The 56,631-nt window shown below is 61.5% G+C and carries 55 protein-coding genes and 2 tRNA genes; 18 read left to right on the top strand and 39 right to left on the bottom strand.

Annotated features, from left to right (window positions below; all coding sequences use genetic code 11):
* Positions 1 to 118: 118 nt before the first annotated feature.
* Entirely contained in the window at positions 119 to 1,891 is a 1,773-nt protein-coding gene (locus ACH196_RS20805; RefSeq protein ID WP_396648842.1) for a hydantoinase B/oxoprolinase family protein, read from the bottom strand.
* Positions 1,892 to 1,902: 11 nt separating this feature from the next.
* Complete coding sequence (locus tag ACH196_RS20800) at positions 1,903 to 3,990, bottom strand: hydantoinase/oxoprolinase family protein (protein WP_396648841.1); 2,088 nt, start codon at positions 3,988 to 3,990, stop codon at positions 1,903 to 1,905.
* Positions 3,991 to 4,297: 307 nt separating this feature from the next.
* Here ACH196_RS20800 and ACH196_RS20795 point away from each other — a divergent pair, with 307 nt between their 5' ends.
* From ACH196_RS20795 to ACH196_RS20780, 4 genes are all read left to right on the top strand, one after another.
* Positions 4,298 to 5,200 carry a LysR family transcriptional regulator gene (locus ACH196_RS20795; protein ID WP_396648840.1) on the top strand — a complete coding sequence of 301 codons (903 nt, stop codon included), beginning with the start codon at positions 4,298 to 4,300 and terminating at the stop codon, positions 5,198 to 5,200.
* Between the two features lie 36 nt (positions 5,201 to 5,236).
* Complete coding sequence (locus tag ACH196_RS20790; protein WP_396648839.1) at positions 5,237 to 6,250, top strand: ornithine cyclodeaminase family protein; 1,014 nt, start codon at positions 5,237 to 5,239, stop codon at positions 6,248 to 6,250.
* Between the two features lie 150 nt (positions 6,251 to 6,400).
* Positions 6,401 to 6,476 (top strand) — tRNA-Lys (locus ACH196_RS20785).
* Positions 6,477 to 6,732: 256 nt separating this feature from the next.
* A complete protein-coding gene (locus tag ACH196_RS20780) occupies positions 6,733 to 7,152 on the top strand; it encodes a hypothetical protein (protein WP_396648838.1) in 420 nt (139 codons plus the stop codon).
* Positions 7,153 to 7,168: 16 nt separating this feature from the next.
* Here the strand turns inward: ACH196_RS20780 and ACH196_RS20775 are convergent, their stop codons facing one another.
* From ACH196_RS20775 to ACH196_RS20700, 16 genes are all read right to left on the bottom strand, one after another.
* Positions 7,169 to 7,531 carry a hypothetical protein gene (locus ACH196_RS20775; protein WP_396648837.1) on the bottom strand — a complete coding sequence of 121 codons (363 nt, stop codon included), beginning with the start codon at positions 7,529 to 7,531 and terminating at the stop codon, positions 7,169 to 7,171.
* 436 nt (positions 7,532 to 7,967) lie between these two features.
* A complete protein-coding gene (locus ACH196_RS20770; RefSeq protein ID WP_396648836.1) occupies positions 7,968 to 9,116 on the bottom strand; it encodes a hypothetical protein in 1,149 nt (382 codons plus the stop codon).
* Complete coding sequence (locus ACH196_RS20765) at positions 9,116 to 9,502, bottom strand: DUF3168 domain-containing protein (RefSeq protein WP_396648835.1); 387 nt, start codon at positions 9,500 to 9,502, stop codon at positions 9,116 to 9,118. The genes ACH196_RS20770 and ACH196_RS20765 overlap by 1 nt, the downstream gene beginning before the upstream one ends.
* Entirely contained in the window at positions 9,502 to 12,525 is a 3,024-nt protein-coding gene (locus tag ACH196_RS20760) for a tape measure protein (RefSeq protein WP_396648834.1), read from the bottom strand. Before ACH196_RS20760 ends, ACH196_RS20765 begins: the two co-directional genes overlap by 1 nt.
* 10 nt (positions 12,526 to 12,535) lie before the next feature.
* Positions 12,536 to 14,134, bottom strand: coding sequence for a terminase large subunit (locus ACH196_RS20755; protein ID WP_396648833.1), 1,599 nt, complete (start codon positions 14,132 to 14,134; stop codon positions 12,536 to 12,538).
* Positions 14,131 to 14,547 carry a phage terminase small subunit P27 family gene (locus ACH196_RS20750; RefSeq protein ID WP_396648832.1) on the bottom strand — a complete coding sequence of 139 codons (417 nt, stop codon included), beginning with the start codon at positions 14,545 to 14,547 and terminating at the stop codon, positions 14,131 to 14,133. The genes ACH196_RS20755 and ACH196_RS20750 overlap by 4 nt, the downstream gene beginning before the upstream one ends.
* On the bottom strand, positions 14,544 to 14,867 hold the full coding sequence (locus ACH196_RS20745) for a phage head closure protein (RefSeq protein WP_396648831.1): 324 nt from the start codon (positions 14,865 to 14,867) through the stop codon (positions 14,544 to 14,546). The genes ACH196_RS20750 and ACH196_RS20745 overlap by 4 nt, the downstream gene beginning before the upstream one ends.
* Positions 14,864 to 15,052, bottom strand: coding sequence for a hypothetical protein (locus ACH196_RS20740; RefSeq protein WP_396648830.1), 189 nt, complete (start codon positions 15,050 to 15,052; stop codon positions 14,864 to 14,866). The genes ACH196_RS20745 and ACH196_RS20740 overlap by 4 nt, the downstream gene beginning before the upstream one ends.
* Positions 15,053 to 15,125: 73 nt before the next feature.
* Positions 15,126 to 15,536, bottom strand: a complete 411-nt coding sequence (locus ACH196_RS20735) for an HK97-gp10 family putative phage morphogenesis protein (protein WP_396648829.1) — start codon at positions 15,534 to 15,536, stop codon at positions 15,126 to 15,128.
* The gene (locus ACH196_RS20730) at positions 15,533 to 16,093 is read right to left on the bottom strand and encodes a hypothetical protein (RefSeq protein WP_396648828.1); all 561 of its coding nucleotides are present in this window, start codon (positions 16,091 to 16,093) and stop codon (positions 15,533 to 15,535) included. Before ACH196_RS20730 ends, ACH196_RS20735 begins: the two co-directional genes overlap by 4 nt.
* A 595-nt stretch (positions 16,094 to 16,688) precedes the next feature.
* Positions 16,689 to 17,075, bottom strand: coding sequence for a hypothetical protein (locus tag ACH196_RS20725; protein WP_396648827.1), 387 nt, complete (start codon positions 17,073 to 17,075; stop codon positions 16,689 to 16,691).
* A 27-nt stretch (positions 17,076 to 17,102) separates the two neighbouring features.
* Positions 17,103 to 18,260, bottom strand: coding sequence for a phage major capsid protein (locus tag ACH196_RS20720; protein ID WP_396648826.1), 1,158 nt, complete (start codon positions 18,258 to 18,260; stop codon positions 17,103 to 17,105).
* A 12-nt stretch (positions 18,261 to 18,272) separates the two neighbouring features.
* Complete coding sequence (locus tag ACH196_RS20715; RefSeq protein ID WP_396648825.1) at positions 18,273 to 18,797, bottom strand: HK97 family phage prohead protease; 525 nt, start codon at positions 18,795 to 18,797, stop codon at positions 18,273 to 18,275.
* Positions 18,790 to 19,149, bottom strand: coding sequence for a hypothetical protein (locus ACH196_RS20710; protein WP_396648824.1), 360 nt, complete (start codon positions 19,147 to 19,149; stop codon positions 18,790 to 18,792). The genes ACH196_RS20715 and ACH196_RS20710 overlap by 8 nt, the downstream gene beginning before the upstream one ends.
* Positions 19,133 to 20,293, bottom strand: coding sequence for a phage portal protein (locus tag ACH196_RS20705; RefSeq protein ID WP_396648823.1), 1,161 nt, complete (start codon positions 20,291 to 20,293; stop codon positions 19,133 to 19,135). Before ACH196_RS20705 ends, ACH196_RS20710 begins: the two co-directional genes overlap by 17 nt.
* Positions 20,294 to 20,534: 241 nt before the next feature.
* Positions 20,535 to 21,020: a hypothetical protein gene (locus ACH196_RS20700; RefSeq protein ID WP_396648822.1), complete on the bottom strand. Its 486-nt coding sequence runs from the start codon at positions 21,018 to 21,020 to the stop codon at positions 20,535 to 20,537.
* Positions 21,021 to 21,318: 298 nt separating this feature from the next.
* On the opposite strand from ACH196_RS20700, the gene ACH196_RS20695 reads away from it, so the two are divergent.
* Positions 21,319 to 21,519, top strand: a complete 201-nt coding sequence (locus ACH196_RS20695) for a hypothetical protein (protein WP_396648821.1) — start codon at positions 21,319 to 21,321, stop codon at positions 21,517 to 21,519.
* Between the two features lie 533 nt (positions 21,520 to 22,052).
* Here the strand turns inward: ACH196_RS20695 and ACH196_RS20690 are convergent.
* From ACH196_RS20690 to ACH196_RS20680, 3 genes are all read right to left on the bottom strand, one after another.
* On the bottom strand, positions 22,053 to 23,306 hold the full coding sequence (locus tag ACH196_RS20690) for a hypothetical protein (RefSeq protein WP_396648820.1): 1,254 nt from the start codon (positions 23,304 to 23,306) through the stop codon (positions 22,053 to 22,055).
* Complete coding sequence (locus ACH196_RS20685) at positions 23,306 to 23,542, bottom strand: helix-turn-helix transcriptional regulator (RefSeq protein WP_396648819.1); 237 nt, start codon at positions 23,540 to 23,542, stop codon at positions 23,306 to 23,308. Before ACH196_RS20685 ends, ACH196_RS20690 begins: the two co-directional genes overlap by 1 nt.
* Positions 23,543 to 23,790: 248 nt before the next feature.
* Positions 23,791 to 25,128 carry a tyrosine-type recombinase/integrase gene (locus tag ACH196_RS20680; protein WP_396648818.1) on the bottom strand — a complete coding sequence of 446 codons (1,338 nt, stop codon included), beginning with the start codon at positions 25,126 to 25,128 and terminating at the stop codon, positions 23,791 to 23,793.
* 672 nt (positions 25,129 to 25,800) lie between these two features.
* Between ACH196_RS20680 and ACH196_RS20675 the strand changes: the two genes are divergently transcribed.
* Both ACH196_RS20675 and ACH196_RS20670 read left to right on the top strand, forming a co-directional pair.
* Positions 25,801 to 25,953, top strand: coding sequence for a hypothetical protein (locus tag ACH196_RS20675; protein WP_396648817.1), 153 nt, complete (start codon positions 25,801 to 25,803; stop codon positions 25,951 to 25,953).
* Between the two features lie 17 nt (positions 25,954 to 25,970).
* Positions 25,971 to 27,938, top strand: coding sequence for a hypothetical protein (locus ACH196_RS20670; protein WP_396648816.1), 1,968 nt, complete (start codon positions 25,971 to 25,973; stop codon positions 27,936 to 27,938).
* A gap of 875 nt (positions 27,939 to 28,813) precedes the next feature.
* Here the strand turns inward: ACH196_RS20670 and ACH196_RS20665 are convergent.
* The 4 genes from ACH196_RS20665 to ACH196_RS20650 form a co-directional block, all read right to left on the bottom strand.
* Complete coding sequence (locus tag ACH196_RS20665) at positions 28,814 to 29,827, bottom strand: LacI family DNA-binding transcriptional regulator (protein ID WP_396648815.1); 1,014 nt, start codon at positions 29,825 to 29,827, stop codon at positions 28,814 to 28,816.
* 24 nt (positions 29,828 to 29,851) lie between these two features.
* Complete coding sequence (locus ACH196_RS20660; RefSeq protein WP_396648814.1) at positions 29,852 to 30,868, bottom strand: ABC transporter permease; 1,017 nt, start codon at positions 30,866 to 30,868, stop codon at positions 29,852 to 29,854.
* Positions 30,865 to 32,433, bottom strand: coding sequence for a sugar ABC transporter ATP-binding protein (locus ACH196_RS20655; RefSeq protein WP_396648813.1), 1,569 nt, complete (start codon positions 32,431 to 32,433; stop codon positions 30,865 to 30,867). Before ACH196_RS20655 ends, ACH196_RS20660 begins: the two co-directional genes overlap by 4 nt.
* A gap of 178 nt (positions 32,434 to 32,611) precedes the next feature.
* On the bottom strand, positions 32,612 to 33,553 hold the full coding sequence (locus ACH196_RS20650) for a substrate-binding domain-containing protein (protein ID WP_396648812.1): 942 nt from the start codon (positions 33,551 to 33,553) through the stop codon (positions 32,612 to 32,614).
* Positions 33,554 to 33,796: 243 nt separating this feature from the next.
* On the opposite strand from ACH196_RS20650, the gene ACH196_RS20645 reads away from it, so the two are divergent.
* Complete coding sequence (locus ACH196_RS20645; RefSeq protein WP_396648811.1) at positions 33,797 to 33,946, top strand: hypothetical protein; 150 nt, start codon at positions 33,797 to 33,799, stop codon at positions 33,944 to 33,946.
* Between the two features lie 71 nt (positions 33,947 to 34,017).
* Here ACH196_RS20645 and ACH196_RS20640 read toward each other — a convergent pair.
* Both ACH196_RS20640 and ACH196_RS20635 read right to left on the bottom strand, forming a co-directional pair.
* Positions 34,018 to 34,091: transfer RNA gene (locus tag ACH196_RS20640), tRNA-Cys, on the bottom strand.
* A 114-nt stretch (positions 34,092 to 34,205) separates the two neighbouring features.
* The gene (locus tag ACH196_RS20635; protein WP_396648810.1) at positions 34,206 to 35,114 is read right to left on the bottom strand and encodes a PhzF family phenazine biosynthesis protein; all 909 of its coding nucleotides are present in this window, start codon (positions 35,112 to 35,114) and stop codon (positions 34,206 to 34,208) included.
* 261 nt (positions 35,115 to 35,375) lie between these two features.
* Between ACH196_RS20635 and ACH196_RS20630 the strand changes: the two genes are divergently transcribed.
* Genes ACH196_RS20630 through ACH196_RS20620 form a run of 3 tightly spaced genes read left to right on the top strand, consistent with a single transcriptional unit; the run spans position 35,376 to position 38,583 of the window.
* Positions 35,376 to 36,665 carry an efflux RND transporter periplasmic adaptor subunit gene (locus ACH196_RS20630; protein ID WP_396648809.1) on the top strand — a complete coding sequence of 430 codons (1,290 nt, stop codon included), beginning with the start codon at positions 35,376 to 35,378 and terminating at the stop codon, positions 36,663 to 36,665.
* Complete coding sequence (locus ACH196_RS20625) at positions 36,665 to 37,375, top strand: ABC transporter ATP-binding protein (protein ID WP_396648808.1); 711 nt, start codon at positions 36,665 to 36,667, stop codon at positions 37,373 to 37,375. The genes ACH196_RS20630 and ACH196_RS20625 overlap by 1 nt, the downstream gene beginning before the upstream one ends.
* A complete protein-coding gene (locus ACH196_RS20620; RefSeq protein ID WP_396648807.1) occupies positions 37,375 to 38,583 on the top strand; it encodes an ABC transporter permease in 1,209 nt (402 codons plus the stop codon). Before ACH196_RS20625 ends, ACH196_RS20620 begins: the two co-directional genes overlap by 1 nt.
* A 49-nt stretch (positions 38,584 to 38,632) precedes the next feature.
* On the opposite strand, the gene ACH196_RS20615 is transcribed toward ACH196_RS20620, so the two are convergent.
* From ACH196_RS20615 to ACH196_RS20600, 4 genes are all read right to left on the bottom strand, one after another.
* Positions 38,633 to 39,367, bottom strand: a complete 735-nt coding sequence (locus tag ACH196_RS20615; RefSeq protein WP_396648806.1) for a hypothetical protein — start codon at positions 39,365 to 39,367, stop codon at positions 38,633 to 38,635.
* A 170-nt stretch (positions 39,368 to 39,537) separates the two neighbouring features.
* Positions 39,538 to 40,242: a hypothetical protein gene (locus tag ACH196_RS20610; protein ID WP_396648805.1), complete on the bottom strand. Its 705-nt coding sequence runs from the start codon at positions 40,240 to 40,242 to the stop codon at positions 39,538 to 39,540.
* Positions 40,243 to 40,256: 14 nt separating this feature from the next.
* Positions 40,257 to 42,296: an acyltransferase family protein gene (locus ACH196_RS20605; protein WP_396648882.1), complete on the bottom strand. Its 2,040-nt coding sequence runs from the start codon at positions 42,294 to 42,296 to the stop codon at positions 40,257 to 40,259.
* A gap of 127 nt (positions 42,297 to 42,423) precedes the next feature.
* Positions 42,424 to 43,536, bottom strand: coding sequence for an endonuclease/exonuclease/phosphatase family protein (locus tag ACH196_RS20600; RefSeq protein WP_396648804.1), 1,113 nt, complete (start codon positions 43,534 to 43,536; stop codon positions 42,424 to 42,426).
* Between the two features lie 160 nt (positions 43,537 to 43,696).
* Between ACH196_RS20600 and ACH196_RS20595 the strand changes: the two genes are divergently transcribed.
* Positions 43,697 to 44,335, top strand: a complete 639-nt coding sequence (locus ACH196_RS20595; RefSeq protein WP_396648803.1) for a BA14K family protein — start codon at positions 43,697 to 43,699, stop codon at positions 44,333 to 44,335.
* Between the two features lie 112 nt (positions 44,336 to 44,447).
* Here the strand turns inward: ACH196_RS20595 and ACH196_RS20590 are convergent, their stop codons facing one another.
* The 3 genes from ACH196_RS20590 to ACH196_RS20580 all read right to left on the bottom strand — a co-directional run bounded on the left by ACH196_RS20590 (position 44,448) and on the right by ACH196_RS20580 (position 46,578).
* A complete protein-coding gene (locus ACH196_RS20590) occupies positions 44,448 to 44,738 on the bottom strand; it encodes a PilZ domain-containing protein (RefSeq protein WP_396648802.1) in 291 nt (96 codons plus the stop codon).
* A 138-nt stretch (positions 44,739 to 44,876) separates the two neighbouring features.
* Positions 44,877 to 45,896 (bottom strand): ketol-acid reductoisomerase, encoded by a 1,020-nt coding sequence (ilvC, locus tag ACH196_RS20585; RefSeq protein WP_396648801.1) that lies wholly within the window; start codon positions 45,894 to 45,896, stop codon positions 44,877 to 44,879.
* 37 nt (positions 45,897 to 45,933) lie between these two features.
* Positions 45,934 to 46,578 carry a TetR/AcrR family transcriptional regulator C-terminal domain-containing protein gene (locus tag ACH196_RS20580; RefSeq protein WP_396648800.1) on the bottom strand — a complete coding sequence of 215 codons (645 nt, stop codon included), beginning with the start codon at positions 46,576 to 46,578 and terminating at the stop codon, positions 45,934 to 45,936.
* A 188-nt stretch (positions 46,579 to 46,766) separates the two neighbouring features.
* On the opposite strand from ACH196_RS20580, the gene ACH196_RS20575 reads away from it, so the two are divergent.
* Positions 46,767 to 47,408, top strand: a complete 642-nt coding sequence (locus tag ACH196_RS20575; protein WP_396648799.1) for a hypothetical protein — start codon at positions 46,767 to 46,769, stop codon at positions 47,406 to 47,408.
* A gap of 38 nt (positions 47,409 to 47,446) precedes the next feature.
* Here the strand turns inward: ACH196_RS20575 and ACH196_RS20570 are convergent, their stop codons facing one another.
* Together ACH196_RS20570 and ACH196_RS20565 are read right to left on the bottom strand one after the other, a co-directional pair.
* A complete protein-coding gene (locus ACH196_RS20570) occupies positions 47,447 to 48,010 on the bottom strand; it encodes a hypothetical protein (RefSeq protein ID WP_396648798.1) in 564 nt (187 codons plus the stop codon).
* Positions 48,011 to 48,121: 111 nt separating this feature from the next.
* Entirely contained in the window at positions 48,122 to 48,580 is a 459-nt protein-coding gene (locus ACH196_RS20565) for a MarR family winged helix-turn-helix transcriptional regulator (RefSeq protein ID WP_396648797.1), read from the bottom strand.
* 102 nt (positions 48,581 to 48,682) lie between these two features.
* On the opposite strand from ACH196_RS20565, the gene ACH196_RS20560 reads away from it, so the two are divergent.
* Together ACH196_RS20560 and ACH196_RS20555 are read left to right on the top strand one after the other, a co-directional pair.
* Positions 48,683 to 48,988, top strand: a complete 306-nt coding sequence (locus tag ACH196_RS20560; protein ID WP_396648796.1) for a Rieske (2Fe-2S) protein — start codon at positions 48,683 to 48,685, stop codon at positions 48,986 to 48,988.
* 1 nt (position 48,989) lies between these two features.
* On the top strand, positions 48,990 to 49,691 hold the full coding sequence (locus ACH196_RS20555) for a glutathione S-transferase family protein (RefSeq protein ID WP_396648795.1): 702 nt from the start codon (positions 48,990 to 48,992) through the stop codon (positions 49,689 to 49,691).
* On the opposite strand, the gene ACH196_RS20550 is transcribed toward ACH196_RS20555, so the two are convergent.
* Together ACH196_RS20550 and ACH196_RS20545 are read right to left on the bottom strand one after the other, a co-directional pair.
* On the bottom strand, positions 49,597 to 50,904 hold the full coding sequence (locus ACH196_RS20550) for an FAD-dependent oxidoreductase (protein WP_396648794.1): 1,308 nt from the start codon (positions 50,902 to 50,904) through the stop codon (positions 49,597 to 49,599). The two genes, ACH196_RS20555 and ACH196_RS20550, sit on opposite strands and share 95 nt — an antisense overlap.
* 9 nt (positions 50,905 to 50,913) lie before the next feature.
* The gene (locus tag ACH196_RS20545; protein ID WP_396648793.1) at positions 50,914 to 51,324 is read right to left on the bottom strand and encodes a winged helix-turn-helix transcriptional regulator; all 411 of its coding nucleotides are present in this window, start codon (positions 51,322 to 51,324) and stop codon (positions 50,914 to 50,916) included.
* Positions 51,325 to 51,436: 112 nt separating this feature from the next.
* Between ACH196_RS20545 and ACH196_RS20540 the strand changes: the two genes are divergently transcribed.
* Entirely contained in the window at positions 51,437 to 52,318 is an 882-nt protein-coding gene (locus ACH196_RS20540; protein ID WP_396648792.1) for an NmrA family NAD(P)-binding protein, read from the top strand.
* A gap of 17 nt (positions 52,319 to 52,335) precedes the next feature.
* Here ACH196_RS20540 and ACH196_RS20535 read toward each other — a convergent pair whose 3' ends face one another.
* On the bottom strand, positions 52,336 to 53,241 hold the full coding sequence (locus tag ACH196_RS20535) for a LysR family transcriptional regulator (protein ID WP_396648791.1): 906 nt from the start codon (positions 53,239 to 53,241) through the stop codon (positions 52,336 to 52,338).
* 101 nt (positions 53,242 to 53,342) lie between these two features.
* On the opposite strand from ACH196_RS20535, the gene ACH196_RS20530 reads away from it, so the two are divergent.
* The gene (locus tag ACH196_RS20530; RefSeq protein WP_396648790.1) at positions 53,343 to 54,536 is read left to right on the top strand and encodes an MFS transporter; all 1,194 of its coding nucleotides are present in this window, start codon (positions 53,343 to 53,345) and stop codon (positions 54,534 to 54,536) included.
* Positions 54,537 to 54,565: 29 nt separating this feature from the next.
* A complete protein-coding gene (locus tag ACH196_RS20525) occupies positions 54,566 to 55,603 on the top strand; it encodes an aldo/keto reductase (protein WP_396648789.1) in 1,038 nt (345 codons plus the stop codon).
* Positions 55,604 to 56,631 lie beyond the last annotated feature (1,028 nt).

Genomic DNA, 56,631 nt, shown 5'->3' with positions numbered 1-56,631 from the left:
GGGCCGATAGGCCAGAGCCGCCCCGAAAGTGATGCACGTCCCTGCTCTTCCTTACTATCCTCCGCGGAGGCATGCCCGGCAAATGAAATCCCGGCTCTTCGCCGGCCTTTTCGCCGGCTTACGAACGCGCGAGTTCCGCGCGCAGCTTGCGGGTGGCCTCCGCGTCGAGTGCCCACCCGTATCCGTCGTCCACTTCGCCGAGGATCACGCCATAGTCGTCACGCGCGTGCTCGACGCTGATGAACCCGTCCAGGACATCGTCCAGGACTTTTTCCGCATCACGCTCCAGCGGATCGCCATACCCGCCGCCGGTCGGCGAATAATAGGTGACGATGTCGCCCTCTTCGGTGCGCAGGCCGGAGAATTTCGCCGGCTGGTAGCTCACCTTGCCCGTATGGATGTTCCGGATCTCGACCTTGCTGCAGGCGCCTTCCTTGCCGCCGAATATGCCCCAGGGCGCATCCTCGTTGCGGTCGCTCTCATGCGTCATGAAACCCGGGCTGAGGTAGCGCTGCGACTTCACCACCCCTGCCCCACCGCGGAACTTTCCGGCGCCGGGGGGCGCGTCGTCGCGCACCTCGTAACGGTCACAGATCAGCGGCAGATGCATGCCAAGATCTTCGAGCGGGTTGTTGCGCGTGTTGCGCATCAGCTCCTCGACAGTGTCAGGGCCGTCCGACAGCGGCCGCCCGCCCATCGCCGCCTCGTTGACTTCGAGAAACACCCAGTAATCGCCGTTCGGCCGCACGCCGGAATAGGCAGCGAACGACAGCACCGCCGCGTTGCCTGCCGTGCACTTGTCCGGCAGCACCGGCGCCAGCGCCTTGATGATCAGGTCGCAGAGCCGTTGGATCTGGCTGAAGCGCGCCTCGGCCGCCACCGGCGCGATCGGGTTGAAGATCGAGCCCAGCGGCGATGTCACCTTGACCGGGCGGAACGAGCCTTCGTTCTGCGGAATGTATTCCTCATGCGTATAGGTATCGAGCAGCAGCGCGCGGAAGGCGAAGAAACACGCGACCTTGGTCGAGCCGTCGAACGGTACGTTGAAGGCAGTCGGCACCTGCGCTGACGATCCCGTCGTGTCGACCTCGACGCCGTCTCCCCTCACCTTGACGGTGACCTTCAGCGGCAGCGTCACTCCACGGTTGCGGCCGTCATCGTCCAGAAAACCCTCGGCCACGTAGTCGCCGTCGGGGATTTTTGCGATCTCCCGGCGCAACATCGCCTCGGTATAGTCCATCAACTGCTTCGTGGCCTGGATCACCGTGTCCTTGCCATACGTCGTCAGCAGTTCCTCGAAGCGCCGCACGCCGAGTTCGACCGAGGCGATCTGGGCCTCCAGGTCGCCCATCACCAGCCCAGGCACGCGGGTGTTGCCGCGGATGAAAGTCCAAAGCGCCTCGTTGCGCACGCCCTCGTTGTAGAGCTTCAGCCCGTTGAGCAGCATGCCTTCGGCGAATACGTCGGGAATGTCGATGACGAGGCCGGGCGTCGCCGCGCCGATGTCGACATGATGCGCGGTGTTGGCGGAAAAGCCGACGAGTTCGCCCTCATGGAAGACCGGCATGACGATGCCGATGTCCGGCGAATGGCTGGCGCCGAAATACGGGTGATTGTGGATAACGCAGTCGCCCGGCTTCCAGGCATCGAGCGGTATCGTCTTCTCGATGCCGCGCAGATAACCCGGCAGCGATCCGATGTGCATCGGTGTCGAGTCGGATTCGCAGAGCGTGTTGTAGTCGCGGTCGAACAGGCCGGCGCCAAGATCCTGGCTCTCGCGAATGATCGACGAATAGCTCATGCGGTAGAGCACATTGCCCATCTGCTCGGCGATCGAGTGCAGCGCACCGCCGATGACCTGCAGGCTGATGGGATCGACTTCCTGAACCATCTCCCGCCTCCTCAAGCCTTCGCGACCAGCATGTCGCCATAGTCCATGACGGTCGCCGTGTAGCCGGGCGGAACCAGCGTCGTCGAATTGTGCTGCACGATCAGCGCCGGGCCGCTGATGCGGTCGTCCGCCAGCAGCTTTTCGCGCTGGTAGCGCGGCGTGTCTGCCGCCTTTCCATCGTCGAAGACCGTGCGTCTGTTGTAGAGCACCGCATCCGCCGGGTTGGTGCGCCCGCCCCTGGCGAGCTTCGGCAGTTGCAGCGTGTCGACCTCGACGGTGGCGATGACGCGCAGCGTGATGATCTCGCAGGACTGCTCGCGGAAGGCGTGACCGTAGACTTGGCGGTGCGCGTGGTAGAAATTCTCGTTCACCGTCGCGGCAGATTCAGCCGTGAGGTGGCCGTTCGGCATGTCGGCGCGCAGCTCGAACCCCTGGCCGACATAACGACACTCCGCCACCTGGCGGAAGCGGCGTTTTTCCGCTGGAATGCCGTCGGCATCAAGCTGGCTGTTGGCGCGCACGATAAGTTCGTCGAGGGCGTCATTGACCTTCTTGAACTGTCCCTCCGTCGCCTTGTCGAGGGTGAGCAGCGTCGAATGCGTGTATTCGTACTGCAGGTCGGTGACCAGCAACCCGGTCGCCGCCGTGATGCCCGGATGCATCGGCACCAGCACGTCCTTGGCAAAGATCGCCTCGGCCAGCGACACCGAATGCAAGGGCCCCGCCCCGCCAAAACCCATCAGCGAAAAATTGCGCGGATCGATGCCCTTGGCCACCGAGTTGGCGTTGATCGCCAGCGCCATGTTGTTGTTGACGATCTTCAGGATACCCAGAGCCGCCTTCTCAACGGAAAGGCCGAGCGGCCCGGCTATGTGTTTTGCGATCGCCTTCTCCGACAGCGACGCATCGATCTTCAAATCGCCGCCCAGAAAATGCTCGGCATCCATGCGGCCGAGCACCACCTGCGCGTCGGTGACGGTCGGCTCCTCGCCGCCCTTGGCATAGCAGGCCGGCCCCGGCACCGCGCCGGCCGAGCGCGGCCCGACGCGAAATGCGCCGCCCGGATCGAGATAAGCGATCGAGCCGCCGCCGGCGCCGATCGCGTCGATATCGATCATCGGCACCAGCACCGGCAATCCGGCGACCTCGGTGTCGCGCGGGTTCTTGATGCGCAGCTCGCCCTGCTGGATGACCGAGATGTCGGCCGACGTGCCGCCGATGTCGATGGTGATGATGTTGTCCCTGTCGCAATTGGCGCCGGTCCAGCGCCCGCCCATGACCCCGCCCGCCGGGCCGGACAACAGCAGGCCGATCGGCAGCTCGGAAGAGTTCTCGATGGTCGAGATACCGCCGTTCGACTGCATGATGCGCACGATGGCGTCGATGCCGTTGGCCCGCAGCCGGCTTTCGAGATTGCGCAGATAAGCCGAGGTGCGTGGCCCGATATAGGCGTTCATCGCAGCGCTGGAGAAACGCTCGTATTCGCGGATCGTATTGACCACGTCCGAAGACGCCGACACGAAGGCGTCCGGCAGGATGGATCTGACGATTTCCTTGGCGCGCTGCTCGTGTTCGTTGTTGAGGAACGAGAACAGGAACGCGACGATCACCGCGTCCATGCCGCGCTTGGCAAAAAGTTCCGCCGCCTGCTTCACCTCGTCCTCGGCGAGCGGCACGACGATCTCGCCGGTCGGCGGCATGATCCGCTCGGTGACGACCAGCCGGTCGCGACGCCTGACCAGCGGCTTCGACTGCCAGGGAAGGTCGAACTGCAGCGAGAAATTATGCGGCCGCTTGTGGCGGGCCATGTGGAGGATGTCGCGAAAGCCGCGCGTGGTGATCATACCGACCTTCGCGCCGGCGCGTTCGATCACCATGTTGGTCGACACCGTCGTGCCGTGGAACACCGCGTCGATCTCACCCGGCTTGACGCCCGCCAGAGCGCAGACCTTCAGGATGCCCTCGACCACGCCTTCCGACTGGTCGTGCGGCGTCGATGACACCTTCGTGACGACGACCTTGCGCTCGCCGCCCTCGCCGGACCGCTCCAGCACGATATCGGTGAAGGTGCCGCCGACATCCACGCCGACCCGGATCATCCGCGCCTCTGGAGAATCGCCGGGGACAGTTTGCTTTTTTCGACTCGCGCGGCTTCCGAAGCGCCGCCGCCCTTCCGCCGGAAGAAAACAGAATGTCCCCTATGGCCCGCCGCCCCGGCCGGGCTTGGGAGGATGCCCGGCGTGGATGCGCGATATCCGCGAGAGGGAAACGCAGAAAGACCCATTAATGTGTTCACCCCGGCGCCGCACGAAAGCGCTTTTTTCAAGTGATATAAGTCGTAGACAGCCTCCTTTAAGATGTGAAATAATTATTTCCGCGACAATTGATACGAAAACGGCATCAGTCTTGCGATACGACCTGAAACACCTCGCAACCTTCGTGGCGGTGGCCGAGGAGCTGAATTTTCACCGCGCCGCTGAGCGGCTGACCATGGCCCAGCCGGCCGTCAGCCGCATCGTGCTGGAGCTGGAGGAGCGGCTCGGCGTAAAACTGCTGGAACGCACGACGCGTAAGGTACGGCTTACCGAATCCGGGCGCTATCTGCTGGAGGAAGCGCAGGAAATCCTTGGCCGCATCGACGTCGCCGAAAACACCGTGCGCCTGCTCGCCTCCGGCACCAAGGCGATCCTGCGGGTCGGCTACACCACCATCACCGGCCATTCGCTGGTGCCCGACATCACCCGCGAGTTCCGCAACGCCAATCCCGACGTGCGTGTCGAACTGACCTATCTCCACTCGCCGGCGCAGCGGGACAAGATCCTGCAGGATGAGATCGATCTGGGTTTCATCGAGGGATCGTTCCAGAATTCCGAGATCGAATCCCGCCCGGTGGCGCGTCATCGCCTGATGGCGCTGCTGCCGCCGGAGCACCCGCTTGCCTCCAAAACGGAGCTGACCATCGAGGAACTCGCCCGCGAGCAACTGGTGATGGGCACCAACGCCGAATGGCCGACGCTGCGCCGCATCGTCGTCGATGCGTTCCAGACCGCCGGCCAGGTGCTCAACGTCGCGCAGGAAGCGCCAAGCCTCGTCGGCATCCTCGGCCTCGTGACGGCCGGCGTCGGCATCACCATCTTCACCGGCATGCCGCGCTTCTGCGGCGAACAGGCGATCGCGCCACGGCCGATCGTCACCGACCCGCCGGTGATCGTCGAAAGCCACCTCGCCTGGCGGCGCGCCTCGATCAGCAGCGCAAAACGCCGCTTCATCGAGACCAGCCAAAAAGTCGGCCGGGCCTACATGACCTGACCGCAAAAAGATCATCCGACAGAAGGGACCATCGCGATGGAAAACTGGGCCAACCGCAAGACGCTCATCCTCGGCCGCAGCGAGATGATCGGCCTCTTGAAGCCGCACGAATACAATGACTGCGTCGAGCAGGCCTACCGCATGCATGGCGAGGGCCGCTATTACATGGACCCCAAGGGCCACATCGTGCTCGACCGTTTTCCCGGTGAATGGGAGGCGATGCCTTCCTACATCGAGGAACCGCACGCCGCCGCCTGCAAATGGGTGTCGATCCGCGAGAAGAACCGCGAAAACTACAACCTGCCGACCGTCTTCTCGATCCTCATCTACACCCACCCCGAGACCGGATTTCCGCTGGCGATCGTCGACGGCAGCTATCACACGGTGATGCGCACGGGTGCCGCCGCCGCCGTCTCCGCGAAATGGATGGCGCGCAAGGATTCCAAAACGCTCGCCATCGTCGGCGCCGGCCACATGGCCGAGGGCGCGCTGGCGACCTGCAACGAAGTGTTCAAATGGAAGGAAGTCCGCGTCTGGAGCCGCAGCAAGGACACGCTCGACCATTTCGTGAAAGAGCAGCAGCCGAAATACAAAAGTTTTGAGATCAAGCCATCGCAGAATCTCGAACAGACCGTGCGCGGCGCCGATGTCGTGGTGACGCTGACCCCGGCGCGCGGCCCGATCGTCATGGCCGACTGGATTTCTCCCGGCACCCACATCGCAGCCGTCGGCGCCGACAAGAAGGGTGACCAGGAACTGGAAGGGATATTGCTGACGCGCGCCAGGATCTTCGTCGACGATATCAGGCAGTGCCGCACCGACGGCGAGATCAACGTGCCGCTGTCGGAAGGGCTGATCACCGAGACCGACATCGCCGGCGAGATCGGCGAGGTGATCACCGGCCGCAAGCCGGGCCGCACCTCCGACGACGAAATCACCCTCTTCGATTCCACCGGCATCGCGCTGCAGGATTCGGCCACCGTGCCGCTCGAATACGAACGCGCCATGGCCGCCGGCGTCGGCATCGAGAAGAAGATGATCTCGACCTGATCGCCCGGCATCGGCGCCGGCGCGCGGCGCAGCCTTTCCAGCCTGCCGCGCCGCGCCCATGCGCATTTTGTCGGCAAATGCCGGCCGCAGGGGGCTGGACAGGCCGGATCGTCATGGCTATATCGCGCCCATCGCCTTCACCGGCGGCCCGGGTGCGTAGCTCAGTTGGTAGAGCAGCTGACTCTTAATCAGCGGGTCACAGGTTCGATCCCTGTCGCACCCACCAAAAAAATCAAATACTTACCCCTACTTCCGCTTCTTCAATAGGGTTTCCAAGGCTTTCCGGGGTAACGCCTGGGGTAACAGTTGCGGTTTGGGGTATCGTTTAGGCCAGATCGGCACCAAATCGGATGTTTCGGCGGATCGCCTGGGCCTCGAATCGTTACCCCAGATGCGTTACCCCGGTGGTGCGACAAGTTGTCAGCCGGCCGGGTGCAGTCGCGGGCAGTTGACGCTACAATGCTCCGAAACAGGGGGGTGATATGCGACGCGAATCGATAAGTGATGAAGACCTGGGCCTTTTCAAGCAGGGCCAATGGTATTCCGACAACGGCGGGTGGTTGCTCATCGGCCTAGACGAAATCGAAACTGAAACCATGTTGCGTTTCGCTCGCCAGATCGGGAAGTCGGGGCGATTGGACCCCCTGGATAAGCTGGAACATCAAAGGCTTGAGCGGCGCATGGAAGGTGGGCGCATTTGGTGGCTGGTGGCGAGCACGATAGACGGGAGCGGGGAAGAGCTCACCCGCCAGGATGCTTTCGAGCGCGGGGTGTCGGCATTTGAGTCTGTCGAATTCGCCGACCCTGAAACCAAAATGCGTGCCTTCAGGGATATGATGAGCGGCTTGCCGAAGGATAAGCATATCCCGGCGTTGCTGGGATGGATTCAGTCCTGGGGATAGTGCAGCCGAACGCGAACTATTTTTTTGGAAACATCAAGTCTGCGATTGTGATTCGTGGTGGTGGCGGGGGTGACGGCACCTTGAATGTTGGAGCAGGGGTTGTGAACCAATCCCATGCGGGCTGCGGCAGCCAGCCATCGGCACCAACTGGATTGACTTCAATGACAATGTACCAACTTCCACCAAAAAAGGGTTTGATCTTGGATGAAACGACTCCGACCGCGAGACGAGTCTTGACGAAGTATAGTAATGGCAAGTGATTCCAGTACGACAAGATATCAACACTATCTAGTAGATATTGATTAAACGCGTCGCTTTGGAATTGGTCGTACAGGCCATAAATGGAATATGTCTTAATACCGTTTGCCTGATCATTCATCATCGCCTCCAACAGGGAGGGCCGGGTTTCTCATCGCAACATGTTCCAGTGTCGGCGCGCCTGATCGGCTGTCGCCCAGTAACGCTAATCGCCGCAACTCTTGCTGGTGCTTTTCAGAGTGGAGCCGATCCGGTGCGGTGATCAAAAGCCAGATAAAGGCCAACAGAGTAACTGGGACTGGCGCAAGCAATACGGTTACAATGATTGCCGCAAACTGGCCTGCAAAAGCGGCGGCTAGAATTGAACCCGGCACACAGATTCCGCAGAGCCACAGAACGGGATTTAACGCGCTCTGCGTTGTTATGCTCTTCGAAGCCCACGATAAGCCGCTGAATGGATTAGGTATCGGAGGCACGGCCGGCGATCCATTTGACATACACTCAGTCTAGCTGAAAACGAGAGCACAGCACTACGCTTGTGGAAAATTTAAACAGAATTATTCAGCGGCCGCGCACCAATAGGCAGATACCGGGGCGGGTTCCTGGGTGGTAACGGGGAGCGGTTTGATGTCGGGGCCAAGGAAGGCGGAACGGGCATCAACCTTGGCTTCCCAGGCATCGATACATTTCAAACGGGAGCATGTCCTGAAGGTGTCATCGGGGGCATAGAAGTTGCGGCCGCATTCGGCGCAAGGGGCGACAACACCAAGCTTTGCGGCCTGCATTGCTTTCTTTTTTGCTCGCTTCGCCGCCGATGCATGGGTTTCGCTGCAATAGATTTGCCGGGTGGTGCGGGGCATAAATTCATCGGAACAGAACGCGCATGCCCTGGGCACCAATGGAGCCGGGGGTTCCCGTTTGGGATGGACGCGCTTCCCTTCCGCGATGGCACGGTTTGCACAAGGCTTGCTGCAATAGACGCGGGCGGGATCGCGGGTATCGAATCTGCTCCCACATCCGGGGGCGATGCAGCATTTTTCCACCACCGGCCTTTTCAGACCCTTGCCGCCTGGGTTCTTCACCGGGGGAAGCTCACCGGCTTCGACGCGGATGAAATAATGTTTCTTCGAGCACGATGGGGAACAATAGCGGAGCGCATCGGGCTTCCGGGGATCGGCCGCTTTCTTCGGAATGAATTCCTTGCCGCATTCGGGATAGGCGCAATTCGTGGTACGGGAGATCGCACGGAGCTCGCCCACGGCTTTCATCGCATCCCAATATTCTTGCTGGGTTCGTTCGGCGTGTTCGTTGCGATAGGCGACGCGGCATCCGTTGGAGCAGAAACGGAGATGCCATCCTTGCTCGGTGATGTTGCCTTCAAGCGGTTTGGAGCATTGCTTGCACCGCGTGTAGGATACCGGTTGCCATCCCTCATCCGTCCAGAGCGGCGAAGCTTCCGCATCCGTTGGACGTTGTGCCCCGATACGGTTCAAGGCGACATGAACGATATCGGCGGCGACTTCATCGGAAGCACGCCACCCCAAACCCTCTAGGCAAAAACGGGCACGCAAGCCGTGACGAGCCGCACCTTCATATCGGAAGAATGAAGGTTGCCCCGTGGCGAGCACCTGGGCAGTAATTGCAATGATATGGAGCCGCCTATCCGGGTTTATCGGTCCCCGGTATTTGGTGCCGGCGCGGCTCATCAACGCCACCGCACAAGAAAATTATCGATGCGTCTGTGCTGCCTTGTCACCTCGATATAATCGAAGCTGCCACCACGATCCCTGGAAACGGTGGCGGTACGACCGCGCCATGTGCCCCGTTGATCCTGCAAGGCGGCAACGATGGCGTTGCCCAGGTTTTCGGCCTGGGGGTAATCCACCGCATAGGCAACCGTTGTCACATAGGCTTCCGGGAACCGTGCCGCCCCGGCGAGCAAGGTTTCATCATCCTCGCTTGTGCCAACGATGATGACGTATGGCGCAACCGTTCCCTGGGGCGCGGTGCTGTAAAACACCTTTCCCGACACGATGTTTTGCACCGGGGCGGCGGCGGACAAAATAGCTTCGATGATAGGAAGCGCGGACATCACGAATCCCTTTTCAGGCGACGGAAGCGGTGATCATCGGCGGCGTTGCCGCCCTGTCTCTTGGCGTAGTCGTATCGGCCAAGGCCGGTTGCGGTGGTGCGCTCCGAAATGCTTTGGACATGCCCCTTCCACTTCCCTTGGGGATCGATGTCCATTTGCATGGCGATATCGAGCGGGCCGGCTGGGGCGGGCCTGTCGTAGTCGTGACGCTGGCCGGCGAGCGATACGGCCTTGTCCTGGGGAAGCCGGATCGGCTTGTCCGCAATCCGGGCCAGGGTGCCGCCATCGGCAAGCCTAAGTTCCGGGGGCATGCGGATGCCGGTGTTGAGAGAACGTAGGAGCGGAAGGTTTCTCGCCGCGGCGCGGGAGTTCATGACGAATTCGCCGCGGCTAAGCTTCGCGTTGATTTGGTCATCCCTGCCACTGCCCTTACCCCGCACCGGGCCAGTGACCTCGCCGCCTTCGGCGAAACCGAACAAGCCCGAAAACAGGTTTAGGATTCCACCCAGGAAGCCGCCACCGCTGGACTGGCCTCCGATGCCTCCCGCCGCCTGAGACGCGCCAGCGGAAGAACCTGATAGGATTCCGCCGAGATTTGGCATCGAAAGGATTTGCTGGGCAACGTCGAGAAGGATTCCGAGAAGTTCTTTTCCTTCAAGCTTGCCATCGGAAAGGGCGTTGGCGATGGATTTCAGAGCGCCAAGCCCGATGTCGCCAAGCTGCTGATACTGGTTTTCGAGATCGGTGATGACATCCCCATGCTGGCGCGCCTGGGTGGTGGCATCGGTGAAGACGCCCCCCGAAAACAAATCGGCTTCCTGGTTGCGGCGGGATTTATTGATGCCCCCATTATCGGAGCCCAAACCCCGGATCGCGGAATCGATGACGGCCGGGTTCCCGGACTGAATCGCGGAAACGATGCGATCCGGCAGTTTCCCGTAATTGTAGGCAATGCTGGTAAGGGCGGCCTGCTGTTCCTTGGCGAAGGACGTCCAGACATCCGAACCGACTTGGCCTTTAATCACGGACTGGAATTCCGCGATGCGGCGTGCCAGATCCCGGTTAGCGGCTTCAAGGCTGGTTAGGGTGCCAGGGGTGACGCGGCTAACCTTGCCGCCCTCGCTTGTCGTGGTGTCCGAACCGAACCCGACGCGGAAGGCGTTCACATCCCAATAGGCGCGGCCGCTGTAGGATTCGAATTTCCGAATAAAGGCGGCGGCGATGTCCTCGCCGGTTTTGGCGGCGGCACCGCCCCGGCTTCCACCGCTTGAAGGATCGGCGAAGTATTGGTCGACGCGGCGTTCCGGGGTGACATCCACCGTATCCGGGAGCGTCACCGTATCGGGGCCGGATGGCACTTCGTCCCCGGTGCTGAAATTCAGGAAGCCACCGGACGGGCCAGTATTGAGCTCATTGAGCCGGAAGCCGCCGCCTTGCTCATTGGCCTGCAATTGGCTGACAACGGCGGCGGTGCCGGCGTCCATCTTCGAGAGAAGCCCCAGAGCTTCCCGCAACGCCTTGGAGAACCGGCCGACGCTTTCCGGGAGAGTGTTGCCCAGCCGGCCGGCGAGCGCATCCACAATGGAAAGCGCATTTTCACCAAGAGCGGCGGCGAGCGCCTTTCCGGCATCATCGAAGGCTTTCTTTGCCGCCTCGCCAGCATTGGCGAATTTCCCGGAAATGATTTCGAGCCGGCCGGCGACATGATCGGCCATCTGGTTTCCAGTGTTGACCAAGCCGGCGATGATGGAATCGAAATCACGGGCTTCCGCCGAACCATCGGCAATCTTGGCCTGCAACCCGACGAAGGCGACGGAAAGCCCGGAAGCAACATCTTCCTGTCCGCTGGCCTTAAGATCGGCCATCGCGGCGGCGAAATCATCGGCGACGCCATCGAAGTCCTGCTTCAAGGCACCACGGGCGGCACGAACCTTCGCCTGGGCAGATTGGAAGGCAACAATCAACGGATCGGTGACGTTGCCGAGATCGTTGAACGCCTGCACGGCATCCTTGATTGCCTTGTCGATTCCCCAGCGTTTAGCGAAGTCTTCTAGTTCCTTTCCAAGCGCGGCGTGCCGCTGGTTGACATCACTGATAGCTTGGCCAAGCCCGGTGATCGCCGGCACCACCGCATTGTTGACGATATCGGCAAAAGCCTGGGAAGCGCCCGTGGTGCGGTTAAATTCGCCAGCGGCCAAAACCAACGCGGTGCCGATGTTCTGGAACGCCTGGGAAAACGTGGTGCTGGTTTTTGCCGCCTGGGCATCGAGATCGGCACTGCCCCGCATGAAGGCGGTGAAGACGGTGCGGGCATCCAAGGCACCTTCGGCGGCGAGTTCACGCAACCGGCCAACGGTGACGCCCATGCCCTTGGCGATGGCGTCAGCCACAACCGGCAGATTTTCCGCGACTGACGAAAATTCGTCACCTCTGAGTACCCCGGATGCCAGGGCCTGATTCAACTGCATGATGCCGGCCGATGCCTGTGCGGCATCGGTGCCGCTGGCCTTCAATCCAACGGCGACGCGGCGTGTAAATTCCAACACTTCGGCAGATGTCGCACCAAGCTCTTTTGATGCTTTCGAAACCTTGCCATACAAGCCGGCGACGGCTTCGAATGATGCCCCGTTATCAAGCGCGATGCGGCCAAGCTTTTGATATGTCGCGGTGAGATTCTTCCCCTCGATCCCGACAACCTTCAGCCCGTTCTCGATACGGGTGGATGCATCGGCAAACTTGGCAAAAGCCTGGGCACTGAATCCGGCAGCAAGGCCAGCACCAACGCCCTTGAAGGCTGTCGAGATCGCGGCGGCGGAAGTGCTGGATTGCTTTTCGATCCGTTGCAGCGATCTAGCGGCGACATCCGCCGTTTTCTGGAATTGAGCTTGCGGGCCTTTAAGAGCCGCCTCGATTCCCTTCATGCGGGTGTTGGTTTGCGCCTGCGCACGGGCCAACGCCTTTTCATAGGCGGCGGTGCGGGCCTCGATACTGACAAGTAGTTTGTTGGTTGCGTCATCCGCCACGGCGGCACCTCTAAATAAAAATCAGGCCGCTTGGCCGCGATTGCTCATCGACATAAATCGACATCCCGGAATCGCCGCCTTTTGCGCGGTGCAGTGCCATCGTGGTGGCCACGGCGGCGTCTATCTTCGAAATAGACTTGCTTTTGTGGAACGATTGATTGTTGTTTGCATCGCTTCTGGTAACAACGGCGGCAAAATGCCGGCGCATAATAGGATGGCCACTATGCTTAAGCTTTCCAGCCAGGATTATTTCCTGGGCGGATTCCACCGCTGGGCTCATAGTCTTCCATCCCTGACTAAAAGCTACAACGGGAATTCCCTCATCATTGAGAACTGCCATAGTGTCCGACAATTTATAAGGGTCATACGCCAATTCACGTAAGTCATAATTCTCAGCAATTTCGCGGATTTTGTCCGCTATCACTGATTTATCGATGACATTACCGGGCGTGAGAATGAGCAAGCCAGAATCCGCCCATTCTCTGTAAGGAACCCTGTCCTGTTCCTCTTTCCGGGCGATTCCATCTTCCGGCAGGAAGGCATAACCGAACGCGGCATAGGTGCCGTCTTCCTGGGGAAAAATCAGGCTCAAAAAAGTGACGTCACTGACCAAGCTGTAATCCAAGCCTGCCCAGCAAGGCCGCTCCGCATAGTCCTCGATATCGAGCGTATCGGTGCCGCCCTCATCATAGATCGCCATATCCAGCCACGGCGACAAAGCGGCGTCTTGCCATCTATTCAAATGGTATTGCTGGAATTCAGCTTTCGCGGCCGGGACGTGCTTGGCTTGGCGCGCCAGGGAACGGAGCCCGGTGATATCGGGATATCCCAGGGACAAGCCAGGATTGGCCTGGAACCATCCCTTTTCGTCTAGCCAATCGAATTCGTCGGGAGTCTCGAAAATAATCGGCAAATAGGAAGAATCATCGATTTCCCCGGTGGCGACGGCGCGGGCGTATTTTTCGACCTGGAAAGCCAAGCCATCCTGCCCCGCCCCCGCCGTGGTGGTGATCAAGAGAAGCGTCCCCGGCACCTTCACAAGGCCGGTGGTGAGCGCTGCCCAGAGCTTCCGCCCCTGCCATGCGTGAATTTCATCGGTGACAACGAAAGCCGGGGTTTTGCCGTGTTTGCTGTCACCATCGCTGGAAATGGCGACGAATTCGGAGCCCGATTTCGGGTGATTTACCTTAAATGTCGGGGCCTCCCATTTGTTGGTGGCCTTTGCCAGCGTTGGGGACGTCGAAATCAGGCCAACGGCTTCCTGCCAAGTCAGCTTGGCTTGGTCCCTGTCGGAAGCTGCAACGATGCCCAGGCCGCCAGGGGTGCGGAAATCCGGGGAGACGAGATGCATCAACCCCAGGGCGGCGACCAAGCTGGTTTTCCGGTTGCCACGGCCGACGCGCAAGTAAACGGTGCGGATGCGGCGGCGACCGTCGACCGTGTCGCCATAGACACGGCGCACAATCCTTTCCTGCCATCTATCAAGCTGGAAAGGCTTGCCGGATTTGGGATGGCGAAGCTTCCGAATGAACGTGACGGCGCGTTCGCCGAACCCATGCGGATCGGCGAGCGGGGAGTCATCAAAAATCCATTCCGGCCGGACGTTCAAATGTCATCCCCTCCGAAGTCATCATCATCGGCGGCGACGAATTCCCCGGATGCGACGCGGCCGGCATCGCGGCTTTCCTGAATCAGGCCAAGCCGGGACGCCAGCATGCGAGCTTGTTTCCTCGCTTCCTGGGCAATGGCGATGCCGGGATGAGCCTGGGGGCGTTGCCCTTTCTTCAGGAAGAATGAGCCTTGGCGCTGCACGGCACGTTCGGCGCGGCGAGCCTGGGCAACGGCGGCAATATAGGATTCGAGCAAATCGAGATTGCCGGCGCTAAGCCTCCCCTGCGCGGCGAGCTCATCGGCGGCACGCTGGTAAACATCTTTGCAGATCACAGGAACCCAACGCGGCACCGCTGGGGGTGCATCGGGTTTGGCCACAATATGCAGGGTAGGTTTCGGGCCACGGCTCATTGAATCGCCTCGCCCTGCAATTCCATGAACCGGCGACGGCCGATTTCCCGGATGTCCACAATGCCGTAAGTCAAACCGTCATCCGCCACGATCCTGTCGCGGACGTCGATGTCGGCATACCTCACGGTGAAGACGGCGCGGCGTTCCGATTGAACCCTGTCGGCGTCCAAGAATTCGCGGCCGGTGGTGCGCTTAATCGAGCATGGCACGTTGTCGAGATGCGTTGCCCAGGACGTCAGGACGGCATTCGTCCCGGCATCACGGGTTTCCGTAACGCGTTCAATAATTATCCGCCTGTCGAATGCACCGGCACCAATCAATGGAGCGACTCCCCATCCGGTGCCTGCATTTCCTCGACATAGACGTGTTGCATCGCGCGCATGATTTCGCCGCGACGCTTCACGATAAGCAGGGCGAGCCCAAAAACGGCGCGGACTTCGGTTTCGCCGATGAGCCCGAATTTCGCGGCATGTGGTGCCGCATATTCGATGCCCAGAAGTCTCACGGCATGTTCGGACAACGCCAAATCGAGCGCATAGGATTCGGCGGCGGCGAAAAGGGTGTCTTTTTCGGTAGGACTAAGCATTAGAACCCCCGGCTTTGATGGCCTTGCGAACGGCACGATTCATCCGTGCCCGGATGCTCTTTTTCAGAGTGCGGAAGGCGGGATAGAGCGAAGGATTCTTTTCCATTTCCTTCGTTCCCCATTCCTGGGCTTTGGCGTAGTCGAACTCCGCACCGGAACCTTTGCGCACCTCTTTTTCCGTGGCCTCGCCGCCCACGACGACAAGCTTTTGAAGGGAATGCGCACCGGCCTCGACACGGACGGTCGACGCCAGCAAGCCGGTATCCTTGGGAGCAAGCGCGGATGCCAACGTGGCGACGCGGGCGGCACCTTCGTTCACGGCTTTTTCGAGCTCTTGGCGGGCCGCCACGGGCATGGCGCGAAGTTTGCGGTTTAAGGCTTGGAGTCCCTGGACGGCCATCATCCGAACCCCTTCACCGTCCAACGGTCTATGGCGTCTTCCACTTCCGGCATGGCGGACAAACTGCCCTGGGCCATCACTTGGCTTTCACGCCACGCATACCGGGAGCCCACTATTGCAATCAGGGCGTCGCGAAGATCTTCGGGAAGCTCGCCGAACCCGCATGTGAATTCGATGATGACGTTTGTCCCATAGGGCCAGCGGCCGGTAGCATTCAGCACCGCCTTATCGGTGGAGCCGATGCCATCAACGGTGAAGTCCTCGAATTCCTTGGCATCCCCATTGCCGTCGACGTAGCTGATACCGTTGATGGAAATCAGCGGCGGCAATGGGATGGAAATCGGGCCGCCAAGCGGGAACCCGCCAAATCCGAGTTGCCACGTCTGGACACTGAGACAACGGGCCAAACGGCCTTCGGCACCGTCAAGCGAAGCCTGGGCAGAATCGATGAGCCTGGAAAGCAAGGCGTCATCGGCGTTGCCGATAATGGCGAGTGCGGCCTTCACATCGGCGAGTTCTATAGCGTCGGGAGCACCGGAAACGCGCTTAAGCCAGGACATCAGGAGCCCCCCAAAACGAGAAATGGTAACCCTATGAAATCCCCAGATTTTTCTTCCTTGGGGGGCGTGTGGTTAGGGGACTTTCCGGCCAAAGGTCGACCCACCCCCCCGGCCTTGTCCCTCGCCGCATCCTTGGCGTTGCAGCTACGGCATCCGGCTTTCCAATTGGACGGCGAGAGCCGCAAGTCGGGACGGCGACGGATGCTCACGATGTGACGGACAAGGGTGGCAGGACGTCCACATTCACAAGTCGGGTGCATCGCCAGGAAGCCACGCGTTGCGGCCTGCCATTCGAGATCATAGCCGCGCTTGTCCGCACCGGGACGCGTATCGATGCGAGCCGGCCGGCACTGGCAACGGGTGCCGCTGGCCTTGGTGCGGTTGCAGTAGGGGCAGATTGTCGGTGCGGCGCGCGGCACAAGCTGAATCCTTCTGATTTGGGCGGCAACGGCGGTCACCCTCGAAACCGCCGTTGCCAGGGTGCGGATGAACAAGACGAAGACCGCACCGTTCTGTTTGGGCGGTGACGGCGGGGCGATACCGCCGTCACCTCGCGCTGGGGGAAAGGAGCGACTAACCGCCAGCGCTATGGGGATCAGGCAACCGGTGCCGATGCGGGATGATCGAGAATGGCGGTGACGCCAAATGCTACAGATGTTCCCGAATTCTTGGTGAAGTTCAGTCGGACGTAGCGCTTGTAGCCAACGTATCCGATCTTGAAGGCACCATCGGCGGTGAGCGGGTTTGCGATGCTGCCCAGGGTGACGCCAGCGGCGGCGGTGGTGAAATCACCATCCGTCGTGGTGTCACTCTCTTCGAGTACAGCGGTAAAGTTGCCGCTGGACGCAATGGCACCGGTATTCACGGTGAGCATGACGCTACCGTAACCCTTGGTGTCCACCGCACTGGTTTTCACCGATGCGGCCTGGACGGCGGACGAAAGGGCGTTCACCACACCCAGATTGTGAACAAGATCACGCATGTTCTTTTTCCTTCTTTCAGGGCGCGATTAGGAAGTGGCGCAACGGATTTTGCGGAGGGCTTCGGCGAGCACGAGCCCAGCACCGACGCGGCGGCGGGCGTGGAAGCGGACCAAGCCGGAAGTGGCCACCGAATAGGGATCGCGAAGGATAGAAAGCCCGACACGATCATAGATGCGGTAGGCACTGGCGATGTCGCCGAACAGAATAGGTTCGGCGGCGGAGCCGATGTCATCCATGGTGGGATCTTCGATGACCGGGCGTCCCAGGATCGTATCCGGGGTATCGAGCGTAAGACCGGGCTGCCACAGATAGGCACCGGTGGAGCCGTCCTTAAGCTTGCGGATCGCGGCGAGAGTCTTGCCGTTCATAAGCCAAGTACCACGGCCACGGTAGAAGGCCGGCAGGGCGTAAAAGGCATCGATCAGAAGATCGGCCGGGGCGGAACCCAGGGTGCTGGCATTGCCGGAGAACGTGTAAGGCACGCCAGCGGCTTCCATGATGCCGACCGGCTTTTTGACGCCATCGCCCTGGGAAAAGGCGAGTGCTTCCAAGCGAGCGAATTCTTCCGACAAGTCGGACGAAACTTCGGCCTCGACATTGACGGCGGCGTCTTCAAGCAAGCGCTGTGAGACGTCGACATAGCAAGCCATCTCGAACACCTCGATATCGAGTTGGCCATATGTGGATTCCGTCCCGGTGCGGGTTTCGGTTTCACCTACCCAACGGGCGGTAGGACGTCCGGTGCGCTTCGGAAGGATGACGTTGCCGGCGCTGGTATTGCCGACGCGGGCGGCCTGTCGAATCGGGGAACGTTCAACAATCCCTTTGATGACTTCGGCGATGAATTCATCCGGGGCCAGATATCCGCCTGCGGTGTCATCCGAAACACGAAGGGATTTGACCTCATCGGCGGAAAGAGCTTCACGGCCGGATTTGAGATAACCGGTAAAGGCTTTCTGTTCCGGGGTGGCCTTGTCGTCGCCAGCTACGGCGGGGCGCGCCATCTTGGTTTCGAGCTCATCGGCACGATCCTGGGCCGCTTTGAGTTCGGTACGGAGCTCGCCGATTTTGGCTTCCGTGGTGGAAGCCAGGGCGGCGATTGCCTGTTCAACGGCACTGCCGGTTTCATCTTTCGTTTCGAGCCTTACGGCATCGAACAATTCTGCTTTGCTGATATGGCGCATCTGGTTTTCTCCCTAAGCGCGCGTGATTTGGGCGGTTGCCCGGTTAATCGCCGCAACTACGCGCTGGGCGAATTCGTCGTCCTTCACCGTCGAGACGGCGGCGGATTCGTTCATTGGAAAGGCGGTGAGACTGATTTCCCGCAAATCGACTTCTTCGAGAAAGCGAACCTTTTTCGCCGAATCCCATCTGTCGCGAAGGGTACGGAAACCGATGCTCAAACCGTCGAGAGCCCCGGCTTTAAGCAGGGAATAGGCTTCCTTGGCGGCGGCGATATCCAGTAGGAGCCGCCCCTTTACCCAAAGCCCGGTTGCATCTTCCTTGGCATCAATCCACTGGCCAATGAGTTGGCGGTGATCATGATCGCGAAGCATCTTGATACGGGATGCGGGACGCGTCGCCAGGGTTTTGGCAAACGCCCCCGGAACAACGACGTCGCGTCCCTGGTCGACGGTGTAGGTGCTGGCGTAGCCTTCAAAGATGCCATCTTCGGCGACGGCCTTGATATCCAGTTCGATATGGTGACCATGATCAGTCATCGGAGCCCCCCTCCAAGCCCTCGCCGAAAAGACGGCGGTGAACGGCATCGGCGAGCAAGCGGCCAAGCGGCATCAATGGAACGGGGACGTCATCGACAAAGCCGACGAAAGCGCTTTTATCGGCGTCATGAATCAGGACGTGAGAAACGCTTTCCTGGATAACCTTGGAATTGCCGCGCAGAAGCTCGGCGAGAAGCTGGCCAGGGTCATTGATGCCGGTGGCGTCGGATAGCCGGCGCATGGCAGCAAAGGATGCCCACGCCGATACGCCAGGAAGGCCGGGAACCGGTTGCGGCCGCATGCCTTCACGCATCGAATCGAAATCAGGGAAAGGCTCAAATCTGAGCGGCATCGTCGCCCCCTTCCGTGGTTGCACCGGCTTGCCCTGGGGAGACGGCGGGATTTTCGTAGACGTCGCCACCGTCATACGGGGCAAGGTTCTCACGGGCGCGGGCTTCGTTCGGGCTCAAAATTCTGGACGTGATGGCCTGGGTATAAGCGGCGAAGCGGCCGGCGAGATCGGCGCGGGCGAAATTGTCCAAGTTGAATTCGAAATAGAACGCGGCGTTGCGTTCCGATTCCGTGAGAAGACAACGCGCGTAAGCACCTTCGATATGCTGGAAAATCGGCAGCATGCAAAAAGACAAGAATTGCTGCGCCAATTGTTCGGGAGCTTTCCAGACGCTGTGCTCCAAATCACCGACAAGTGTTGGCGGAACCGAAAAACACCTGCAAATATCCTCCAACGTCAATTTCAACGTTTCGAGATATTGAGAATCGACGCTCTTAAGGGCGATGGATTCCCAGGAAGCGTTTTCCTCCAAGACGGCGGTTTTGCCGCTGTTTTCCCCGCCAAAGCTGGAATTCCATGCCGCTGATATCCGTTGAGCGGCAAGTTCCGTCAATTTTCCGGGGACACGCAAAACCCCGCTTGGTTTGCCCTGCTTAAACAAGCGGGTGGCATGGGTATCCATGATCGTGGCACGGCCAACGGCTTCCGATGCATCCCGCATCAAGGAACGGCCACCCCATGGGGCAACCTCCAAGATGTCCTGATATCCGTAGCGACGGGTGCCGCCGCCCTTTAGCGTCAGGGTGTATGACGGTTCCCCGGATGCCTCATCGACGTCCCTGCGAACGGCGGAATAGGGAAGCGGGATAAGTTCCTTGACGTTGCCCCGTACCTTCGATGCCAGGGCGTAGGAGCGGCCTTCACAGATCGCACGGAAGAGCATGTCACGCTTGAAGTCACCGGCACTGGTCCAAGGATTGGCGAACCCGCTGACCAAGCGTTCTGCGGGGTGCGATTCCGCGCGAGCGCGAGCACCATCATTACCCTTTTCGAAGAGATGGCAGGGGGTGGTGGAAACCGCGTTTGTGATGAGCCGGATACAGCTTCCGGCAGTTGGTTGCCGCATCGTCCCGGCTTCACCCAGGGTGACGCCTGCGACCGTGGTGACCCCTCCGAAAAGGGTCAAAAGTTCCGGCGACGCCAAGGAAAAATCCTTGGTGTCTTCTACCGGTTCGGCTTTGCCTATGAACTTTGACCAAAATCCCATATCAGCGGGATATAATATAAGTCCCCGCTTATGTCAAATTTAGTGCAATGAAATCAAAGAGTTATGCGGTATCCGAACCCCAAAAGATTGAATCGTTTCAATCGATTAAAGGAATTATGGGTGCTCAAACGAAAGCGGGCGGCAATGATGCCGCCCGCTTGTCGTCGTTGACCGATTTTCAGATCTTGTCCTGGACTTCTGCCCAGATTTCCTGGGCACCTTCGAGCCACCACATGATAATGCGCTTGGATGGCTTCTTCGTCCTCGGATGCTCGCCGGTAAGGACTTCTTCGCAAAACTCGACAATGGCGTTGTAGTCAGGCTCATCATCCGTGATCGCGCCAACGATCATGTTCAACAATTCGTCGGCGCTATCAGCATCCGAATATTCGAGTTCACCGACATTTTCGAGCGCATCGGCCTCAGCCGTTTTCATCGCCCATTCGCGGCCTTGTCCTTTCCAGTAGGGCTTCGTTTGTTCCTCGGATTTCTGCTTCGACGCGCGAAGCCGTTCGATGACGTCATCCATGTTCATGTTCTCCTTCGGTGCTGTTGCGATTTGTAGTTCAAAGGCTTCCTGCGCCACCGCCGACCAATTTTGATTGGGTAAAGCGTCCATGCGCATCTTCAGTTCGTCTCCTACGTAAATGTTCATTTTTGCCATGGCATCTCCTTTCTGGGCGCATACGTAATGGAATGTGGGGATACCGTCAAGAGCTTCGATGGTAGTGCGCACAAAATACAGGTTTAGCAACATCGTAGGGATATCGGCATCTGGACGCGTTCACGTCGCCGGTTGTGGCAACGTTGCCACAACCGGGGCGGGGATTTATTTCCCGGTGCCCCTTGGCGGCATATTCGGGAGCGCTAATTCATTTTGCGGGACGCCTGTGGAAGGGTCATCCCAAGTCTGCTGGCTCCGTGCTCGCCCCCCTCAAGCTAAGCGCGGGGCCAGTCCTTTCATGCCGCATCACCACCGGGACACGGGCGAACACCAAACCCTGCCGCTAATGGGATACATCGCCGCAACTGCGGCGAGTATTGGCGCACCGATGTGGGAGTTTTTATTTTCGGATGCAGCTAGACTAAAAGCAATTTTAAATATAAATTACTTCTTAAGCCATTGTGGTGGGATTTCCGCCGCAATTATTACCCCAAGTTGAGGCGGGGGCCGGGATGGTTCATGCCGTCGATGTCGGATATCTTGACATCGGCGGCATACTTAATCCCAAAGCATAGTTTCCGAACGAAACAATCTGTGAAATTGTTGCCGCTGGAACGGCGTTTCAATCCCGCCGTTCTGGCCGCTGGCCGCACCCCCAAGCGTCCCCCCGCCCTGGCCAGCGGCCTTTAGCCCCAAGTCTGCTTATACAGCATCGCGACGACGCCAATCAGAACGGCGGCCACCGCAACCATCAAGGCAAAGCCGATCCCGAACCATGGGGTAGGACTAGCGGAGTCGACGAGCGGTTCCATGGGGGCAAGTTCTCGACGTCGAGAAGTTCTGTCAGGCGAGCCGCGATTCTTTCGATTTTTTGGTAGAGCTCAACACTAACCCTTAAACGGAAGGCACCAAGAACAAGGGAGAAGGAAGAGAGAAGGACGGGGGATACCCCCCTAACCCCCAAGGGGGGGAGGAGAGCCCTACGGGCAGTCCTTCCATTATGTAAGACGGATTCGACTTATCTCTATGATTCTATTGGATATTATTTGACGTCCAAAAACCGCTGATTTCGAGCCCCTGGACACCATGTTTTTGGGCACTTTCGAGCATCGCATTTTTCAGAAATTCGGCGTCGGATTTCCTGCAAATAAATGAATCATGGACGGGCAACGCGATAATTCCCGCCGCCGTGGTGTCAGTTAAAATCGTGTCGGCGATATCGGAATCGAGCCGCATCAATTTTGCCCCGGCGTCGGAATGGAAATAGGCGGAAATCGGGGCATGGAATTTTTTAATATCGGCGATGAGCACCTTTGCCAGTTCCTTGGCTTCCGCCGTTCCGGGAGCGGCAAGCGGTGAGATCGCATCTTCACGATAGATACGCCCCAGAGCTTCGAAATAATTGCTGGCGTTGATCATGATGAGCACGGCGAGCTTTACCAAGGCGCGGGGCCAATCCTTGATTTGGTAGCAATCCACCGGGGCCGGTGCCCCTGCCCAGGCATAGAGCACGGTGGGGTGAAGGCACCGGAAATCGAGCTCGGCCACGGCTTCGCCACCGATACGGAGCTCGCCACGCTGTTCCTTGGGCAGGCATTGCCATGCGCCACCCATGGCATAGAACCGGCCACCACGTTCCCATGACGTATTGAAGATGCGGCGGACCTGGGCACGCATATTGATATTGAGATCAACGGCGCGAAGCGCTTCGTTGAATTCTTCGATGGCGCGCCGCATCCGGCGTGTTGCCGGGGTGTCCTGATATTCGATTCCCTGCCCATAGGAATTGCGTAGGATAATGGTTTCGGGTGGCCGGGTGAGTTCCAGTCCGGAACCATCGCCAACGATGCTGGCGACAATCTCTGTGAGTTCTGGACGGGGCGAGATGTTGGACTGCCATCCCAGCCGACCGGGTTCGGACCTGTCATGGATGATGAGCTTGCGACCGTCCAAATGGTCGACGCCCCCCACGATGTTGCGGAACGTATAGAGCCGGTGAGAGTACCGGCGCGGTCGCACATAGTGGTTATGATTGCGGCTGTAGCTCACGGGGCCGGTGGCGGCATGCAAAGCCAAGGCGATGGCGGCAACGGCTTCGCTGCCACCGATCTTGTCCTTTAAGGCGGGCCAGAATTTTTTAGATTCAAAACGCAACGAAAGCGGTGTTTGGGTTGAACCTTCACCGCTGGTTTCGTATTCTACTTCAGATCCGCCAAGATCATTTGAGAACTGTTGAAAGCCGCTCCCGGTGCCATCCGGGGGCGGCTTCGCTCTTGTTTGAAGCATCACGCATCCTCGGGTTCCGGGATGGTGACGGCGGGGGCCACAGGCTTACGGGGGCGGCGAGCTTCGAATTCGGCGAGATCGGCGCTGTAAAAGTAATTGCGCTTGCCGATTTCCAGCGGCACCGGGAACGCCAGATCCTTGCGGCGACGCCAGCGCCACAAAGTCATGTCGGTGATACCGTAGCGACGAAGCACGGCCGGCTGGGGAATCAGTACATTGAAGTCTTCGTTGGACATTACGCTAACCTTTTGCGTGTTTGAGATGGTTAAGCGTATGGGTGTTGCTGAAGAGTCACAAGGTTGCGACGAATCTTTCTTATAGTGGCTTGATACACAACAATGATTTGCGGTTGCGCCTAAAATCAGGACTTCGGAACCCATTGAAACAACTCAATAAAAAAGGGGTGCCAGTTATCCACAGGCACCCCCAACAACGAAAATTTTTATAGAACGTTGAAATCGTTAGGTTTTGTGATGTCAGAAATTCAGGATTTTGTGGCGTGTCGCACCATCGGCACGATGTTATCAGCCTGTTTCTCACCCACCATCACGGCGACATGATCGGCCCAGGCTGCCAAGGCTGCCGTCTTTTCCGGCAGATAGGCGAAGCGGTTATAAACCCCGGCGACGCCTGCGAATGTTCCCGAGATATGATTCAAGCTTTTCTCAATAACGGCGGTATCGATGCGTAGGGATGCCATACCGGATGCTGCCGTCCTTCTGAGATCGTGCAACCGCCATGCCGTCACCGATACCTCATCGGGATCTTGGCCAGCTTCCACGGCCTGCTTTTTCAAAATGGCGAGCATGGCGGTATCAAGCCTTTCCTTGGCACGGCTGAATCCGGATGCCGGTGTTTTGCCGGTGGTGGTGAAGGCATAACCCGCCTTCCCTATCCTGGGCAGCTTTTCAATTATTGCCGTCGCCATCGGCGGCAACGGCACCAAGTGTTCGTTCCCATTTTTGGTACGTTCGGCGGGGATCAACCATTGGTCACCGCTGAGCTCGCCGAAAAGCATTCCGGCGACTTCCTGCCGTCTCTGGCCTGTCAGAAGCATAAGCCGGAACATCGGGGTGAAGGGATATCCAAGGCCTGCGGTGGCCTCCCAAAACAACCTAACCTCATCATCGGTTAGCTTTCTGTCGCGGCTTGTTTCTTCCGTTGGTTTCGCCACCTTTGCCGTTGGATTAGTCGAGATGACATCGCGGCCTTCAAGCCAGCCGAAGAATGTCTTCAAGGTAGCGAGAACCCGGTTAGCACTCACCGGGCTACCACGATCAACGATGGCGTCTATTAAATCGAGAACATCGGCCTTGGTGACATCCCTCACATTCTTCGATCCGAATGCCGGATTGATGTCGGTTTTGAAATGGCGTTCGGCTTCCTGCCAAGTTTTGTTTTTCGGCTTGCAAACCCGTTCGATAAACAACGCCCCGCGCTTTTCGACTGTGTCTTTATCATCGGCCACCACGGCAGCGGTCATAATGGCAACGGCTTTGATTTCCTTTTTCGCCGCCCCAGGATCACGGCCCTCGCCGATGGCCTGCAATGATTCCCTTGCGGCGCGGCGAGCCTCTACCAGTGTCATGGATTGCCCAAGGGGCAGCACCCCGTCGACATCCTCACCATCCCGCTTAAACAGCACGGGGCCGATTGTGAGTTTCTTCGGCTTGCCCTCGAACCGATATCGAAGTGCCCAGCTTTTGGAGCCGCTGGACTGGATAACGAGATAAAGCCCAGGCAATGCCCCGTCCGGAATTTCCTGCCTAGCCGCACCGGCTTTTAGGTTTTCAACCGCCTTAACCGTCAATGCACTTGCCATGTCGACCCCCGGTTCCGTTACCCCGGTTTGAGCACCTGTTTTGGCTCTGGGGTAACAAGGGGTAACAGAAAATGGGCGTTAACCCCCGTTACCCCGCGTTAATATCGAAGCCAAACGTACCGTAACAAAGGCATGCAGTACAAGGCTTAGAACGGGGTTTGAGCCACTGATATGTTAGGCCAAGTTATGGGGCTGGCGCTGACTCTTAATCAGCGGGTCACAGGTTCGATCCCTGTCGCACCCACCAAAGATTTCAAAGACTTAGATGCGATTGTCGTGAACAGCGACGACTTGTTTTGCAGTTGGTTTGCAATATATGTTCTCCATTTGGACGCCAGCTGCGGCCCGGACCGGGCGTCACACCACCAAAGCAGGAATGATGAACCCCATCTCCGACATCCTGTTCTTTGCCGTGCTCTACGCTGCTGCAGTCGGAGCGTCCATTTTCGTCATTGTGTGGATTGCCGGCCGTTGGCGTTAGCACCGATCTTAAACCTTGTATTCCGACGCAGGCAGCGGTAAGCAGCCAGCATCCAGTCAAGAATGGAGGAATGCAGAATGTGGGTACGGCTTTCTGGCAGAGATTTGGAACCAGTTCTTGTTCAGTTCGAAAATGTAAATCACGTTACGTCAAGGGCAGGCGGTGGGGCTACTATATATTTCAAGAGCGAAATGACCGACGCAAAAGGCGAGCGCAAACAACGCGCCCTTGCTGTTCGAGAATCGGTGCCGGAAATATCCAAGGCGCTCGGCGCCGTTGAGGCGGTTATCTCTTCTGGTCGCGGCGGGGCTTCGAACAGGATCAAGGTTGCCGCACGCGGCTAAGATTGCCAGACTGAAGAATGATGCAGGCGCGCAAGAAAAGTTGGCTTGAGAAAATTGGTTTAGGTGGCGGTCGGCGTGAGGAGCAATCCGCTCCGGCGCCTGCATCCGTTGAAGCCCCGCCGCCGGCTGCCGTTACCGCGGACGCGCCACGGCTGGATTTGCGCCTGCATCCAGTTGAGGAGATGATGGTCGTGCAGAAAGCACGATCCAAGGCCACCGGGGAAATTATAATCTTCGGCGAAGCCATTCACGCCGAGACGAAGAACGTACTCAGTCGCTATCTTTCCGACGCGCTGGAAACCTTCCTGGCGCACGAAGCCCGCCACGGCGTTGGCAGCTACTGTATCGTCGATCCGAGCAAGCCGGGCCGCTGTCGTATCATTACCTCGACCGGCTATTGCGGCGGCTACATCCGCCGGGTTGATGGCCGTGTCGTAGCCGGCACAACCCTGGAAGCTGTTTTCGCAGGCGCCGAGTCCAAGATCGAGATGGACCCATATGGGCTTTGCCTGTCTCTGAGCCACGCTCCGAAAGGCTCGTATCAGCAGTTGCCCTTCACAACGCCGTTCAGGGACGTGCGGCGGTTGCCGCCAGCCTCGGTGGTCGAGTTTGAGAACGGAAAGCTGACGGCCAGTTATAGCTACCTAACGAGTGGTGCCCTTCTCCCGCCGCCGGCGTCGTTTGAAGCCGCGATGGACGAACTGTCGGAATCGCTTGCCGCCCATTATGCGAGAACGAAGAAGAGCCCAGCGTTGATGCTTTCGGGCGGCGTTGACAGCCTAATCATCTATCTTTCGCTGCGACAGAAGATGGACCCCAAAGACATCAGGGTTGTTACGGTCGAGACGTCAAGAGAGCACTCTCTAGCCAATGGGGAGTATCGTGCATTCCCGATCTCACAGAATATCGGCTTCGATGTTGAATACATAGCACATGATTCGCTATCGTCGAACTCCATCAATGATGAAATAAAACGAATGATGGATCGCGATATCATAAGCTCGAAAGGGCCGCATCTGGCGTTCGTTGATCATATTCTTGGAGGAACTGACATTATTCATGGCCAGAACATGGATGCCATGTTTAATGTGAATATGCTGCTGTTGCAGGCCAATCTTGAGAAGGGTTATCTCTCGAAAGGGAAGATGAGCAGCCTCAAGAAGGCAGACGAAGAGACGATGCAGTACCAATCGTTCCTCGGTAATCTGCAATTTTCCGACGCTTATTTAAACGATTCTGATTTTCAGCGCGATACGGTTGAGTTCTTTGTGAAATTGCATAAGCGAACGATGTCCGATGCGGAGCCGGGAGGCGTAGGCATGGTTCGGGGAATGATATCGAGCCAATATCCTAATCTGCTTGTGCGGCCCAACTACCCGGTCAACCAACTCAGCCAGACCGAGTATCTGGATCGCGAGGTTGATCTTTTTCACCGGCATGTTGGCGAAGTGTCGCCGCGGCTCGCCGTCGACCTGGTGCGCTATCACACCTACAGCCACCTTTCGAACAAGCGCATTTCCACTCTGTCGCTTCCAGACGGCAGCCGGACGCTGTTCGTCGCCATGTCAGGGCCGATCGTCAGTTACCTGCTCGGAAAGAACCGCGGTCTGTCCGTCGTTGGGCGGCCGAAAAATGAGGTCTACGACCTGGCTGAGAAGTTGGCAGGCAAGCCGTACAGCAAATTGATGTCGACTAGGAAGGAATACCGATCACCTGCCGCTGGTGTGGAAACGGATGATGACGAGGATGATGACGCCAATGCCGACGACATGCTGCTGAAGGACAGCATGGACACGATCAATCCGAAGACGTCACGAGTGCTGGCCGCCATAAGTGAGCCAGATGTTCGAGGGCACGTTTCATCCGTCTACCACGAAACCATCGCGTCCTGCCGGCCTGGTAATGCAAACTTTACGCGCTTCTCACAATCGCGAGCCAGGTATCTGCTGAATTTGGAATTGCTCCTGCGTCAGGCTGGCAACTAACCATTACCCTGCCCGTAAGCTCTGATTATCGCAGTGCGTAATGCACGTTCCGATTTCGAAGGGAGAGAAAAATTTTCGCGCCAAAATAATTCCACGCGATTTCAGACGCTTGCTATTTTTTCGTGACGAAATCCGACCCATTTCATCCCCCTCGCTAAAACCCGCCTCATAATGCCAGTCAGTTTCTCCCGCCGGGAACGCTTCCGGAGTCGTTCGTCAAGCGGGGAGGTCCGAAGGACGGCGCCTCCGCTATGTTGCCGACGAAGCGGCATGGCCGGGGAGGCCGCGTCCGAAGGTTCCTCCCCCGACACTACGGTTGGGGCGCACTGGACGAGCGCTTAAGACCGGGCCAGCCGAGGCACAAAATGCCGGAGCGGAGCAAGGCGAAGCGGAACGGGACGAGGCCAAAAATCGCCGGCGGGCGCACGAGCTGCGCCATATTGTTAGTCTGTGAGGCAAGGTTTTTGCGCCCGCTTCCCGGACTGCTCCCGAAAGGGACCATTCTCTCAACAATGGCCAGACGCGAAGGCGGGCGTGGCAATGGGGAAGGTTTGGATCGTGCCGCCAGTTTTCATCTCGCCACAAAAGGGTCCAGCACCCGTGGGCTGCGATTGCCACGGTCTCCTACAACCCCTGCGACAATCTGCACAGCAGCTATGCACGTTTATGCGTTGCCGAATCGGCGGGCATTTCATAACTATCGGTTGTCGGCCATCTACTCCTCCCAGATGCGATGCCGACGCTGAAAGCGGCGAACCTCCTCCCTCGCCGCAATCAAATCGAGCCCGCTGCCACCTCCTCCCGGCAGCGGGCTTTTTCTTTTGCACGACGGGCGCGACCGAGCGCACCTCGCTGCGCCTCCCCCGAAAAGCGGCTCAATTCCCGGAAGGCGACGCAACGGACCGCCGCACGACAAGCGTCGGCTCGATTGCGATGGTGGGCGGCAGCGGGCGGTCGTGATCCAGATGGTCGATGAGGGCGTTGGCGGCCACGGTGCCGAGCTCGATCGCCGGCTGCCGCACCGTCGTCAGCGGCGGAAAAGTATAGGCGGCGAATTCGATGTCGTCATAACCGACGACCGAGACGTCGCCCGGTATGTCCAAGCCGAGTTCGCGGATGCCGTTCAGCAGGCCGATCGCCATGACGTCGCTCAGCGCGAAGATCGCCTGCGGCCTGGTCTCAGCCGGCCCCGCCAGCAGTGGACGGGCGGCCAGCCTGCCGCCTTCCATGGTCAGGCTGGCGCGGTGCAGGAGATCGGGCTCCAGCTTGAGCCCATGCCGTGCCAGGGCGCTGGAAAACCCCTCGATGCGGTCGATCATGCGCGGATGCTCGGCGGGACCGGACAGGCAGGCAATGCGCGAAAAACCGTTTTCGGCGAGATAGTCGGCGACGATGCGCCCGCCGAGGATGGAATCGTCGGAAACCACCGACGAGACGGAATGCGGCGGCGCGTCGATCGCCACCACCGGCACACGCTCGATCTGCCCAAGTTTCTCGAAGAAGTCCGGGCTGGCGTTGGAGGTCATCGCCACGATGGCGTCGACACGCTTGGTGAACAGCGTGTGCATGTAGGTGACGAGATGATCTGTCACGTCGTCGGTGTTGCAGATCATCAGCGCGTAACCCGCCTCGAAGCAGGCGCGCTCGACGCCGCGGATCACCTCGCCGAAAAACGGGTTCGAGGTGGTGGTGACAATCATGCCGATGGTGCGGGTGCGGTTGGATTTCAGCGAGCGCGCCACCTCCGACGGCAGGTAGCCGAGATCGCTGATCGCCGCGTTGACCCGCTTCGCCGTCTCGGGGCTGACCGGCCGCGTGCTGTTGATGACGTGCGAGACCGTCGTGAACGACACGTTCGCCCGCCGTGCGACGTCCTTGATGGTGACCACGGGCTGGGGCTCTGGCCGCTTTGCCTAGCGTCCGACCCGCGACTTCAGCCATCGGTCGAAGGCGACGGCAAGCACGAGAATCAGGCCGATGACGATGCTCTGCGTATAGGACGAGACATTGTTGAACTGCAGCCCGTTCTGCAGCACGCCGATGAGCGCTGCGCCGACGACCGTTCCGGTTATCGAGCCGACGCCGCCGAACAGCGACGTGCCGCCGATGACCACCGCCGAAATCACGGTCAGCTCGTAGCCGATGCCGGCCACCGCTTCCGACGAATTGAGGCGGGCGGAGAGCACGAAGGCGGCAAGACCGGCGAAGAAGCCGACGATGACATAGACCGAGACGAGGACACGGTCGACGCGCAGGCCCGACAGCCGCGCCGCCTCGGCATTGCCGCCGACCGCATAGACCGCCCGGCCGTAACGCGTGTAGCGCAGCACGATGTGGCAGAGGATGGCGGCGACGATGAAGATGATCGCCGGCACCGGGACCGGCCCGATCAGGCCGGTGCCGAACCAGCGCATGGATGCGTCGAAGCCGGAAATAGGCCCGCCATTGGAGATCGTCAGCGTCAATCCGCGGAAAATGGTGAGGCCGCCCAGCGTCACCACGAAGGGCGGCACCTTCAGCCGGGTGATGGCAAGACCCTGGATGCCGCCGCAGGCCGAACCGACAACGATCGCCGCGAGCAGCGCCGCGAGCCAGCCGTAGCCGGCCGCCTGCGACGGATCGAGCGACAGCGTGTTGGCCGCGCCGCCCTTGGCGACAACGGCGGCCACCATGCCGCAGAAGGCGAGCAGCGAGCCCACCGACAGGTCGATGCCGGCGGTCAGGATAACGAAGGTCATGCCCAGCGCGATCAGGCCGGTGATCGAGATCTGCCGCGTGATGTTGAAGAGGTTGATCGGGTCGATGAAACTCGGCTTCATGACGGTGAAGACAACCATCAGCGCGGCAAGGAAGATCAGCGGTCCGAAGCTGACGAGCAGGCGGGCGACGTTGACGCCGCTGCGTTGGTCCTCGGCGACGGTGGTGCTCATGCAGCCTCTCCCTGGCGCTGGTCGAGCGCCATCAGCGCCATCAGTTTTTCTTCATCGGCCTCGATCGCCGGCATCTCGCCGGTGATGCGTCCGCGCCGCATGGTGACGATGCGGTCGCTCACCGCCAGCACTTCCGGCAGTTCCGACGAGATCATCATGACGGCAATGCCGCGCGCCGCAAGCTGGACGAGTATCTGGTGGACCTCCGCCTTGGCGCCCACATCGACGCCGCGCGTCGGCTCGTCGACGATCAGCACCTTCGGATCGCGCGCCAGCCAGCGGGCGAGGATGACCTTCTGCTGGTTGCCGCCGGACAGGCCCTCGATCGCCTGCTCCGGCGAGGCCATGCGGATCGACAGCATCTTCTTGTAAGTGGCCAGCGCCGCGCGCTCCCGACGCTCAGCCATGAAACCCAGCCCGTTGCTGTACGAGCCGAGTGCGGCGACCGAAAAATTGTTGAGGATGCCGAGCGCGGCAAAGATCGCCTGGTGCTTGCGGTCCTCCGGCACGAGGCCGATGCCCAGTCGGATCGCGTCGGCCGGCGACGCCGGCGCGATCGGCTGGCCGTCGAGGCTGATCGTGCCGGCGGCGATGCGGTCGGCGCCGAAGATCGCCCTGGCAAGCTCGGTTCGCCCCGACCCGACCAGGCCGGCGACGCCAAGAATCTCCCCTGCCCTGAGGTCGAGATCGACGCCTTCCAGCACGATGGCGTGCGGCGCTTCCGGATCACGCACGGTGCGCAACCCGCGCACCGACAGCCGCACGTCGCCGGCGGTCCTGCGTTCGGTCGGCCGCGCATAAAGCTCCGACGCCGCCCGGCCGACCATGCGCTCGATGATACGCGGGATGGGGATGGGCCGGTCGTCGCGGGTCAGATGCCCCGCAAGCTTGCCATCGCGCAGCACGGTCATGCGGTCGCAAATGCCGGACGCCTCTTCCAGCCGGTGCGTCACGAACATGATGGCGACGCCGTCCTTGCGCAGCCGGTCCATGATCGACAGCAGCCTCTGCACCTCCGTCTCGGTGAGCGCCGAGGTCGGCTCGTCCATAATGATCAGCCGGCTCTCCAGCGACAGCGCGCGGGCGATCTCCACCAGTTGCTGTTCGGCCACCGAGAGGGCGGAAACCGGCGTCCTCGGATCGATCTTCAGGCCGACGCGGGCGATGATGTCGCGCGACTCCCGCTCCATCCGCCGCCAGTTGACCAGCCCCAAACGATTGATTGGCGCACGGCCGATAAAGATGTTCTCGGCGACGGTCAGCGTCGGGATCAGGCTGAGTTCCTGATAGATGGTGACGATGCCGAGCCGTTTTGCATCGTCGGGATTGGCCGGCTTGAAGGGCTCGCCATCGAAGACGATGCTGCCACTGGATGGTGGCTGCACCCCGGACAGGATTTTCAGCAGCGTCGATTTTCCCGCGCCGTTCTCACCGAGAAGTCCAAGAATCTCGCCACGGCGCACATCGAGCGACACGTCGCTCAGCGCGGTCACGCCTGCGAAATGCTTTGTAAGCCCCTCGACGGTCAGGAGCACGTCGGCTGGCGCGGTTTCTGCTACGGACATAACACCTCTGAAGCCACCGAGGATTGAGCCGACGGTTTCGACTGCGACAAGCGGCGGGCTAAGACAAGCATAGCCTGCCTGCGCGGACGCGAAACCAGCGCGGACTGTTGCATCGATGTGTGGCCAGCCGGCCGCCTGTCGCGGCCGGCAACCACGCATCGATGGTTCAGGCTACGGGCTATTTCGCCTCGCCGATGCGCTCCGCCTTGTCGAGATTGTCCTTGCCGATGACGACCGGCGTCAGCAGGACGAGCTTTTCCTTCGGCTCGGTCTTGTCCTTGGCGTAGGCGACGGCAATGCGGACCGCAGTGCGCGACTGCTCGCCCGGGAACTGCTCGACCGTGCCGGCGAGCTTGCCGTCGCGAACCGCGACGATGGCCTCCGGAAGTGCGTCAAAACCGTAGATCTTGACATCGTTGAAGCCGCGCGCAGCACATGCCTCGACGGCGCCGAGCGCCATGTCGTCATTGGCGCAGACGATCGCGTCCGGCTTGCCGTTGGCGGCGAGGCCGGCTTCGGTCACCGAGAGCGCCTCGGCACGGGCGAAGTTCGCGGTCTGCTCGAAGATGATCTGGTACTTATCCTTGAGCGGGTCGAGAATGTTGTGCACGCCCTTGTTGCGGTCGATCGCCGGGCCTGCGCCGGGCTGGCCCTGCAGGTGGAAGATTTTCGCGCCGTTCGGGAAGGCGTCGACCATGGCCTGCGCCTCGGCCTCGCCGCCCTTGACGTTGTCGGCGCCGACATGCGCCAAAATGCCCTCCACGCCGTCGACTCGGCGGTCGATCGTGACCACCGGAACTCCGGCCTGCACCGCCTGCTCGATCGCCGGCGCCAGCGCGTTGACGTCGAGCGGCGAAATGACGATCGCATTGACCTTCTGCACGATCGCCGCCTCGATGTCGGCCGTCTGCTTCGGCGCCGAATTCTGGCCGTCGCTCTCGATCAGGTTGACGCCCTGCGCCTCCGCCTCGACCTTGATCTGGTTCAGCATGTGCACGAAAAACGGAAAGCTCAGGCTCGGCACGGAACCGAGGACAGTCAGCTTGTCCTGGGCAAAGGCAGGTACGGCCACCAGTGCGCCGGCTGCAACGGACGACAGCAAGAACTCACGTCTGTTCATCAAAATCTCCTCCCAATGATCGGTGATCGCTGATCCTCCATCAGCGTAGCGTCGAAAAGCTAGCCAACGCCAAACGTTTGCGCAAGGCGAATGGCGGAGTTTGGGAGCAACAATCGATGGTGCAACGCAGCGAATTTCCGGCGTGTCGTGACAGCGGGCTGGCAGAAATCGGCGTAGACCACTCGCGGCCATCGGCGCCGATGTGGTAGGGGAACCGCAGGTGATCGTAGGAGAACGATGCGGATGCGGCGACTGCTTTTGACGATGATGGCCTTCGCGATGCTGGCCGGCTGCCAGAGTTCCGGCTCGCGCGGTTACGAGCCGGCGGAGTGCGACCCGCGCGCAACGGACAGCGGCATGTGTGTACCTGGCGAACTCCCACCGGAAGAATAAAGGGCTTCAGGCGACTGTGCGGATGCAGAGAACGAACGCGCGTCTGAAGCAGTTCTCGACTTAAGCAGCGTTGGAGGGCCGAGCGGGAATTGAACCCGCTGCGCCGGATTTGCAGTCCGGAGCGTCACCGTTCCGCCTTCGGCCCTCATGGGCGACGCCTTAGCTTGAATTTGCCGGCAGGCCAATGGCGGGAGAAGTCATTCTCCCGCATGCACCTAAAAAGGGTTCGGTCCGCCAGGCAACGCACAATCCAGAATGCTCAGGCGAACAGCACGCCTTCCGCCACCCTGACCGCCTGGCCGCCGATACGGGCGGCCTCGATCCTGCCCTTGGCGATGTCGATCTCCAGCCTGATGCGCGAGGGCCGGCCCATCTCCATTCCCTGTTCGATCCAATACTGCGATGAGCCGTCGACCGGCTTGTCAAAATGCGCGATGGCGCCGGCGAAAGCTGCCGCCGCCGATCCCGTCGCGGGATCCTCATAAGAAGGATTGCCCGGCACGAACATGCGGGCGTGGAATGCGCTGTCGTGATGCACCGTCTCGCGGCAATAGACATAGGCCGATGCCACCGCGCTGCCACTCTTGGCCGGGGAAATCTCCATCCAGGCGGCGTTGTCGAACCGTACCTTTGCGGCAACCTCCAGGCCGGACACCGGCACGGCCACGTAAGGCACGCCAGCGGTCCAGTACGATATGCGATGATTCTCGAAGCCGATCTCGTGCGGCCCGAGGCCGAGCGCCGCGGCGACCGCGCCCGCATCGGCCGAGAAGGACGGTGCTTCCGGCAATTGCGCCAGGCTGAACTCGGCGAACGCCGTGCCGCCCGAATGGCCTACGGCGCAGCGCACGGGCCCGATATTCTCCTCCAGCACAAAGATCGACGGTGCGCTGCTGCCCGACTGCTCGGCCAGCGCGATCGCCGTGCCCACGGTCGGATGCCCGGCAAACGGCATCTCGTAGTCCGGCGTGAAGATGCGCACCCGTGCCTTGTGTCGGGGGTCTTCCGGCGGCAGCACGAAGGTCGATTCGGACAGGTTGAACTCGCGCGCGATGCGCTGCATGGCGGCGATATCCAGCCCCTCGCAGTCGAGCAGCACGGCGAGCGGGTTTCCGGTCAGCACCTCGCTGGTGAACACGTCATAGACCACGTAACGGCGGCGTTGCATCGTTCAGACCTCTCCGGTCGCCTCAAGATGAGCGAAATTTAACTTGAAATAGCTCCGTATCCGCATGACCTGTGGAGACGAAGGGATTTTTTAGGTCGAAACTGCCGATAGTTTCGGAGGGAAGCCTACGCTCGGCGACGAGATGCGCGGAAAAGCGCTGAAGCCGACACAAAAGCGTCGGCCGAGCTGTTATTAGAGGCAGCCGCTTCAAGCCCTTCAGTCCTGTCGGCAGAGTTGATCCTGCATCATAAGGGGTCCGCGATGGACCAGATTGTCAATCGGCCACGCGCGGACAGCCCACCGTCCATCGAGGCCGCGCTCGACCTCGGCAGCCATGGCGGTTTCCGCTGGGGCCGGCTGTTGGTTCGCGTGCTTATCGCGCTGGTTGTCGTGGCCGGCCTCACCGCCGGTGCCTACTGGTGGAACAGCCCTTCGCAGACTCCAGTTTCTTTCGTCACCATGCCGGTGGCGCGTGGCGACCTGACCGTCGAGGTGTCGGCGACCGGCACGTTGCAGCCGCTGACCCAGGTGGACATTTCGAGCGAGCTTTCCGGCGTCGTCCGTTCCGTCGCAGTCAACGAGAACGATACGGTAAAAAAGGGTGACGTGCTCGCCGAACTCGACACGGTGCGCATCGCCGCCAATGTCGACCGCGCCGAGGCGTCGGTGAAGGTGTCCGAGGCGCAGGTCGGCCAGGCCGAAACGACGCTGAAGGAGGCCGAGCAGACGCTGGTCCGCGCCCAACAGCTCTCGGATCGCGGCATGGTCGCCCAGCAGGCGCTCGACACCGCGGTAGCCGCCCGCGACCGCGCTACCGCGGCCGTCGCGGTTGCCGAAGCGAACGTTGCCATCGCCCAGGCTGAGCTGAAACTGCAGCAGGCCGATTTGCAGAAGAGCACGATCTACGCGCCGATCGACGGCATCGTGCTGACCCGCTCGGTCGATCCCGGCCAGACGGTCGCCTCGTCGCTGCAGGCGCCGATATTGTTCGTCATCGCCGCCGACCTGAAGAAGATGGAGCTGAAGGCGGCGATAGACGAGGCCGACATCGGCGCGGTCCGCCACGGCCAGAAATCCCGCTTCACCGTCGATGCCTTCCCCGACCGCCCCTTCGACGCGGAAATCCGCGACATCTCCTTCGCCTCGGTGACGACGGAAGGCGTCGTGACCTATGACGCGCGCCTCGACGTCGATAACGACGAACTGCTGCTTCGGCCGGGCATGACCGCCACCGTCGCCGTGGTGACACGCGAGGCCAAGGATGTGCTCACCATTCCGAGCGCCGCCTTCCGCTACAGCCCGCCGGCGCAGGCGACCGAAATCGGCTGGAGCCTGCAAAAACTGTTCATGCCGCGCATGGGCCGTCCGCGTGGCAACCGCCCGACCGCGCGAGAGCCCGATGGCCTGCGCACCGTCTACGTGCTGCATGACGGCCAGCCAGAAGCGGTGCGCGTCAAGACCGGCTCGACCGATGGCGAGAACACCGAGATTCTTTCCGGCCTCACCGAAGGCGACAAGGTCATAACCGGCGCTCGCGAGGCGCGCGGCTGATGGCTTCGGGCGAAAGCACGCTGATCCGCTTCGACGACGTCTGGAAGACTTATGGCAAGGGCGAAGCGAAGGTGCATGCGCTGGCCGGCGTGTCGTTCTCGATCGCTCGCGGCGAGTTCGTGGCGATCATGGGGCCGTCCGGCTCCGGCAAATCGACGGCAATGAACATCGTCGGCTGCTTGGATACGCCGACAGGCGGCCGTTACGGTTTTCTCGGCGCCGATGCCGGCCGGCTCGACCGGGCGCGCCGCGCCACGCTGCGCAACCGCTATATCGGCTTCGTCTTCCAGGGCTACAACCTGCTTGCCCGCACAACCGCCGCCGAGAATGTCGAGCTGCCGCTGATCTATCGCGGCGTGCGCTCTTCCGAACGGCGACAGCTTGCCATGCGGGCGCTGGCCGAGGTCGGCCTCGAAGGCCGCGAGCATCATACGCCCGCCGAACTCTCCGGCGGCCAGCAGCAGCGCGTGGCGATCGCCCGCGCCATTGTGACCAGGCCGACGCTTGTGGTCGCCGACGAGCCGACCGGCAATCTCGACACGGCGCGCAGCCACGAGATCATGAACCTGCTGACGCGCCTGAACGAGGAATTCGGACTGACCATCGTCATGGTCACGCATGAACAGGACGTCGCCGACTATGCACATCGCACCATCGGTTTCCTCGACGGCCATGTCGCCTCGGACCGGCTGAAGGCGGAGGCTGCCTGATGCTGCTGGAAACCATCCGCCTGGCGCTGCGTTCGGTCCGCCGCAACGTGCTGCGCTCCTTCCTCACCTTGCTCGGCATCGTCATCGGCGTGGCGGCCGTCATCGCCATGCTCACCATCGGCAGCGGCACCACCGAGAAGGTGAAGTCCGATATTTCACGGTTGGGCAGCAATCTTCTGGTTGTCCGCGCCGCAAGGCCCGACCGATCAGGCTCAACATCCTTTACGCCGCGCAAGCTTGACGAGAAGGATGTGGCCGGTCTCGTCGCCGGGCTGACCTCGGTGCGTGCTGTTTCGGCCGAGGCACAGAGCACGGTACGTGTCGTCTTCGGCGCGCAGAACGTATCAGCCAGCGTCAGCGGCACCGACATCGGCTATTTCACCGCACGCGACTGGAACGTCGCGCTGGGCCGCATCTTCACCGAATCGGAGGTGCGGGGCGGCACCAATGTCTGCCTCGTCGGCCAGACGGTGCGCGACCAGTTCTTCGGCGCCGGCGATCCCGACGGCCAGTCGATCCGTGTCGGCAAGATGAGCTGCCGGGTCATCGGCGTTCTGGAAAGCAAGGGCACGTCCGGCTTCGGTCAGGACCAGGACAATGTCGTTCTGATGCCGCTCGAAACCTACCAGCGCCGCATCGCCGGCGACCGCGACATCGACACCATCTACGTCTCGGCGCTGGACGGCGTCGCGACATCCGAAGTGCAGGACGAAATCGAGACGATCCTGCGCGAGACTCGCCGCATCGCGCCGGGCGCTGACGACAATTTCGACGTGCGCGATATGACCCAGATCGCCGACGCGATGGCCAGCGCCACGGCGACCATGACCGGCATGCTCGGCGCGGTGGCCGGCGTCAGCCTGCTGGTCGGCGGCATCGGCATCATGAACATCATGCTGGTGTCGGTCACGGAACGCACGCGCGAGATCGGCATAAGGCTCGCCATCGGCGCGCATGAGCGTCACATCCTCGTTCAGTTCCTGGTCGAGGCCACTGTCCTGTCGCTGCTCGGCGGACTGATCGGCATCGCCATCGGCCTTGCGCTGGCCGGGGCCGCGTCTCTGACGCTGTCGATCCCGTTCGCGCCGAGCCTCGCCGTCATCCTGTTGGCCGTCGGCTTCTCGGCACTGATCGGCATGGTGTTCGGCTTCTTCCCGGCACTGCGCGGCGCCCGCCTCGACCCGATCGTGGCGCTGCGGCACGAATAGGCAATCTGTTCGAGAACCTGTAAAGAAGGCGAAGCAATCCGTTTCGCTTTCAGCAAGCCCTCTTCACATAGACCTTGCCGTCCTGCACGATGCCGACCGTACAGATCACCTCGTCATAGACCTTCTTCCGCCACTCATCCCGGGTGGCAACGATCTGAGCATCTATCTGCGCGGCACAGACGTCTTTCGAAACGCCGGCCAGGCAGATGTTTGCGGAACTGCGCCAATAGTCCTGCTCGGCCTCATACAAATAGGCGGGGACTCTCCTTATTCTCTCGACATATCGATCCCGCAGCCGCGGCATCATGCTCGCTGCGTAGCGCAGACGCATCAGGTCACGTGCCGCGGCAAGCGGGTGGCGATCGTTGGGGTCGGGCTCCAGACGCAGCGCAAAGGCGTTCACGGCCGGATTTTCGGGGGAAGCTATGCATTCGAAATAGCCTGAAGACAGATAGTGCAGCGCAAGGCGCCTGAAATCGTCCGAGGATTCGAAGGGATATCGAAAAAGCACAAAATTGATGATGTCGCTCAAAAGCGCCTTTTCGGCAGGCTTCATGTCGGGAACGGCTGGCCCTCCGGCACCGATCGCGCTGAAATAGGCTACATAGGCAGCGTATTTTTGTGCTCTGGGATCGTCGTATCGCTGCGTGCCGCCACTGTTCGTCCCGGCGATCTCCACCGACCTGATTTTTTCGTCGTAAGGATCGAGCCCGAGATCCGGCATTGCGACGCAGAAGCCCGGAAGAACCCGCGGCTCAGCCGCATAAGCCTCCTTGGCCAGCAAGGGCAACGACCACAATACGACGGACAGAATGCAGAGACGGATCGACGCCGCGGCCGGTCGCCCGACAGACAGGTAGGCAAGGTTTGGCAAGGCCCGCCCCAAAAAGGTTTGCTGCCGAGAATGTAAGAACTGCCGGCCAGCTCCGCCACGCCCCCGACCGCGTCAACTTATTATCCGGCAAAATGCCAGTCGATGATCGCCTTCATGTACGGCATCACGCCAGCGGGAAGGTCGTCGCCCTTGCGGATGATGACGGCGCCGTCGATCTCGGATTGTTCTTCGCTCGCCACGAAGCGGGCGATGCGCCGGGCAATCTCGTCGGCGGTTTCGTCGAGATAGCAGCGGCGGAAGATCACCGTCGCGCCATCCTGCGAAAACAGATGGTAGCGCGGATCGTGCGGCGTGGCCGAAATGTCGAGGCCGGTTTCCTCACCCACCTCGCGCGCCATATTCGCTTCAACATCGACCAGCCCGTCGCGAAAGTCGAACGGCTCGAACGAGCCGGCCGCGAAATAGATGCGGCCGGCATTGGCCGTGTGGCCGGCCATCCGGATCGCCACCAGCGCGCCGTCGCTGGAGACCAGCGCCGCATGGGCGAAGGCGTGTTCGGCGCCCGGCGGACGGTTGCGCCGCCAGTAGAGCAGCGTCGCATAACGCACCGCGTGGCAGCGCCCGGTCAACCGCGCCTCGGCATAGGCGAGTTCGGACAGCAAAACGATGGTGCCGTCGAACAACGCGGGATTGGCTGAGACTTCGCGTTGCCAGTTCGCTTCGATCGCCTCCGCATTGGCGGCCTCGAACGGATGTTGGCCAGGATCCAGCCGCACCTCTATGGCCGAGACCGGAACGATTGAATTGCGGGGGATATCGAACATCCGGTTTTCCAATCTCAATCCACCGCGACCGGCCGTGGAAAGAGTTCCCGCAACACCGGCTCGTACAGGTAGCTCAGGCTTCTCGCGGCCGTGGCCGTGAGATGATCGGAGTCCGTGTACAACGGAATCCCGTCGTCGTGAGTTGCGCGGCAACGACCGTCCTTGCAAAATGCCGGAAACGGATCGACGATCGCAGCACCGTGCTTCTCCGCTTCCGCGGCTAGAATCTTGCGGGCCAGCGCCTGCCTTTTCTCGGTGTAGGACCATGGGGGCGCAATATCGGTCGAGCTACCGGTCATCACCGCCCTGGCAAGCGCCTCCGGTACAAAGCGCCCCATTTCCGGTACGTCCATCACCAGCACGACCTGTATTCCCCGCTGTTTGAGATTTGCGAGAACACCATCCATCGCCTCTACGATCGGGCCGGACCGATCGTCGACCGGCGGCGGCACCGACGGGTCGAAATAGATGCCCTGGTTCGGCAGTTCGGAGTCGTGAAAATACTTTGGCCAGTAAGCGATCATGAAAACGACAGGGATTCGCCGGGCATCGATCAGGTCAAGCACCGCCGCATTCAAATCCCTGCAGTGATCGGTGATGCGACGGCTTGGCAGTTCCACGTCCGGAAGCGGCGGGCAGCCTGCCTGGCCAGCAAAGACACCCTGCACACCGGCTTGCTTGGCCGCGACATCGATCGCCGGCGCCATGGACGCCGCATGGGAATCGCCCCACACGAGAAACCGGGACTCGGAACCGGGAGTTCCCATCGGGCAAAGCTTGCCAGCCCTGATATTCGCCGCCGAAGGTCCCTCCCCTTCCCCGCCGAAACATTGTGGTTCGGAAAAGCGACTTTTGTCGAACGTGGCGTTGTAGATCTGGCTGGCAAACGACGGGAGCCGTCCGGGAACACCTCGGTCTGCGACCACATGAGCGGCAAAGACAGACGCCGCGGTGACGGCGGCCGCAGCGCCCGCGAACAGCGGCACACGACGAATCCGGCTCGTATGCCCGCGAAACGGGCGCTCGACGAAACGCCACGAGATCACCGCCGCGACAAACGAGGCGACGGTGATAAGGCCCCCTTGGACAAGGGTTAGTTCTGGCCCGCTAAAATAGCGCGTGAAAACAACGATAGGCCAATGCCAGAGATACATTGAATAGGAAACGAGGCCGACAAACACCAAGGGCGGGGCGCGCAGGAGAAGACTGGCAGGACCTCCTGATGTTTGACAGTGAATGATGAGTGCCGCCCCCACGCACGGAACGAGTGCTGTGAGACCCGGAAAGACAGTGGCGTCGCTGTAGGTGAATACCGCGAAAGCGATGAGAACAACACCCGCGGCAGCCAGGGCTTCGCGTATAAGCGGATGCGACGCCTTCGGAACCACGTTGAAGGCGAGCATGGCTCCCAGCAACAATTCCCATATCCTGTATTGCGACAGGTAGAAGGCAGCCTCGGGCTTTTGATAGACGGTCCATGCGCTGGCCGCCAGGGAAGCGACCAGAACCAGCAGCAGGACGAGTGCTGTTCTTCGCGGCGCAAGCCAGCCGAGCAGCATCAGCACCAGCGGAAAGACGATGTAGAACTGCTCCTCGACGGCCAACGACCAAGTATGAAGCAGTGGTTTCGTTTCGGCGGCAATGTCGAAATAGCCGATCTCCCGCTCGAACCGATAGTTCGAGATGAACAAGGCCGCATCTCTGACGCTGCGTGCGAAGTAGATGAATTCGTTCGGCATGAAGACAAACCATGCCATCACGGCACAGGCCGCGATCATGACGAAGAGCGCTGGGAAAATACGCCGGACGCGGCGTTCGTAGAAACGCAGAAGGCTGAATTCGCCGCGCTTCATCTCACCGGTGATCAGCGATGCCATCAGATAGCCGGAGATGACGAAAAACACGTCGACGCCGACAAACCCGCCGGCAAAGCCTGGAATTCCGGCGTGATAGAAGACGACCGGCAGTATCGCGAGTGCCCGAAGTCCGTCGATATCAGCCCTGTAGCCCGACCGCTCCCGAGCCTCGGAAGGACCAAAAGTTTCAGGCTGAATTCTTTGCTGCAGATTCAAGACGCGGTTCACCTGGGTTCCCAGTGCCGATCAGGCTGTGGCCCGCAGCCAGCCACATCGCGGCGATGTTCACACGGAGACGAAGAAAACATGGCAGAAATACCAATCCTCAAGCCATATCGAGCGTAACGGCGACGGGGCAGTGATCGGACGCCTTCGGGCGGTCCCAGCCGATGCGCGGAAACCGCTCGACCTGCTGTCCCGGCGGGAAGATGGTGCGCCAGGGCTGGCCGCCTCGGATAATGTCGGGAACGGCCGTGGAATTACGCTTCGCCAGCGACGGCGACAAGAGCAGATAATCCAGTTGGCAGAGATGCCGCTCCTGCGGCCCGCGCGTATGATAGAGCGTCCAGCGCTCCAGTTCCGGCCGGCGCTCGACGATGTTCTCGGCAAATCCGTCGGCCAGCAGGACATCCAGCGCCGAGCCCTGCTCGTCCACCACGGTGAAATCGTAGCCCGGGTCCTCGTCGCCGCCGATGACGATGCGCTGGCGATAGTCGTTCAGGTCGCCGCAGATCACCCAGCGCTTGGAGCCGGCATGGTCCTTGCTGAACCGGCTCTCGACGATGTGGCGCACCGCGCGCGCCTCGGCAAAACGCACTGGCATGGTCGCGTCGCGGCCGGGAACGCCCTCGCGCGGCCCGCCCATCGACTTGAAATGCACCGCATAGACGGTCAGCGGCTGGCCGCCGATACGGACATCGATCTCCAGGCAGTCGCGGCGAAAAATGCGCTCGTTCGGCTCGATGCCAAGTGCGGCAAGCTCCGGCGTATACAGGCCGAGTTCACCGTAGGTCAGCGGCGCATGGCTGTTCATGCGCACGAACTCGATCGGCTGGCCGTCGCGCGTCTGTTCGCGCATCATCACGGCGACGTCGATGCCGCGCGTGTCGTTGCCGGCGGTGGTGAATTTCTGGCGATAACCCTGCCCCACCATCTTGAACAGGTAGCCGTATTCGAAGGCCTTCAGCGCTTCGATGTTGTCGACCTCCTGCAGGCAAAGAATGTCGGTGCGCGTCGCCGCGATGGCCAGCGCCGTCAATTGGCGCGTGTCGTCGGTGTGGGCGATGGTCCGAGCCTGCTCCAGCATCCGGTACTCGGCCTCGTCCCTGATCTGGAACAGCGACAGCGTCCGGTCCTGCTGCAACTGGTTGCGGAAGCCGGAGAAGTCGAACCTGTTCATCAGGTTCTCGACATTGAAGGTGGCGAGGCGGAAGGACATGCAGGCGCTTGTGCCTGCTGGCGTCGGCGAAGACAAGCCCGCGCCATGCCAAGGGAACCGGAACCGTTCATCGCGCGTTCATCGTGCCCGTCCTACGATTGCCTTCATCAGCACATCAAAACGGGCAGCGGGGCTGCATTTTCGTTTCTGGAGACCGGAGATGATTACCGTATTTTCCAACCTTGCGCGCGCGGGCGTGATTGCGCTCGGCGTGCTCACCGCCGCGACGTCGGGTGCGGGATCGGCGCCGGTCGGTCCCATTATGCCGCAATACCCGCAAGCGCCGGGCGGCACGACGGCCGGTGCAAACCTGCCGGCCGAACTCGTGCAACACCGCCAATGGCGTGGCAATCGCGGATGGCGCGGCGGCAATCGCGGATGGCGTGGCGACCGTGGATGGCGCAATGGCAACCGCGCCTGGCGTGGCAACCGCGAGTGGCGTGGTGGCCGCTATTGGCGGGGTGATCGCGGGTGGCGCGGTGGCCGCTATTGGCATGGCAACCGCGGATGGCGTTACGATCGCCGCTGGGCCCGCCGCAATTACTGGCGAGACCCATACTGGTACGGCGGCTCCGGCCTCTACCTCGGCTTCGGCGCACCGTATTGGGGCTATAACAACTGGGGCTACAACAACTGGGGTTATGGTTCGGGCTATTATGCGCCGGCCTATCGCGCGCCGGTGAGGGCAACGACCCACACCGAATGGTGCTATGCACGCTATCGCAGCTACCGCGCCTACGACAACACTTTCCAGCCTTACCATGGGCCAAGGCGGGAGTGCATTTCACCGTTCATCTGAACGGCATCACATCTGAAAATGGCCGAGCCGGCGCAGTTCCCCGCTGCGCCGGCTCGTGCGTTGTCCGCTGGCTCCCCCGCCGGCGCCGGCCGGATCAACGCAAAGCTGGGCGTCAGTCGAACGAAACGCCCAGTGCGGTCATCGTGCGCCAGCGCACGGTGGCTCGGCGGGCGTGATCCTCGCCGGAGATCAGCAGGTCGAACTGAGATGGAATTGCCGACGTGTCGCCGAAGGTGAGCCGCGCTCCACTATCGGAAACGTTGCGCACCACACATTCGAACGAGCCATAGCCCTTGTTGAAGGTGAGCCTCGCGCCCTTGAGCACGCGCCGGCGCTCGATGCCGCGACGGTCGGTAAAGACCTGCCCGTCAAGGCCGATGGATTTCTCGGTGATCGGTGTCATTGCACAGCCTCCGCGATCAGATGCGAGAGGCCGAGCAAGAACGGGGCCAACGGCATTGTGTCCCAAGATAGGACATCTGAAAAAAGTGCGGCCCCGATCGGATGATCGGGGCCCCTTCGTCCGGTAGAGCCGGAATGCTTAGTTCTTCGCCTTGTCGACCAGCTTGTTCTTGGAAATCCACGGCATCATGCCGCGCAGCTTTTCGCCGACCTGCTCGATCTGGTGGGAATCGTTCATGCGGCGAATGCCCTTGAAGCGCGACAGGCCCGACCGGTATTCCTGCATCCACTCGCTGGTGAATTTTCCGGTCTGGATGTCCTTCAAAACACGCTTCATCTCGGCCTTGGTCTCGGCGGTGATGATGCGCGGGCCAGACACATACTCGCCCCACTCGGCCGTGTTGGAGATCGAATAGTTCATGTTGGCGATGCCGCCCTCATAGATCAGATCGACGATCAGCTTCACCTCGTGCAGGCACTCGAAATAGGCCATTTCGGGCGCGTAGCCGGCTTCCACCAGCGTCTCGAAACCGGCGCGGATGAGTTCCACCAGGCCGCCGCACAGCACCACCTGCTCGCCGAACAGGTCGGTCTCGCACTCTTCCTTGAAGTTCGTCTCGATGATGCCCGAGCGGCCGCCGCCGACGCCGCAGGCGTAGGAGAGGGCGAGATCGAGCGCATTGCCCGAAGCGTCCTGGTTGACCGCGACCAGACACGGCACGCCGCCGCCCTTCTGGTATTCGCCGCGCACGGTATGGCCAGGGCCTTTCGGCGCCACCATCACCACGTCGACGGAAGCCTTCGGCTCGATCAGGCCGAAATGCACGTTGAGGCCGTGGGCGAAGGCGATCGCCGCGCCGTCGCGGATGTTCGGCGCGATCTCGGCCTTGTAGATGTCGGCCTGCAGCTCGTCCGGCGTCGCCATCATCATCAGGTCGGCCCATTTCGCCACGTCGGCGACGCTCATCACCTTCAGCCCGTCGGCCTCGACCTTCTTGGCCGTCGCCGAACCGGCCTTCAGCCCGATCGCGATGTCCTTGCAGCCGCTGTCCTTGAGATTGAGCGCATGCGCCCTGCCCTGGCTGCCATAGCCGATGATGGCGACCTTCTTGCCTTTGATCAGATTGAGATCGGCGTCGCGATCGTAATAGACACGCATTTCGGTTTCCTTCCCGTTACAAGATGTCTGGCCGGTCTCACCGGCCGGTTTGTGCTCCGTAGAGAGCGAGAAACTGCCGCGTCGCCTCGCCCGCGTCGCGGGCGATCTCGGCGGCAGTCAATTTCAGCCGGTCGCCGAGCAGCAGCCGGATCTGAACGTCGCGGGCAACCAGCCCGAAAAAGGTGCGGAACGCTGTTTCAGCGTCGTCGAAGACGAGCAAGCCGGCATCGCGCCCGGCCTCCAGCACCGGCTTCAGCCGCACGGCCAGCGCGAAGCGGCCATTCTCCAGCACGATGGCGCCGAGATTGGTCTTGGCCGAACCGGCATGACTGACCGCGACGCGGTTGAGCGCGATCGAGGTTTTCGAGGAGATGACGGTCAGCCAGTCCGAGGCGAACCGCTCGAGGCTGTTGGTCAGCGAGAACAGGGCAATGCGCTCGCGGCCGAGCGGTTCGACCCGCACATGCGAAGCCTGCCAACGCACCGTGGCCGTCAGCAGCCCGTCGCGGTCGCCGAACCATTTGTAGAGCGTTTCCTTGGAGCACGAGGCACGCCGCGCCACCGCCGTCATGGTCAGCGCGTCACCCTCCTCGACCAAAAGCGCCAGCGCCGCATCGAGGACCGCCCTCTGGCGTTCCGTCGGCGCTTCTCCGCTCTGGGTTTCGGATGCTAGCTGCAACACGCGTCTTTCCGCCTGCAACGGCCGCCTGGCAAAGCGTACCGTACGTTACGGTTCTGCCCATAGCAGTGACACGACCTGCGCGCAAGTGTCGATTGTTGAATCCGGCTGCTTGGAGCTACTGTCCCTTACGCCCATGCAGCCAAGCCTGGTCTTTTGAAAGCGGCCAAAAGACAGAGTGAGAGAAGAGAGTGACAGTTCGCGAGACCGACGGCCAGAGCGCGCGGATGGATCAATTGCCGATTTCCGCTCGCGTCAAAGCTGGCCGCCACATCCTGCGTGCCGCCAAGTATATCTATCTCGCTGCCGTCGGCATGCTGATGTTGTTCGCGGCCGACTACGCATTAATCTGGCTACCAGCTCTTTATAAGCTCATGAGTCCCATAATGTTCGTTCTTGGCGCTCAGATAACTGTTCCGTGCATATTGATCGCCACAACCATTCTGACAGAAGCGAGCCTGCGAGGTCCGGCGATCACAATCAGCCGCCAAGGCTTTCTCGACAACAGGTCCGGTCTGGACGTGCGTTGGACCGACGTCAGGAGCATACAATTCATCGGTGCGGAATACGACGGCCGCGCAGGCGTTACCCTCGGATTGCGCGATAAGAAGCTGGTCCCCGCCTCAGGATGGCGAATGCATTTCTTTCGTCTACGCACGGGAAGCAACGAAATACACTGCCCGCTCCTCGGATTGGACGAACATCAGATCTACCTCGCCCAGTTGATGGCCTCGTTGGTCGAGCAAGGGGGAGGAGTGACCCGAAAAAAGTTCACCCCGACACTGGGCTGGCGAGAGTGGTTGAAACAGTTCCTCGCCCGATGGAAACGCTAGCGCAGCCACCTCGTCCGAGTCCCCAACGACCTTCGCCCTCACGCCACCGCAAAACTCGCCTTGATCAGCTTCTCCACCTGCGAGCGGCGGATGGTCGAGCGGCCGTTGGCTTCGTGCATGAAATTCTCGCGCTCGGCCGCGCGGTCGCCAAAGACGTGGTCGCATCCGGCGCCGTGGCCGATCTCGTGAACCAGATCCATCATGTCCGGGTTGCCGGTCGGAAAGATCAGGCAGCCCGGCGTCACCAGCCTGAACCATTCCGGCGTGATGCCGTAGCCGCGATGCTCGTATTGGCAAAACACCGCCGGCATCACCACCGAAAAACCGCAGCGGCCGCGGATCTGTTCGTTCACCCGCCGCCGCAGCGCCTCATAGGCTTCCTTGCGGTGCGGAATGGGCGCGGTGATGTCGCCCAGAAGGTTGCCGCCGCCCTTCTTGCCGTCCTCGGGCCATACGCGGAGGTCGATATTGTAGCGGTCGAGGACTTCCCTCGCCTTGCCGACCGTGCCCCGGTCGTCGGCGACATAGTAGGTGGCCGCGTAAAGCACGGCGATGTTCAGCGACACCCGCGTCGGGCTGCGCCAACTCGTATCTTCGCTCATCCTGGTCATTCCCGCTCGAAACAATCGGAAGCCGGCTGATAGGCTTCGTCTGTTTCGGCGCTTTGCCGTTCGGCGCGGCTTGTGTGGCTTGTGTTTCGGTCGCCGAGGGATTCAGCTTTCCGACTGCGGATGCCGCAACCGGCCGAGCAGCACACACAAGGTCAAAAGTTCGTCCGCCGCGAGTTTGCTGCCGAGTTGCTCGTCGATCACCTTGCCGTAGACCGACCACATGCGGCGGCGCAGGTCGCGCCCCTGGCCGGTGATGCGCACCGTCTGCCCACGGCCGTCGTCGGCAACGTCCAGCTTTTCGATCAGCCCTTCCGTCTCCAGCCGGGCGAGCAGCCGCGAAACGCTGTATTGCGCAAGCAGCATCCGGTCGATCAACTGGAACGGACGCATCCCGTCCTCCCCCGCCTGCGCGATCTCATGCAGGGCGTCGTACCAGGCAAGCGGCGGCAGGCCCTCCGCCTTCAATGCGTCCTCCGCCGTCTCGAGAAACTGCCGCGAAACACGGTGCAGCCGCGCCCAGGCGGCGATGGCCTCATCCGAAGGTGTCTTTGCCTTGGTCATGCCGGCTGTCTATCAAATAGATGCAGATGCATCAACCTTGACGATCGATGCGATTGCATCTATATCGATGCATATGCATTAACCCATCGTGTAGGTGACCCCATGAGACATGAAATCTGCAAACTGGCCGACGTGCCAGAGACCGGCACGCTCGTCGCGCCGTTCTTCGGCCGCGAGGTCCACGTCTATCGTTCCGGCGGGCGCATCCGCGCCGCAGCCAATGTCTGCCTGCATTTCGGCGGGCCGCTGGAATGCCGGGACGGCAAGCTCGTCTGCCCCTGGCACGGCGCGGCTTTCGACATGGACAAGGGAGATCGCGTGGAAGGCCCCGCTCCCAAAAACGCGCGCCTGATGTTCCTGTCGACCCGCGTCGAGAACGATGCGGTCACCTATGTCTGGGGAGAGTGACATGGCCGCCCTCACCCTGGTCAGCCATCATCTGTGCCCCTACGTCCAGCGAGCCGCGATCTCGCTTGCCGAAAAGGAGGTGCCGTTCGAGCGCGTCACAATCGACCTTTCGGACAAGCCCGACTGGTTCCGCCGCGTCTCGCCGCTGGGAAAAGTGCCGCTGCTGCTGGTGCGTGAAGCCGGCGAGGAAACGGCGATCTTCGAATCCGCCGTCATCCTCGAATTCCTGGAAGAGACGCAGCCAAACCCCCTGCATCCGGTCGACGCCGTCACGCGGGCTCGCCATCGTGCCTGGATCGAATTCGGCTCGGCGATCCTCAATGCGATCGGCCGGCTCTATTCCGCGCCGACGCAAGCCGCCTTCCCAGCCGAAGCGGAAGCACTTTCGGCGATGTTCGGCCGCGTCGAGACCGAACTGGCGGATGCCGGTCACGCGGGACCCTGGTTCGCCGGCGAGGATTTTTCGCTGGTCGACGCCGTCTACGGCCCGGTCTTCCGTTATTTCGACGTGTTCGACACGCTCGGCGACTTCGGCATCCTGTCCGGAATGCCGCGCATCGCGGCGTGGCGGAAAGCGCTCGCGTCCCGCCCGTCGATCGCCGGCGCGGTCACGCCGGACTATCCGCGGCGCCTGCTTGCCTTCCTGCGCGCAAAGGATTCGCACCTTGGGCGGCTTGCGCGGGCGCAAGCGTTCGCCACCTGACCTCTTCCAGCCCGGCCGCCGCGAACGGATCGACCAGCGTCCCCGCGACCATCGAGCCCAACAGGCGCGGCGCGGGAGGAATTCTTGCCAGCGACGCCACCAGCCGATCGCGCATGAAAGGCAGCAGCGCCGAATCCGACTGATAGAACGGCGTGAACATGCGCGACAGCGCCTGGAAGACGCGGACTTGCAGGCGCCGGGCGCGAACGTAGAGTTCCAGCGCGTCGTCGACATTCCGCGCCGAGGCAACGGCATGAGCCAGTGCCGCCGCATCCAGCAGCGCCATGTTCGCGCCCTGCCCGAGCTGCGGGCTGGTCGAATGCGCGGAATCGCCGATGACCGCGAGCTGCCGCCCCGCCGGCCGCATCAGCGTGTGGTGGCCGTAGCGCGCCAGCACAAGCTGGTCGAAACCGTCGATCTGGTCGGTGAAGGCCCTGCAATCGGCCCATAGCGAAACAAGCCTGTCCTTCCACGCATCGATGCCGGCCGCGCGCACGCGCTCGGCGTCGGCCGGCTTCAGGCTCCAGAAGAAGGCGGCCATGTCCTCCGCATCGGCTTGCGGCCGCCCGATCGGCAGCACGCCGATCATCACGCTGGCCTTGTCGTAACGCTGCAACAACGCATGCGGGTCGAACCCGTCGCGCCATTTCAGCGAGGCCCAGAACGCGCCATAGGCGAGCGGTTTTGGCTCGCAAGTGGCATCCGCCCGCCGGCGCAAGGTCGATCGCGTTCCCGAAGCGTCGACCACCAGATCGAACGGCCCGATCGCTTTCCCGTCACCCCCGAGCAGCATGGCGCGTTCGCAACCGGCATCGATGTCGGCAATTTCTATCCCGGTCTCGATGGCGATCCCTTCGCGCACCACCGCGCGATGCAGAACGCCGAACAGCGCCGCCCGATGCACCGCAAGCCCGAAGCTGCCACCGGCCCGCGCATCGTAGCGCACGTCGAGAACCGTTCGCCCGGTTTTCGCATCGGCGCCAAAAAGACGGTCGACCCGCGCCCCGAGCGACAGGATTTCATCGAGCAGCCCGAGATGGTGAAGCACCGTCAGCCCGGTCGGCTGCAGGATGAGGCCCGAGCCGAGCGGCTTGGGTTCATCGAAACGCTCGAAGATCGAGACATGGTGGCCGGCGCGCTTCAATAGCAATGCGGCAGCGAGTCCGGCCGGGCCGGCGCCGACGATCGCGATAGCCAGCCGTGCGCCCTGCATCACCGCGAATCAGGTCTGGGAAGTATCGAAGACACCGCGCGCAGCGCGCACCGCGCCGTGGTTCAGCTCCGCCCACTGGATCAGCCTTTGCAACGGCTCGAACATCGAACGCCCGAGATCGGTCAGGCTGTACTCGACGCTCGGCGGTTTTGTCGGAAACACCTCGCGCCGCACATACCCGTCGCGCTGCAGATCGTGCAGCGTTTGCGTCAGCATGCGCTGCGAGATGTCGGGCACCAGCCGGCGCAGTTCGCCGAAACGATAGGGTTGTTCGGCCAGCGCCATCATCAGCAGCGAACTCCATCGCCCACTCAGGGTCTGGATGACGTCACGCACCGGGCAGTTGGCAAGCCCCGCGCCGCCGCTCTCGGCCTTATAGATCTCAAGCTTCGCCCGCAGATTGGCCTGCCTTGCGTCCATGGGTGGTTGCCTGCCTGTGCCTACCTCCCGAAAAACTGCCTTCTTTACAGTCTCCGGTCAAACCATAATTTAGTGCTGCTCTCAAAAAGAGACCATCAATCAGGACTGCACAATGACCGACACGATTTTTATCACCGGAGCCTCCGGCAAGCTTGGCCAAGGCGTCATCCACCACCTGCTGGAACGCGGCGTCGCGCCGTCGAAAATCATCGCCGGCACCCGCAATCCGGACAAGCTTGCCGACCTCGCGGCCAGGGGCGTCACAGTCCGCGCAGCGGATTTCGATGACAAGGCCGGGCTGGTCAAGGCATTTGCCGGCGCGGACACCGTCCTGATCATCTCGACCGATGCGCTGGACGGCGCCGGCACCCGCCAGCGGCAGCACCTCACGGCCGTAGAAGCCGCCGCCGAGGCAGGCGCGAAGCGCCTCGCCTACACCTCGCTGCCCGTGCCGGAAACCTCGAAGGTCAGCTTCGCGCCCGACCATCTGAACACCGAGAAGGCGGTGAAGGCGACCGGCCTGCCCTACCTCATCTTCCGCAACAACTGGTACCAGGAGAACCTGTTCCTGGCGCTGCCGCACGCCTTCGCCAGCGGCCAGTGGTTTACGTCGGCCGGCGATGGCCGCACCGCCTTCGTCGCCCGCGACGACATCGCCGCCGCAATCGCCGGCGCGATTGTGAATTGGCCGGCGCAGAGCACCACATACACGCTGACCGGCACCGAAGCGCTCACCAACGAGGAGGTCGCTAAACTGGCCAGCGCGGCCGTCGGCAAGCCGCTTCAGGTCGTCAGCCTGACCGACGAGCAGTTGGCGGGCGGCATGAAGGCGGCGGGCCTGCCCGAAGGGTTCATCCCGACGCTGGTCTCCTTCGACACCGCCGCCCGCGCCGGCGATCTTGCGGTGATCACCGGCGATGTGGAATCGCTGTCCGGCCGCAAGTCGAAGCCGCTGACGGCGTTTCTGGAGGAGAACAAGGCAGCCCTAGGCTAAGCCAAGCCAGGGATCGCTCAAACCCGCACCCGTTCCACCAGAAAATCGAGGAAGGCGCGCACCCGCGACGGCAGGTGTCCGCCCTGCCCGACGAAGATGGCGTGGATCGGGTCGGTGTCCCCGGGATTGAACTCTTCCAGCACCGGCACCAGCCGGCCGGCCTTGATGTCCTGCCGGAGATGGAATTCTCCGAGCCGGGCAATGCCCAACCCCGCTAGCGCCAGCGCGCGCATCGCCTCGCCGTCGCTGACCAGCGCATTACCCAGCGGCGGCACATAGATCACCTGCCCGGTCTCGTCCAGAAACGGCCAGCCCTCGATCAGCCTGATAAAACAGAAGCCCAGCCGGTTGTGCTTCATAAGATCGGCCGGGTTTTTCGGCTCGCCATGCCGCCGCAGATAGTCGGGCGAGGCCACCGTGAGGTTCCGGGTTTCGCCGAGCTTGCGGGCCAGCAGGCTGGATTCGCGCAGCGGCCCAACCCTTATCGCCACGTCCGCGCGCTCCTCGAGAAGATCGACGACCGCGTCGGTCAGCGTCACGTCGACGCTGATGTCGGGATGGCGGGCCAAAAAGTCCGGCACCAGCGGCAGCAGATAGTGCAGCCCGAAGGCGATGTTGCAATTCACCCGCAGGCGGCCGCGCGGCGCCGATCCCGATGCCGCCTCGCGCTCCGCCGTTTCAAGGTCGCTAAGGATGCGCATCGCCCGGTCGTGAAAGGCCACGCCTTCCGGCGTCAGTTGCAGCTTTCGCGTCGAGCGGTTGATCAGCCGCACGCCGAGCCGCCGCTCCAGCCGCGCCACCAGCTTGCTGACGGCGGAAGGCGTCATGCGGAAATCGCGCGCCGCAGCCGAAAAACCTCCCAGTTCCACGACGCGCGAAAAAACTTCCATCTCGCCGGATCGGTTGACGTCGAGGCGCGCCATAGTGAAATCAACTCACAAGTGATGTTCCGTTCGGCAGGCTAGTTCACCGAACTTCCGATGTCCACTTTCAGGCGCGACACAGCTTCTTGAAAGGCCAGATCGTGCCCCTAGCTCTTTATGCCCTCACCGCCGGCGCCTTCGGCATCGGCGTCACCGAATTTGTCATCATGGGCCTGCTGCTCGAAGTCGGCGCCGATCTCGGCGTGTCGATCTCGGCTGCGGGTCTGCTGATCTCCGGCTATGCGCTGGGTGTCGTCGTCGGTGCGCCGCTGCTCGGCGCCATCGCCGGCCGCTGGTCGCGAAAGACGCTGCTGATGGGGCTGATGGTGGTCTTCACCCTCGGCAACCTCGCCTGCGCGCTCGCCCCCGACTACTGGACGCTGATGGCGGCGCGCGTGCTCACCGCCTTCGCCCACGCCTCGTTCTTCGGCGTCGGCTCCGTGGTCGCCACCGGCCTTGTCGCCCCGAACCGAAAAGCCTCGGCCATCGCCATCATGTTCACCGGCCTCACCGTCGCCAATATTCTGGGCGTTCCGTTCGGCACCTGGCTCGGCCAGGCCTATGGCTGGCGCTCTACCTTCTGGGCCGTCACTCTGGTCGGCGTCGCCGCCTTCGCCGTCATCGCCCTTCTGGTGCCACGCGACCGGCCCGCGCCGCGCGAGCAGTCGTCGGAAAACGCGCTTGCCGTGCTCTCCCGCCGTCCTGTCCTGCTCGGCCTGCTGACCACCGTGCTCTCCTGGGTCGGCGTCTTCGCCGCCTTCACCTACATCGCGCCGATCCTGACCCAAGTAACCGGCTTTTCCGAAAGCGCGGTCTCGCCGATCCTGCTGGTGTTCGGCGCCGGGCTGGTCGCGGGCAATCTGCTCGGCGGAAAACTGGCCGACCGCCGACTGGTGCCCGCCATGCTCGGCAGTCTCGCGGCGCTCGCCGTCGTGCTGTTCGCGATGAGGTTCGCCATCCACCAGCCGATTGCAGCCGTGATCTCCGTTGGCTTGTTCGGCGCCGCCGCCTTCGCCACCGTGCCGCCCTTGCAGATGTGGCTGTTGGAAAAAGCCGACGGCGCCGGCCAGGGGCTGGCCTCCAGCTTCAACATCGCCGCCTTCAATCTCGGCAACGCCATCGGCGCCTGGCTGGGCGGCGCGGTCATCGATCACGGTCCGGGTCTCGGCGCGGTCCCATTGGTCGCCGGCATCGTGCCGGTCGCCGCCCTCGGCGTGGCGCTACTCGCTATCCAGCTGGAGAGGCGCAGCGCCAGCGTCGACGCATCTCCCGCGCTGCCCTGCCCGGCGGAATAAATTCAGCAACCCTTTCAGGAGCCATCACCATGGAATACCGCAATCTCGGCGCATCCGGCCTCAAGGTGCCAGTGCTCAGCTTCGGAGCCGGCACCTTCGGCGGCTCCGGCCCGCTCTTCAGCCATTGGGGCACGACCGACGTCGAGGAAGCCCGCCGCCTCGTCGACATCTGCCTCGAAGCCGGCGTCAACCTGTTCGACACCGCCGACGTCTATTCGAACGGCGCTTCGGAAGAAGTGCTCGGCGAGGCGATCAAGGGCCGGCGCGATGCCGTCCTGATCTCCACCAAGGCCAGCCTGCCGATGGGCGACGGCCCGAACGACTGGGGTTCCTCGCGCTCGCGGCTGATCCGTTCGGTGGAGGCTGCGCTGAAACGGCTCGGCACCGACTGCATCGACATTTTCCAGTTGCATGCCTTCGACGCCTCGACACCGGTCGAGGAAGTCGTCTCGACGCTCGACCGTCTCGTTCAGGACGGAAAACTCCGCTACATCGGCGTCTCGAATTTTTCCGGATGGCAGATCATGAAGTCGCTCGCCGCCGCCGAAAAACATGGCTGGACCCGCTACGTCGCCAACCAGGTCTATTACTCGCTGGTCGGCCGCGACTACGAATGGGACCTGATGCCGCTCGGAAAGGACCAGGGACTCGGCGCGCTGGTCTGGAGCCCACTCGGCTGGGGCCGCCTGACCGGCAAGCTCCGCCGCGGAAAACCGCTTCCGCAAGGCAGCCGCCTGCACCAGACTGCGGATTTTGGCCCGCCGGTAGACGACGAGTTGCTGTACCGCGTGGTCGATGCTTTGGAACAGGTCGCGACTGAGGCCGGCAAGACCGTCCCGCAGGTGGCGATCAACTGGCTGATCCAGCGGCCGACCGTTTCTTCCGTCATCATCGGCGCCCGCAACGAGGAGCAGCTTCGCCAGAATCTCGGCGCGGTCGGCTGGTCGCTGACGAAGGAGCAGATCGAAAAACTCGACGCGGCCAGCACCGTCACCGCACCCTACCCGCATTTCCCCTACCAGCGGCAGGAAGGTTTTGCCCGCCTCAACCCGCCGCTTGCCGGATGAAGTCCTGAAAGCTCACACGTAGGCAGCCGGTTCCAGCAGGCGCGCCCTGCAATTCAATGCCACCCGCCGGGACGGTTCGAGAATGTCCCGGCTTGGGCTTCCACATCCGGAGCCAGAACTCGGCCTGAATCCGGAACAGTTTTACAGGTCTATCTGGCCGCCCGAGAAAACGGCTGGATTGTCTATAGCACCCCACTCCGGCTCGTCGGGCCACCTCTTCCCCTGAGAGGAGTCCATCGGATTCAAACATCTTGCCGCGTTGGGCTTCCCTTCGCGTGATTATGCGCGATTTCCTGCACCGGCTTTGCTTCTTCGCCGTCGAGGCATGGATTCCCGACACTCTCCGCTCGCTTCGCTCGCTCACAAGGTCGAGAATGACGACACCATGGGCAGCCCAGCCAATCACCGACGTTGAAGACTAGCGGAAGCGTCCCATGACTGTCGTCATTCCCGACCTCGTGAGCGAGCGAAGCGAGCGGAGAGTGTCGGGAATCCATGCCTCGGACTTGATGACGCCAGGGCCGGTACAGAAGATTCCGCACTTGATGCGCAGTCGAAATCCAACGTCAATATGTGAAACGCCACAGCCGCTGGCGGAGAGAGATGTCCGGCGGGACAGTCCGAAGGATGCCCAGAGGAGGTGAGACGGTCTAACTGAAAGCCGCCGGCAGCACCCCTTGGTCATGCTTGTCACGCCAAAATCCACCAGGCCTGCCGCCAAGGCTCTGATTTCACTTGCTTTTACAAGCATGACCTTCTTCCCGGCCGAGCCCTTGCGTCCACCCGGAAAGGTACCGGAGCGGGCCGCCATGTCCCGAAAAGTCGCGTTTTTCCAATGCGTTGTGCGGGAGGGTATAGCGTTTCAAAGATTATTATCCTAGGATTATTTACATCCATGCCGACCAATGCTATGATCCCTGCCGCCTGTGTTCGAAGGAGGGCGGCGTTGGACGAGAGTGGACCAATCGAGACTAACCGGGAGGCGCTGAAGCGCATCCTCGTGATGCTCGTCGGCATGGCCGAGATGG

The sequence above is a fragment of the Mesorhizobium sp. IMUNJ 23232 genome (assembly GCF_044326205.1).
In the GTDB taxonomy this organism is placed as follows: domain Bacteria; phylum Pseudomonadota; class Alphaproteobacteria; order Rhizobiales; family Rhizobiaceae; genus Kumtagia.
Note: the sequence above shows the minus strand (reverse complement) of the source record. Positions and strands in the feature narration are given on the sequence as shown.

Coding starts and splice junctions, on each gene's coding strand:
- ACH196_RS20805 (WP_396648842.1), bottom strand. CDS start 1,891: ATGGTTCAGGAAGTCGATCCCATCAGCCTGCAGGTCATCGGCGGTGCG.
- ACH196_RS20800 (WP_396648841.1), bottom strand. CDS start 3,990: ATGATCCGGGTCGGCGTGGATGTCGGCGGCACCTTCACCGATATCGTG.
- ACH196_RS20790 (WP_396648839.1), top strand. CDS start 5,237: ATGGAAAACTGGGCCAACCGCAAGACGCTCATCCTCGGCCGCAGCGAG.
- ACH196_RS20780 (WP_396648838.1), top strand. CDS start 6,733: ATGCGACGCGAATCGATAAGTGATGAAGACCTGGGCCTTTTCAAGCAG.
- ACH196_RS20775 (WP_396648837.1), bottom strand. CDS start 7,531: ATGAATGATCAGGCAAACGGTATTAAGACATATTCCATTTATGGCCTG.
- ACH196_RS20770 (WP_396648836.1), bottom strand. CDS start 9,116: ATGAGCCGCGCCGGCACCAAATACCGGGGACCGATAAACCCGGATAGG.
- ACH196_RS20765 (WP_396648835.1), bottom strand. CDS start 9,502: ATGTCCGCGCTTCCTATCATCGAAGCTATTTTGTCCGCCGCCGCCCCG.
- ACH196_RS20750 (WP_396648832.1), bottom strand. CDS start 14,547: ATGAGCCGTGGCCCGAAACCTACCCTGCATATTGTGGCCAAACCCGAT.
- ACH196_RS20735 (WP_396648829.1), bottom strand. CDS start 15,536: ATGATGGCCGTCCAGGGACTCCAAGCCTTAAACCGCAAACTTCGCGCC.
- ACH196_RS20730 (WP_396648828.1), bottom strand. CDS start 16,093: ATGTCCTGGCTTAAGCGCGTTTCCGGTGCTCCCGACGCTATAGAACTC.
- ACH196_RS20725 (WP_396648827.1), bottom strand. CDS start 17,075: ATGCGTGATCTTGTTCACAATCTGGGTGTGGTGAACGCCCTTTCGTCC.
- ACH196_RS20720 (WP_396648826.1), bottom strand. CDS start 18,260: ATGCGCCATATCAGCAAAGCAGAATTGTTCGATGCCGTAAGGCTCGAA.
- ACH196_RS20715 (WP_396648825.1), bottom strand. CDS start 18,797: ATGACTGATCATGGTCACCATATCGAACTGGATATCAAGGCCGTCGCC.
- ACH196_RS20710 (WP_396648824.1), bottom strand. CDS start 19,149: ATGCCGCTCAGATTTGAGCCTTTCCCTGATTTCGATTCGATGCGTGAA.
- ACH196_RS20700 (WP_396648822.1), bottom strand. CDS start 21,020: ATGGCAAAAATGAACATTTACGTAGGAGACGAACTGAAGATGCGCATG.
- ACH196_RS20695 (WP_396648821.1), top strand. CDS start 21,319: ATGCCGCATCACCACCGGGACACGGGCGAACACCAAACCCTGCCGCTA.
- ACH196_RS20690 (WP_396648820.1), bottom strand. CDS start 23,306: ATGCTTCAAACAAGAGCGAAGCCGCCCCCGGATGGCACCGGGAGCGGC.
- ACH196_RS20685 (WP_396648819.1), bottom strand. CDS start 23,542: ATGTCCAACGAAGACTTCAATGTACTGATTCCCCAGCCGGCCGTGCTT.
- ACH196_RS20680 (WP_396648818.1), bottom strand. CDS start 25,128: ATGGCAAGTGCATTGACGGTTAAGGCGGTTGAAAACCTAAAAGCCGGT.
- ACH196_RS20675 (WP_396648817.1), top strand. CDS start 25,801: ATGACCGACGCAAAAGGCGAGCGCAAACAACGCGCCCTTGCTGTTCGA.
- ACH196_RS20670 (WP_396648816.1), top strand. CDS start 25,971: ATGATGCAGGCGCGCAAGAAAAGTTGGCTTGAGAAAATTGGTTTAGGT.
- ACH196_RS20660 (WP_396648814.1), bottom strand. CDS start 30,868: ATGAGCACCACCGTCGCCGAGGACCAACGCAGCGGCGTCAACGTCGCC.
- ACH196_RS20655 (WP_396648813.1), bottom strand. CDS start 32,433: ATGTCCGTAGCAGAAACCGCGCCAGCCGACGTGCTCCTGACCGTCGAG.
- ACH196_RS20650 (WP_396648812.1), bottom strand. CDS start 33,553: ATGAACAGACGTGAGTTCTTGCTGTCGTCCGTTGCAGCCGGCGCACTG.
- ACH196_RS20645 (WP_396648811.1), top strand. CDS start 33,797: ATGCGGCGACTGCTTTTGACGATGATGGCCTTCGCGATGCTGGCCGGC.
- ACH196_RS20635 (WP_396648810.1), bottom strand. CDS start 35,114: ATGCAACGCCGCCGTTACGTGGTCTATGACGTGTTCACCAGCGAGGTG.
- ACH196_RS20630 (WP_396648809.1), top strand. CDS start 35,376: ATGGACCAGATTGTCAATCGGCCACGCGCGGACAGCCCACCGTCCATC.
- ACH196_RS20625 (WP_396648808.1), top strand. CDS start 36,665: ATGGCTTCGGGCGAAAGCACGCTGATCCGCTTCGACGACGTCTGGAAG.
- ACH196_RS20620 (WP_396648807.1), top strand. CDS start 37,375: ATGCTGCTGGAAACCATCCGCCTGGCGCTGCGTTCGGTCCGCCGCAAC.
- ACH196_RS20610 (WP_396648805.1), bottom strand. CDS start 40,242: ATGTTCGATATCCCCCGCAATTCAATCGTTCCGGTCTCGGCCATAGAG.
- ACH196_RS20600 (WP_396648804.1), bottom strand. CDS start 43,536: ATGTCCTTCCGCCTCGCCACCTTCAATGTCGAGAACCTGATGAACAGG.
- ACH196_RS20595 (WP_396648803.1), top strand. CDS start 43,697: ATGATTACCGTATTTTCCAACCTTGCGCGCGCGGGCGTGATTGCGCTC.
- ACH196_RS20590 (WP_396648802.1), bottom strand. CDS start 44,738: ATGACACCGATCACCGAGAAATCCATCGGCCTTGACGGGCAGGTCTTT.
- ilvC (WP_396648801.1), bottom strand. CDS start 45,896: ATGCGTGTCTATTACGATCGCGACGCCGATCTCAATCTGATCAAAGGC.
- ACH196_RS20570 (WP_396648798.1), bottom strand. CDS start 48,010: ATGAGCGAAGATACGAGTTGGCGCAGCCCGACGCGGGTGTCGCTGAAC.
- ACH196_RS20565 (WP_396648797.1), bottom strand. CDS start 48,580: ATGACCAAGGCAAAGACACCTTCGGATGAGGCCATCGCCGCCTGGGCG.
- ACH196_RS20560 (WP_396648796.1), top strand. CDS start 48,683: ATGAGACATGAAATCTGCAAACTGGCCGACGTGCCAGAGACCGGCACG.
- ACH196_RS20555 (WP_396648795.1), top strand. CDS start 48,990: ATGGCCGCCCTCACCCTGGTCAGCCATCATCTGTGCCCCTACGTCCAG.
- ACH196_RS20550 (WP_396648794.1), bottom strand. CDS start 50,904: ATGCAGGGCGCACGGCTGGCTATCGCGATCGTCGGCGCCGGCCCGGCC.
- ACH196_RS20545 (WP_396648793.1), bottom strand. CDS start 51,324: ATGGACGCAAGGCAGGCCAATCTGCGGGCGAAGCTTGAGATCTATAAG.
- ACH196_RS20540 (WP_396648792.1), top strand. CDS start 51,437: ATGACCGACACGATTTTTATCACCGGAGCCTCCGGCAAGCTTGGCCAA.
- ACH196_RS20535 (WP_396648791.1), bottom strand. CDS start 53,241: ATGGCGCGCCTCGACGTCAACCGATCCGGCGAGATGGAAGTTTTTTCG.
- ACH196_RS20525 (WP_396648789.1), top strand. CDS start 54,566: ATGGAATACCGCAATCTCGGCGCATCCGGCCTCAAGGTGCCAGTGCTC.